The following is a 51,375-nucleotide window of genomic DNA, read 5'->3' on the forward strand; positions in this document are numbered from 1 at the left end:
GCGGCCGATCATCGGTCGTTCTCTTTAACCTTGTCGGTGGCGCAGCAGCCGTCGGCGCACGCGGTCGCGCCGGTCGGCTCGCCCCCGCCGTCGCCAGCTTTGGAACCAGCGCCCGCGCCACTCCCGGCGCCCGCGCGAGCCTCGGTGCCAGCACCCGCGCCGCCGCAGGCGCTGGCGGCGGTGTGGGTGCCGGTGTCGGGGTGGCTGGGGAGGGCGCAGCAGGCGTCGCCGCGCCAAGCCTCGCGGCCTTCCTTTACGGCGACGCCCGCGATGACCAGAGCGGCGATCGGGTCGGCCCAGGACCAGCCGAACAAGCTGTTGAGCGCCAGGCCCACCAGCAGTACCGCGGACAGGTAGGTGCACAGCAACGTCTGCTTGGAGTCGGCCACGGCGGAGGCGGAGCCGAGTTCGCGACCGGTGCGGCGCTGGGCGGCCGACAGGAACGGCATGACGGCCAGCGACAGGGCGGCCAGGATCAGGCCGGGTGTGGAGTGCTCGGCCTCGCCCACGCCGAGCAGGGCGCGTACGGCGTCGAAGGTGACGTAGGCGGCGAGCGCGAAGAACGAGATCGCGATGACGCGCAGCGCTGTCTTCTCCCGCTTCTCGTGGTCGGTGGCCGAGAACTGCCAGGCGACCGCGGCAGCCGAGGCGACCTCGACCACGGAGTCGAGACCGAAGCCGATCAGCGCCGCTGAGGAGGCGATGGTGCCGGCGGTGATGGCCACGACGGCTTCGATCACGTTGTAGGTGATGGTCGCGGCGACCAGCAGGCGGATACGGCGGCGCAGTACGGCCCGCCGCGCCGGCGCCGGCCCGAGGCTGGGCAGGTTCAGCGCGGTCACGCGCCCACCCCTTCTCTGGCGGTCTCGGCGGCCTCGGCGCTGCCGGGGGAGGAGGCGGAGGCGAAGGCGGGGGCGCTGCCGGAGGTGGAGATGGGGGCGCTGCCGGGGGAGGAGGCGGGGGCGCTGCCGGGGGTAGAGGTGTGGGTGCCGGGGGTGGAGGTGGGGGTGCCGGGGGTGGAGGTGGGGCAGAGGGTGACGGCGTGGCCGGTGGCGGCCAGGAGTTGTTCGGCGGCGCCGAGCAGGTCCATCAGCTCGGGCCGGGTCAAGGCGTAGAAGGACTGGCGGCCTTCGGCGCGGTAGTCGACCAGGCCGCAGTCGCGCAGGCACGCCAGGTGCTTGGAGACCGTCGACTGCGCCAGCCCGAGCTGGCCGGTCAGGTCCACGACGCGGGCCTCGCCCTGGGCCAGGCGCTGCACGATCTTCAGCCGGGTCTCATCGGCCAGCGAGTGGAACAGCGCCGCCGCCGGGGGGATGCCGGCGGCGATATCGGCGTTCACGCATCGACCGGCATCGCCATTAATCGTCATATGGCGATGATAGCCTGGCTTCGCGATATATTGGCAAGGGAAAGGGGACGGGGGCTTGCATCTGATGCCCAGGTACAGGCTTACCGTCGGGATATGGCACAGGACATCGCCCTTGACCAGGGATGGGCTCCTTCGACGTGCACGCTGCCCACGACCGAGCAGCCGTTGCGGGCGGCCGAGTTCGACGCTTTGTTCGCCGAGGCGGTCCAGACGGTACTGCGGCCGGGGCGTGAGCTGCTCCGGCTGGAGCTCGTCTTCAGCCCGGAGCACGCCGCCCGGGCCGCCGAGCTGACCGCTCGGGAGAACGGCTGCTGCTCCTTCTTCACCTTCACCCTGACCATCGCCGACGGCCGCCTGACGCTGGAGGTGGCGGTGCCGGCCGTACACGCCGAGGTGCTGGACGCGCTCCAGGCCCGCGCGACGGCGGCCACCACGGCGTGAACGAGCCGCAAGAAGGGAACGGGAAGGCGCTCGCTCCGCCAAGGGTGATCAAGGCCGCACACCAGCCGACACCACGCGAACAGGACCCACGCCCGCGATGAGCCTGACCACCCGCATGGAAGATCACCAGATCGCCGTCTACCTGGCCGCGATCGCCGCCGGGGCGCTGCTTGGATGGGCGCTGCCCGGCCAGGGGGCGGGCCTGGCCGGGGCGATCAACCCGGTGCTGGGCGCGCTGCTGTATGTGACCTTTCTGCAGGTCCCGGCCGCCAGCCTGGTACGGGCGCTGCGTCAGGGCCGGTTCCTGGCCGCCGTACTGGTGATCAACTTCGCCGTGGTGCCGCTGGTGGTCGCGGTGATGCTGGCGTTGCTGCCCGCCGACCAGGCCATCCGCATCGGCGTGCTGCTGGTGCTGCTCACCCCGTGCGTGGACTACGTGATCGTCTTCAGCGGCCTGGCCGGCGCCGCCAGTGACCGGCTGCTGGCCACCACCCCGATCCTGCTGCTGGCCCAGATGTTCGCCCTGCCGGCACTGCTGTGGCTCTTCCTCGGCGCCGGTCTGGCCGCGACGGTGCGGCCCGGCCCGTTCGTCGAGGCGTTCGTCGTGCTCATCGTCATCCCGCTCGCGCTGGCCTGGGCCACCCAGGCCTGGGCCGCGCGCGCCCGGCCCGGCCGCGTGCTCGCCGCGGCGGCGGGTACCACGATGGTGCTGTTGATGGCCGCCACCCTGCTGGTCGTGGTCGCCTCCCAGGTGCCCGCCCTCACCGCCGACCCGGCCGCGCTGGCCGACCTGGCCGGCGTGGTGCCCTTCTACGTCGCCTTCCTGGTCGTCATGGCCTTCGCCGGGCTCGGCGTCGCCCGCCTGTTCCGGCTCGGCACGCGCGACGGGCGCGCGGTCGTCTTCACCGGCGCCACCCGCAACTCCCTGGTCGTGCTCCCACTGGCCTTGGCCCTGCCCGCCCACCTCGCCCTGGCCGCCGCCGTCGTGGTCACCCAGACCCTCGTCGAAGTCATCGGCATGCTCGTCTACATGCGGGCCGTACCACGCCTCCTGCCCGCCACACCGGAGACCGCGAACCGCCCAGAAACGAGCACATGAGCAGATGCCCCTCCCCGGAATGGGAGGGGCATCTGGGCCCGGTGGCCGCCCCCGTCAGGCCGCCGGCCGGGTCAGGCGGCGGGGCAGGTGGCGTCCTTCTGGGGAAGGGTGCCGTTGAGGAGGTAGGTGTCGATGGTGCGGGTCACGCAGCTGCTGCCGCTCAGGTACGCGCCGTGCCCCTCACCCTCGTACGTGAGCATGACGCCGGTCTTGAGGCTGGCGGCCAGGCGGGGCGCCCACTCGTACGGCGTGGCCGGGTCGCCCTTGCCGCCCACCACGACGATCGGGGCCGAACCGGTGGCGTCGACGCGCTTGGCGTCGTCGTTGGTGCCGCGCACCGGCCAGTAGCGGCAGATGGAGGCGAGCCCGCCGTTCTCCATCATCGGGTTCACCGCGAGCGTCGCCTTCTTCACGTCCTCGATGTCGGCGTCGGTGGCGCGTTCGGGGCTGTCGACGCAGTTGATGGCCTGGAGGCTGGTCATCATGGTGTTGTACGTGCCGTCGGGCCTGCGGCCGGTGTAGAGGTCGGCCATGCTCAGGAGCGCCTGGCCGTTGCCCTTCTTGGCCGCCGCGACGGCCTGCTCAAGCACGGGCCAGCTCATCTTGGAGTAGAGGGCGGCGATGACGCCGGTCTGGGCCAGGCCGCCGGTCAGCTCGCGGTCGCCCACCTTGACGGGCTTGTCGTCCAGGGACTTCAGGAAGGTCTGGAGGTCCTTCTGGACGGCGGCGGGTGTGGCGCCGAGGTCGCAGGTCTGGGCGACGCAGTCCTTGGCGAAGGCCTCGAAGGCCTGCTTGAAGCCCTTGGCCTGGGTGACGGCCCGCTCCTTGAAGCTGACGGAGGGGTCGAGGGCGGCGTCGAGCACGAAGCGGCCGACGTTCTTGGGGTGCTTGGTGGCGTAGACGGCGCCGAGCTGCGTGCCGTACGAGAGGCCGAAGTAGTTGAGCTTGTCGTCGCCCACGGCGAGGCGGATGCGGTCGAGGTCTTCGGCGGCGTTGGCGGTGCCCACGTGGGGGAGGATCTTGCCGGACTGCTCGGCGCAGGTGGCGGCGAACTCCTTCATCATGCGGTCGAAGTCGGCGGACTGCGGGGAGACGGCGGCGAACTTGTCGATGTCGCCGCACTTGACGCCGGAGCTGCGGTCGACGCCGCGCGGGTCGAAGCTGACCAGGTCGTAGCGGGTGCCGAGGCTGGCGAACGCCTTCGCGGCCAGGGCGAGGGTGTCGACGCCGGAGCCGCCCGGTCCGCCGAAGTTGAAGACCAGGGAGCCGAGCCGGTCACCGGTGGCCTTGATGCGGATGAGCGCCAGGTCGAGCTTTTCGCCGTCCGGTTTCGCGTAGTCGAGGGGAACGGGGAGCTTGCCGCACTCCAGGGAGGCGTCCTTCAGGGGCTTGCCGTCGGGCCCGGTCAGGTCGGTGCAGGGGGCCCAGACGACGGCCCCGGTCTCCTTCTTCTTCGCGACGGGGGTCGGGTCCGGCTTGGCCGCGGTGCTGCATGCGGTGAGCGCCGTCGCGAGCAGAAGGGTCGTCGTCAAGGTCTTCTTCATGCCTTCAAGCATGGTCAGACCGGGTTTGCCCAGGTAGTGGGAGAAGACAGCAGTTGCGGGTGACTTATGTCAACGCCTGCGCCTGACAAACCAGATTCCGAACAGGCCGAAGCCGGCGCCGGTCAGGCAGGTCCAGATCCACCAGGTGTTCTCGGGCGCGGGCCGGAAGATCAGCAGAACGACGAGCGCGACCGCCCAGAGCGCGGTGCCCACGGCGATGGCGGCCGGATCATTGGTCTTGATCGGTTCCGGTTCTGGTCGCCATTCGCGTTTCACATTGTCCAGGGTAGCTTCCAATACCATCTCGATACGATCACCTACGCTTTTCATGCGATGCGACGCCTGTCACTGTTCGCGCGTGAACAGCACTCTTGACCGGTTCTTCAGCATCACCGCACGAGGTTCGACGCTCTCCCGTGAGGTTCGCGGCGGCCTCGCCACGTTCTTCACGATGGCCTACATCGTGGTACTCAATCCCTTCATCATCGCCACCAAACCGGACGCCGACGGACAGTTCATCGGTGACGGAAGCAGCCCCAACATCGCACTGGTCGCGGCCGGAACCGCGTTCGTGGCCGGTGTCCTGACCATCCTCATGGGCGTCGTCGGCAGGGTGCCGTTCGCCATGGCCGCCGGGCTCGGCCTCAACGCCTTCGTCACCTTCGGCATCGCCACCCAGATGAGCTGGGAGGAGGCGATGGGCCTGGTCTTCGTCGAAGGCGTGATCATCGGCATCCTGGTGCTGACCGGGTTCCGCGTGGCGGTGTTCAACGCGATCCCCACGCAGTTGAAGACGGCGATCAGCGTGGGCATCGGCTTGTTCATCGCGCTCATCGGCTTCGTGGACTCCGGCTTCGTCCGCGGCAACGCGGTGCCGCCGCTGACCCTGGGCATCGCCGGGGAGCTGACCTCCTGGCCGGTCCTGGTCTTCATCGTCGGCCTGCTGGCCACCGCGGCGCTCGTGGCGCGCAAGGTCAAGGGCGCGATCCTGATCGGGATCGTCGGCACGACCGTGCTGGCCGCCGTCGTCGAGCTGCTCTTCCGTCCGGGGGCGTTCTCCAAGGACAACCCCGGCGGGTGGATGCTGAACGTCCCGCACATCACCTCCGACATGTTCGGGATCACGAATCCGCTGGTGTTGTTCACGGAGTTCGACCCCATCGGGGGGTTCACCCGGGTGTCGGTACTGCTGGCCGTCCTGCTGGTGTTCACGCTGCTCGTGACGGACTTCTTCGACACGATGGGGACTATCGTCGGCGTCGGCCGGCAGGCCGATCTCATCGGGCCGGACGGGCAACTGCCCAGGACCAAGGAGATCCTGCTGGTCGACTCGATCGGCGCGGCGGCGGGCGGCGCGGGCTCGGTGTCCTCCAACACCACCTATGTCGAGTCGGCCTCCGGTGTGGCGGAAGGCGCCCGTACGGGTCTGGCCAGCGTCGTGACCGGCGTGCTCTTTCTGGTCGCGATCTTCCTGGCGCCGCTGGTGAAGGTGGTGCCGTACGAGGCGGCCGCGCCCGCGCTGGTCATCGTGGGCTTCCTGATGATGAGCGCGATCAAGGAGATCGACTTCAGCGACTACGAGGTCTCGATCCCGGCGTTCCTCACGATCGTGCTCATGCCGTTCACCTACTCGGTCTCCAACGGCATCGGCGCCGGGTTCGTCAGCTACGTGCTGATCAAGGTGCTGAAGGGCAAGGGCCGCGAGGTGCACCCGCTGATGTGGGGCGTCTCCCTCCTGTTCGTCGTGTACTTCGCGCTCGGGCCTATCAGGGACCTCATCGGTTTGTAGCGCCCGCGACCAGCTCGGCCACCTTCGCCCGGGAGGTCAGGCCGAGCTTGGCCAGGATGTGCTCGACGTGGGTGTCGGCGGTCCGCTTGGAGATGTGCAGCCGCTCGGCGATCTCCCGGTTGGACAGGCCCTCATGCAGCAGCACGGCCACCTCCCGCTCCCTGCGGGTCAGCAGCTCCATCGCCGGCCCGCCGGCCGCCGGGGCGCAGCCGGGCAGCCGGTCGGCGTCGGCGAGCGCGGCGCCGACCACCTTCTCCAGCGGCGTGTGGGCGCCGTGCTCGCGTTGCTCGGCGAAGCGCTTCTCGCCGAGCGCGGCCAGCGCGGCGCTCGTGGCGCTCTGGTGGAACTCCTCCATCACGACCGTGCCGCTCAGCCGCAGCCCGGTCATCCGCCAGAGCCGGTCGGCCGCGCCCAGCAGCCAGGCCGCCCGCTGCGCGCGACCGCGTACGGCGGCCAGCCAGGCGTGCGTCTCCAGGCAGTAGGCCGTGCCGATCATGTCGCCCAGTTCCGTCTTGATCCCGATCGCGGTACGGCCCGCCGTTTCACACCCCACGTAGTCGCCCTTGCCGAACAGGGCGGCACTGGTGATGTAGTACAGGTATCCGCGCAGCCACTGCTCGCCGGTGCCGTGCCCCAGCCGCAGCAGTCCGTGCTCGCACAGCCGCCGCGCCTCCTCCGGCTCGCCGGCCAGGTGGTGGCGGTAGCCGTCCTGGGCGTCGAGGGCGACCAGCCCGATCCGGTCGTCGACCTCCTCCATGATCTTCAGCGCCGTCTCGGCGGCCTCGGCCGCCTCCGCGAGCCGTCCGGCGAAGCAGAGCGCCAGGTGCCGGTAGAGCAGGATGCGCCCGGCCAGCAGTCGCTCGCCGAGCTCCTCGGCCATGGGCAGGGCCTCGTCGCAGTCGGACAGGGCGGTGTCGAGGTCGCCCTGGAAGGCGATCAGGTACGCGCGCACGCCGAGCGCCCTGGCCCGCTGCCGGGAGGGCGCGGTGCACCGGTGCAGCACCTGGCCCAGCCAGTAGCGGCTCTCGGTGTACAGGCACGAGATCTGCCAGTAGCCCCAGAGCGCGTTGATCAGGTCGGCGGCCACGTTCGGGTCGGGCAGGAGCATGGCGTGCTCCATGGCCGCGCGCAGGTTGGCGTGGTCGCGCCGCAGCGCCCGGTAGCGCTCCACCTGGTCGTCGTCGATGAAGTGCTCGTCGAAGTAGGCGGCCAGGCGGTGGAAGCGGGCGATCTGCCGGCCGCGCACGGCGGCCTGCTCGCCGCTGCGGGCGAGCTGGTCGGCGCCGTACTCGCGGATGGTGTCGAGCTGGCGGTAGCGGGCGCCCGGTTCGTCGGCGAGCAGGACGAGCGACTTGTCGACCAGGCCGATCAGCGTCTCCATGACGGTCTCGACGGGCAGCCGGTCGTCGGCGCAGACCTCCTCGACGGCCTCCATGTCGAAGGATCCGGCGAACACCGACAGCCTGGCCCAGAGCACCCGCTCCGCCGGGGTGCACAGGTCGTGGCTCCAGTCGATGGTGGTGCGCAGCGTCTGGTGCCGTGGCAGCGCCGTACGCCGGCCGCCCGTCAGTAACCGGAAGCGGTCCTCAAGACGCTCGATGAGCTGCTCCAGCGGTACGGCCCGCAGCCGCACGGTGGCCAGCTCGATCGCCAGCGGCATCCCGTCGAGGCGGCGGCACAGCGCGACCACCTGGTCGCCGTTGGCCTCGGTGAGCTGGAAGCCGGGCACGACGGTGGCGGCGCGCAGGGCGAACAGCTCGATGGCGTTCCCGCTCCCGGCGGCGAGGGCGACGGAGTCGGGCACGGGAAGCGGCGCGATCATATACGTATGCTCGCCGGGAACGTCGAGCGGCTGGCGGCTCGTGGCCAGTACGCATACCCGGGGCGTCTCGCGCATGAGGATGTCGGCCAGGCCCGCGCAGGCGTCGATGAGGTGCTCGCAGGTGTCCAGGATGAGCAGAATGTCGCGCTCCTGGAGGTGGTCCAGGAGCGTGTCGAGCTGGGTTTGCCCGGCTTTCTCCGGAAGCCCGAGCGCCGTGCACGCGGTGTGGGGGAGGAGTTCGGGATCGCGCAATGCGGACAGCTCGATGAGGCAGATTCCGTCGGCGAAGCGCTCCTTGACGGCGTCGGCGACCCGCAGGGACAGGCGGGTCTTGCCGACGCCGCCCGGCCCGGTAACCGTCACCAGGCGCTCGCCGATGAGGAGGGCGGCGAGCTCGGACTGCTCGGTCCGGCGCCCGATGAACGCGGTGACGTCGCGGGGGAGCTCTCCTGGCCGTCTGCGGAACGTGCCTAGTGTCATGTTCGGATCGTATTCATCGGGTAACGATCGGTTATGGGATTCCGCGCAATCCGTGGAGTACGTATGCCGAGAGAGCAGGCCGCCGGGAAATCGGTAGGGGGTACCGATAGCCGGGACGCGGGCCGTACCGGCACCCTGTGGGAGTGTGACCTCCGCTCCGCGCAGGAGCATGGATGTCTCAGCGGGCGGTGATCCGGAGTGGCCTCTGGAGGGGTGAGCCACCCCGGGTCACCGCCCCTTTTTCATGCTCGGCCAGGTCTGCTGTATCAATGGGTGAGATCTTCGGCCTGGAGGGAATGTGTTGGGTACCCATATAGTTAGCAAAGGTAATGACTCATGCTAACGAACACCCAAAAGATGGACCTGCGGAGCGACGCAGGCCTGGCTTCAGCTCTGCGCGTGTCACTGGCGCGGCTGACCAGGCGGCTACGACGACAGGCGACGGCGTCCTCGCTGACACCCACTCAGGTCGCGACGCTCGCCGCCGTGGAACGGCATTCCGCGATAACCCCCGGCGAATTGGCCGAGCTCGAGAAGGTGCAGCCGCCCTCGATGACCCGCGTGATCGCCGGGCTCGTGGAGCGAGGATTGCTCGCGCGTACGCCGCACCCGACCGACCGGCGGCAAGTGACCGTGAGCGTGACCGAAGCCGCGTTGAAACTCCTGAAGGAGGAGCGCAGGCAGAAAGAGGCCTGGCTGACGCAACGGTTGAAGGAACTGACGCCGGAGGAACGGGCGGTGCTCAGGCAGGCGGCCCCGATTCTGGAGAAGCTCAGCAAGATCTAGAACCTGAGGAACCCAGGACCGGGATGTTCCGGTCGCTCAGGAATCACAACTACCGGCTGTTCGCCTCCGGCAGCGCCGTCTCCAACCTCGGCGGTTGGATGCAGCGCACCGCCCAGGACTGGCTGGTGCTCGACCTCACGCACGGCAGCGCGGCGGCCCTCGGTACGGCGACCGCGCTCCAGTTCCTCCCGATGTTGCTGTTCGGCCTCTTCGGCGGCGTGCTCGCCGACCGCTACCCGAAGCGGCCCATCCTGATCGTCGCGCAGTCGATCATGGCGCTGCTCGCGCTCGCCATCGGCATCCTGACCGTCACCGGCACCGCGCAGGTCTGGCACGTCTACGTGATGGCCTTCGCGCTCGGCCTGGTCTCCTGCGTCGAGGTGCCGACCCGGCAGACGTTCGTGGTCGAGATGGTCGGCCGCAAGGACCTGTCCAATGCCATCGCGCTCAACGCCTCGATCTTCAACCTGGCCCGCGTGGTCGGCCCGGCCGTCGCCGGTGTGCTGATCTTCATGCTGGGCGGGACCGGACCGATCTTCCTGCTCAACGCGCTGACGTTCGCCGGGGTGATCTCCAGCCTGATCTTCATGCGGAAGGCGGAGCTGAACCTCGCCGAGCCCGTCCCCAGGGCCAAGGGCCAGCTGCGCGAGGGGCTGCGCTACGTGCTGGGCAAGCAGGAACTGCTGATGCCGATCCTGCTGATCGGGTTCGTGTCGATGTTCTCGCAGTCGTTCTCGATGTCGATCGCGCTGATGGCCCGCGAGGTGTTCAGCGCGGGCGCCTCGTCGTTCGGGCTGGCCTCCAGCATGTTCGCGGTCGGCGCGCTCGGCGGCGGACTGCTGGCCGCGCGCCGTGCCAAGCCCAGCAGGAAGGTGCTGCTCACCGGCGCGATCAGTTTCGGGTTGTTCCTGGTCGCGGTCGGCGTGGCGCCTGTCTACCCGGTCTACCTGGCGCTGCTGGTCCCGGCCGGCATCGCGCTGATCACCGTCAACACCGCCGCCAACGCCAGCGTCCAGCTCGCCACCTCGCCGGAGATGCGCGGCCGGGTCATGGGCATCTACCTGCTCGTGTTCACCGGTGGCGCGCCGCTGGGGGCGCCGCTGGTCGGCCTGCTGTCGGAGTTCGGCGGCCCGAGAGCCGGAGTCATGCTCTCGGGCGCGCTGGTGCTGGCCGGCACCGGCATGGCGCTGCTCATGACACGCATGATCGGCGCCCGCCGCAGGGTGGCGCTCGCCACGGCATGATGCCCGCATGAGGTTGTTCGCGGCTCTGGTACCGCCCGACGAGGTTCTCGACGAGATCGAGACGGCGATCGCTCCGCACGCCGGGCGGGTACCGGGCCTGCGCTGGCCGGACCGCGCCACCTGGCACATCACCCTCGCGTTCTTCGGCGAGGTGCCCGAGCGCGTCCTACCCGACCTCCAGGTACGGCTGGCCCGCGCCGTAGCCCGCCACTCCGCCATCGACCTGGCCTTCGACGGCTTCGGAGCCTTCTCGTCGGTACGCCGGGCCAGGGTCTTCTGGGCAGGGGTGACCGGCGGCTCGATGGTCCGCCTGGCCGACTCGGTCAAGGCCGGAGCCCGCCGGGCGGGCGCGGTGGAGACCGACGAGAAGCGTTTCCACCCGCACCTCACGCTCGCCCGCGCCAAGCACGAGCAGGACCTGAGCGCGCTGGTCGAGTCGCTGGCCGGATTCACCGGCTCGCCGTGGCGGGCCGAGTCGGTCCGGCTGGTCAGCTCGACGCTGGGCGCCCAGGTGAGGTACGAGTCACTGGCCGAGTGGGCGCTCGCACCTCCGGAGCCCGACTAGGCTCCTCAAACGTGGACCGTCCCCGTTTCTGGCTCCTGCCCATCGTGCTCGGCCTTCTGCTGCTGATCGTCGTCGTCGGCGCGCTGGTCACCTGACCTACCAGGCGTAGTCCTCCGGCGCCGTCCTGTGCCCGGGGAAGATCTCGTCCAGCCTGGCCAGCGCCGCCTCGTCGAGCGTGACCTCCAGGGCGGGCAGGCTGCTCTCGAACTGCTCCATCGTGCGCGGGCCGATGATCGGCGCGGCCACCGCGCGCTGCTTGAGCAGCCATGCCAGCGCCACGTGCGCGGGGTCGGCACCCAGGTCGTCGCAGAGCTTCTCGTAGGCCTCGATCTTGTCGCGGTGCTTGTCGAGCTCGACGAGCATCCGCTCGGAGGACGAGCGGCCCTTGTCCATCTTGCGCAGGATGCCGCCGAGCAGGCCGCCGCCCAGCGGGCTCCACGGGATCACGCCGATGCCGTAGTCCTCGGCCGCGGGCAGCACCTCCAGCTCGACCGCCCGGTTCAGCAGGTTGTAGTGGCTCTGCTCGCTGACCAGGCCCACGGAGTTTCTGCGCCGGGCGGCTTCCTGGGCCTTGGCCAGGTGCCAGCCGGCGAAGTTCGACGAGCCGACGTAGACGATCTTGCCCTGCTGTCGCAGGACGTCCATCGCCTCCCAGAACTCCTCCCACGGAGTCCCGCGGTCGACGTGATGGGCCTGGTAGATGTCGATGTAGTCCGTCCGCAGGCGCTTCAGCGAGGCGTCGCAGGCCTTCCTGATGTTCAGGGCCGACAGCAGGCCGTCGTTGGGCCAGTCGGTCATGCCGCCGTAGAGCTTGGTCGCGATGACGGTCTTCTCCCGGCGGCCGCCGCCCTGGGCGAACCAGTTGCCGACGATGGTCTCGGTCGCGCCCCGGCCGGCCGACTGGCCGTACACGTTGGCGGAGTCGAAGAAGTTGACGCCCGCCTCAAGGGCGCGGTCCATGATCGCGAAGGAGTCTTCCTCGGAGGTGAACGGGCCGAAGTTCATGGTGCCGAGGCACAGCGGGCTGACCTTGAGGCCGGAGCGTCCCAGGTTCACGTATTCCATGGACATCACCCTAGGTAGCTGGAGTGCACTCCAGGCTAGGATGACTTTCCGTCGTGATGGTGCTGCTTCGGTCCGCTGTTCCCCTGTTTCTGTCCATGGTGACCGGGATGGTGGGTTCCCTCGTCGTCGCCGGCGCGCTCGGGCGGCACGCGCCCGTCACGCTGGCCGCCTTCGCCGTCATGACCGCCGTGCTCAACCCCGCCGCCACCGCCGTGGCCGGGGCGCTGCGCGGGCTGATGCCGTTCGTCGCGCCGCACAAGGACGATCCGGTACGGGCGGTGCCGATCCTGCGCGACGCGCGCTGGCTGACGCTGGCCGTGGGCCTCGCCGGGGCGCTGGCGGTGCTCGGGGTGCCGCTGCTGGCCGGGGTCGCCGGGGTGCCGCGGGAGATCGTGGCCGAGCTGGGGGCGCTGCCGTACCTGCTGGCGCTCGATCTGCTTGTGCTGGCGTCGAACGGCGGCGCCGGCACGGTGCTCATCGCGCTCGGACGTGCGCGGCAGGTGCTCTGGTCCGGCCTGGCCAACACCGCGACGGTGATCGTGCTGACGCTGGTCCTGGTGCCGCGCTGGGGGCTCGACGGGATGGGCGTGGCGTGGCTGGCGGCCGGGCTGGCCGGCGTGCTCGTCTCGAACGTCTGCCTGCGCCGCGCGCTCGGCCGCCCCGTCGGGCAGGCGCGTCCCCGGGTGGCGGAGATCCTCGCGCTGGCGCGGGTCAGCCTGCCGCTGGCGGGGACGGTGCTGGTCAAGTTCGGGGCGCTCGGGGTGGTGACGTTCGCCGCGACGCTGACGACCGTGCGCGGGGCCGCCGCGCACGCGGTGCTCGGGACGCTCACCGGCTTCACGTTCCTGGCGTCGCTGGCGGTGGCGCAGGCGGCGGTGCCGGAGATGGCGCGGGCCACCACTTCCGCCGAGGTGCGGCGGGTCAACCGGCGCGCGGCGGTGCTGGCCGTGGGCGCCTCGGCCGTGGGCGGGCTGGCGCTGCTGGTCTCCGGGCCGGTGCTGGCCGGCCTGTTCAGCGACGACCCCGGCGTGCGGGCGGCGGTGCTCGCGCTGGTGCCGTTGATGCTGCTGTCGTCGATGGCGGACGCGGCCCAGGCCGTGCGGGGTTTCGGGCTGTCGGCGCTCAAGCGGGCCGGCGCCTCGCTGGTCTACTTCGCGATCGGGTACGGCCTGCTCGTCGCCGCGGCGATACCGGTGGCGCGGGTGTGGGGGATCACCGGGTTGTGGGTGGCCATGTTGGCGGTGAACGTCCTGCTATATGCGTTGCAGAGCTGGGGGTTCCGCAAGCACAGTGCCCAGGTGGGGATGGTCGAGGCCGCGGAGCGGGCATGATGTTAGGGTGGGGGATGTCTGGATTAAGGTGATTGCCGGGACCGTGCTGGCCTGTGCGCTGCCTGCGGCGCCGGCGATGGCGCTGGCCGATGAGGCGGAAGAGAAGTTGTTCAGCTTCCGCGACGCGCGGATCACGGAGTCGAGCGGGCTGGCCCTCTCGCCGACGCACACCGGGATCTACTACACGCACAACGACAGTTCGGCAGCGGCGGAGTTCTTCGCGGTCGACGGGGCGGGCCGTACCAAGGCGGCCTTCAGGGTGTCGGGGGCGCAGGCACGCGACTGGGAGGCGATGGCGGCCTCCAAGGACCCCGCGACCGGGCGGGGCGTGTTGTGGTTCGCCGACATCGGGGACAACCTGGACGGCGCCTGGCCGGACATCTCCATCTACAAGGTGATGGAACCCGCCTCGATGAGGGACGCCACGGTGCCCGCCGTGCGCTACCGGTTCCGGTACGCCGACGGGGCCCGCAACGCCGAGGGGATCATGGTGAACCCCAGGACCGGGCGGTTGTCGGTGGTGTCCAAGGAGTTCTCGGGGGCGGTGTACGAGGCGCCGCTGAAACTGCGGACCGGGCGCGTGAACATCCTGCGCAAGGCCGCCGCCGCGCCCATGATGGCCACCGACGCGGCCTACGCGCCAGACGGGTCCTCCTATGTCGTGCGGACATACTTCTCCGCCACCCTCTTCCGGCCTTCCGGCGACATCATCACCAAGATCTCGATGCCGCCGCTGGATCAGGCCGAGTCGATCGCGTACACGGCGGACGGCAAGGCGCTGCTGACCGGGTCCGAGGGGGTGCGCAGCCCGCTCTACCGGGTGCCGCTGCCGCAGCGGGCGCTGGCCTCCTCCGGCTCCACGCCGACGCCGTCGAAGAAGGCGTCGGTGGCGGCGGCCGAGACCGCCCAGGACGAACGCGGGCTGAGCGGCCAGGACATCCTGATCTGGCTGGCCGCCGCGGTCGGGGCCACGGCGGTCATCGCGGTGATCGCGCGCCGTAGCCGGTGATCTGAGCAGGACCACCCAGGTACGTCTGAGTACGTTCACCCAGGTGCGGGGTTGCCCTGCAGCGGCATCATTCTCACTATGCATCCTGATAGTGGGAAATTTCGGGTGATGGCGTGCCCTGACTGCGGGGCTCCGCTGCCCGGCACCCCGAGCGCCTGCCCGCGCTGCGCCCTGCCCCTGGCCGGGCCGACCGCGGCCGAGCTGTGGCGGGTCGACTCCGCCCTCGCCGACCTCAGGATGCGCGAGGCCGAACTCCACCGCCGCCGCGGCCACCTCCTCGGCCTGCTCCGCGAAGAGCGGGCTCGGGCCCGGCGAGCATCCACGGCCGTTCCGGGGATGCCGGGTACCCCGGGAATGCCGGGCACCCCCAGGGTGCCGGGCGTTCCGGGTGCGGCGGGCGTTCCGGGTATGCCGGGCGGGGTGACCGTTCCGGGCACGCCGGGTGTGCCGGTGGGTGCGCCGGGTTCGGCGGGTCGGCCGCCCATGCCGCCGGGGTCGCCTGTGCCGCCCATGCCGCCCATGCCGTCTGGGGTGCCGGGTGGGGCTGGGGGGCGGGCGGGGTCGGCGGAGGTTTCGCGGCGGACTGCGCAGAATCTGCTGCTGATCCTCGGCGGGCTCCTGCTGACCGTCGCGGCCGTGGTGTTCACGGTGGTCAGCTGGGGTTACCTGGGCATCGCCGGGCGGGGCGCGATCCTGGTCGTGGTGACCGGGGTGGCGCTGGCCGTACCGGCGCTGCTGCTCAAGCGGGGGCTGACGGCCACGGCCGAGACCGTCGGGGTGCTGGCGCTGGCGCTGATGGCGCTGGACGGGTACGCGGCGCACCGGGTCGGGCTGCTCGGCGGGCTGTCCTGGGTCGACTACGGCGCGGGCGTGATCGCGGTGGTCGCGGCGGGGGCGGCCGTCTACGGCAGGGTGCTGCCGCTCCGGGTGGCGCCGATCATCGCGATCCTGCTCGCCCAGGTGCCCATGATCATGTGGTTCGGTTCGACCGCGACCGGGACGGCCGCCGCGTTCACCGCCGCGACCCTGCTCGACGCCGCCGTCTGGAGCCGCGCCAAGCGCGTCGAGATCCGGGTGACGGCCGCGATCTGCCTGGGGATCAGCGCGTTCGCGGCGGTGTTCGTGGCCGCTGTGGAGTCGGTGGTGGGCGACCTGGTGTGGGCTCCGGCCGGGCTGCTGGTGGTGCTGGCGGCGGCGGGGGTATATGTCGGGATGCGGGTGGTTCCGCTGATGCGCTGGCTGCCGCTGGGGCTGGCGGGGCTGGCCCTGATGTTCGCGCTGGGCTCGCCGGTGCGGCCGTTGCTGAACTCCTCGTGGCAACTGCTGCCGTACCCGCTGGCGGCGATGGTCGTCATGGTCGCGGCGCTGTGGCTGCCGGTCGTGATCCGGCGGGCCGGGGTGGTGTCCGGCGCGGTCATGGTCGTGCTGGGTGGACTGCCGCTGGTGATGATCGTGCTGAACGCGCTGCTCATGCCGTTCCGCAACGTGTCGGCGGTGTGGGCGGGTACACGGTGGGAGGTCGCCCAGCTCGCCCTCGCGCGGCCGGGTGTCGTGTTCCTGGCGGTGGCGGCCGTCGTGTGTGTGGTGGCCGCTCGCCGGTGGAGTGTGCTGACGTCGCGGGTCTCGGCCTCTGACCTCTCGGGGCTGGTGTCCGGGGGCGGGCTCGTTCTCGCGCTGTCGGCGTTGCTGGTGGTGCCGGCGGCCTTCGGGCTCGGGTACGCGGCGTCGGCCGGGGTGCCGTTGCTGGTCGCGGTGGCGCTCAGCGTGGCCGCGACCAGGTATCCGGCCGCTGTCTGGGGTGCCGGGACGGCGGCGGTGCTCGCGTTGACCGAGGGGCTGGCGGCGGAGGCGGCGACGTACACGGTGCTCGGCGTGCTGCTGGTGACCTGGGCGGTGCTGTACCGGCGTCCGGCCGCGCTGGCCGGCGCCGCGCTGAGCGGTTCGGGGCTGGTGTGGGCGGTCCTCTACGGGCTGGAGGTGGCGGTGCGCGACGCGGCCGCGCTCGGGTTCGCCTCCGGTGCGGTGCTCGCTCTCATCGGCTGGTACGGCACGCCCCAGCCGGCCACGAACACACAGCAGGCCGGTGACACACCGAAGCCGGCCACGGACACGCCGCAGACCGACGGCCCAAGGGAGGCCGCAGGCCCGAAGGCGGCGACGGAAGCACAGCCGGTTGTGGACGCGGAGCCGGGTGGGGGAGTGCGGCAGGCCGGGGGTGCGCAGCCGGTTGCGGGCGCGTGGCAAAGCGCGGGTGCGACGCCGGGTGGGGGTGTGCGGCCGGGTGGGGGTGCGACGGCGGGTGTTGGTGCTCGGGGGGCCGGGGGGTTGAGGTTGGCCTGGGCGTTCGGGCGCGTCTTGGCCGTGGTGCTGGCCGCAGTGGCGGTGCTGCCGGTGGTGGACGTGGTGGTGCGGGGGGTGGCGAACTTCTCCGGGCTGCTCGATCCCTGGGGCGGGGTGCCTTCGCTGCCGGATGGCCGGTTGGGGGCGCTGCTCGCGGTTGTGATGGCCGGGGCTGTGCTGGTCGTGGCGACTCGGCCGGCGGTCGCGGTGGTCGTGGCCGGGGTGGTGGTGGCGGTGGTGCCGGTGACGGTTCGCCTGCCGTACCAGGTGAGCTTGGGGTTGCTCTTGCTGGCCACGGTGGTGGCGGCGGTGCTTGCCGCGCGGCGCGTTACGGCAGGCGGGGAGTGGGCGCTTGCGGGTGACCTCGCGATCGGTGTGGCGGTTTGGCTGGGCGTGCTGTCTGTTGCGGGGGCGGCGGCCACGCAGACCGGGACGATTACGACGCTGGCGATCCTGGCCGGGGTGGCGGCGGGCACGAGCGCTTGGGGGCGTGGCGGGGGTGCCGGGGTGGCGCTGGCGAGTGTGCTGGCCGTCGGCGAGGTGGGCGTGTTCGCCGCCGCCCACGGCCTGCGTACGGCCAGCCTCGTCTGCGCCGGAGCGGGAGTCGTCGCGGTGGCGGCGGCGGCGTGGAAGCGCGTGCCGGCCATCGGGTATCTGGGGACCGGGTTCCTGCTGGTGTCCTCCTGGATGCGGTTGTGGGCGGAGGAGGTGACGGTCGTCGAGGCCTACACGCTGCCGTTCTCGCTGGTGCTGCTCGGGATCGGCTGGTTGCGGGGGCGGCGGGGGTCGTCGTGGAAGGCTTATGGGGCGGGGCTGGTGTTCACGTTCGGGCCGAGCCTGCTCGCCGAGCCGACGGCCCTGCGGTCGCTGCTGCTGGGTGCGGCGGCGCTCGCGGTCACCGTGGCCGGAGCCCGCCACCGGCTGCAGGCCCCGGCCGTGCTCGGCGCGCTGACGCTGGTCGCGGTGGCCGTCCGGGAGCTGGCGCCGTGGGTCGCCGGGCTGGTCACGGCGCTGCCCCGGTGGGTGCCCATCGCGGTGGGCGGCATGCTGTTGCTGGTGGTCGGCGCCACGTACGAGGCGCGCAAACGCGACCTCGTCCGGCTGAAGGACGCCGTCGTCAAGCTCAAGTAGACGGTTCAGGCACGGGTGGCCTCCCGGACGGCGGGGACGATTTCGGTGGCCCAGCGGCTCAGGGCCGTGGTCGCCGGGGTTCCGTCGGCGATGGGGAAGTAGGTGAAGCCCGCCGCGCCGTACTCCAGGATCGCGCTCGTGAGCTCCTCCACCCACTGCGCGACCGAGCCGCCGCGCCACCGGCCGCTCGCGTCGCGGGTGGCGGGCAGGGGCGTCGTGGTGATGCGGCCGGGCAGGTTGTAGATGGTGGCGACGTCGCGGGGGTCGCGTCCGGCCTTCTCGGCGGCCTCGTCGATCAGCGGGCGGGAGGTGGCCACACGGTCGCTGCGCCAGTCGGCGGCGTGGCCGGGGATCCAGCCGTCGGCCACCCGGCCGGTGACGGCCAGCGACTTGGGCCCCACCGAGCCCGTCCAGATGGGCGGGGTCGGGACGGCCGCCGGGATCAGGTCCTTCACCTGGTAGAACTCGCCGTCGAAGGTGACCGGCCCGCCGCCGCCGGACAGCGCGCGTACCACCGTGATGGCTTCTTCGAGCGCCCGTACGGCCTGCGCCGGAGACAGCGGCTCGACCCCCAGCTTCTCGATCTCCCGCCACAGTCCACCGGCGCCCACTCCCAGGGCGACCCGCCCGCCGGACAGCGCGGACAGGCCGGTGACGGTCCTGGCCAGCATGGGGGCGGGTCGGGCCGGGACGTTGGTGACGTTGACGGCGGCGGTGATCGTGTTCGTGCGGCCGAGGACCATGCCTATGGCGGCGTAGGCGTCCAGGCGGTCGTGGAGGTACGGGTGGTCGGAGACGGTGACCAGGTCGAGGCCCTCCCGATCGGCCTGTACGGCCTGGCTGAGCAGTTGGCCGTCGTCCAGGCCGAAACCGAACAAGGTCTTCATCGTGCCGCCTCCGCTCCGAGCAGGTCGAGGTAGGTGTCGAGGAACATTTCGCCCTTGATGCCCACGGTGGCCTCGGCGCCGAGCACGCCCGCCTCCGGCGCGTAGGAGACGCCGCCGCGCGGGCCGAGGGGCAGCACGATGGCGTCATGGGCGGGCTCGTAGGCGGTGAGGTTGGTCTGTCCGTCGATCAGGGCGCGGATGTTGGCGGCGGCCACCTCGGCGTGCCGCTGGGCGAGGCGGGCCATCTTCATCTCGGGCACGCTGGTGATGTCGCCGAGCGCGAAGATCGTGTCGCTGCCGGGCAGGCGCAGCTCGGGGGTGACGTCGAGCCGGCGGCCGGGGACGAGGTAGCCGGTGTTGGGCGTGGCGCCGTAGCAGGCGAACCAGATGTCGGCGCTCAGTTCGGCGCCCGCCCGCGTGGTCGCGGTGAACGGGGCGGCCTGGCCGGGCGCGGTCGGCGGCGGCTCGGTCAGTGCGGTGCCGAGCAGCAGTTCGACGCCGAGTGCGGCGAGCTGGCGGTGCAGTTCCGCGCGGAACTCGGCGGGGAACCCGCCGGGCATCAGTTCCGTGGCCGGATCCACGACGGTGACGTGCTTGTCCGGCCAGGCGGCCTTGATCTCCCCGGCGAACTCCAGCCCCACGGGCCCGGCGCCCAGCAGCAGCACGCGCGGGGCCCGCGAGAGCGCCTCGTGCGTGGCCCAGAGCTTGGCGCGGGCGTCCACGCTGTCGTCCACGTCGAGCTTGGCCGGGTAGGTGTGGCGCGAGCCGGTCGCCAGCACCACGAAGTCGGATGTGACCCGGTCGCCCGAGCCGAGCTCCACGGCCGAGCCGAACATCCTGACCGCCCGGTCGTGCCGGATCCGGCCCCGGGTCAGCAGGCCGTCGTACGGGATGAAAAGCCGCTCGGTCCACACCGGGTCGGTCACCGCTCGCAGTGCCGCGACGTTGTGGACGAAGGTGTCGCGGGGTTCGACGAGGGTGACGTCGGCCACGTCGTCCAGGGCCTTCGCGACGGTGATGCCCGCGTATCCGCCGCCGATCACGGTAACGGTCGCTGTCATGGTGTCCTCCAGAATGGTTCAGATTATGAACAGTTCCTATCATGAACCATAGGGGTGTTGGCAAGTGGGCTAGCCTGAGGCCTGGAGGCGAGATGACCGAGATCGACGTGACCGAGACCAGGGAGCTGGCCACGGCCCTGGTGGGTCTGTCGCACCATGTGCTGCACATGTTCAACGACATCGGCCGGGGTCATGACCTCACCGCGCAGCAGACCGAGCTGGTGTGCGCCGTGATCGTCCGGGATCGGGTGCGGATGAGCGACCTGGGCAAGATCATGCACTTGGAGAAGTCCAACCTGAGCGGGCTGGTCGACCGTACGGAGAAGCGGGGCCTGATCGTGCGCAGGCGCGATCCCGAGGACCGGCGCGTGACCTATGTCGAGCTCACCGAAGAGGGGCGCCGGGTGGCGGTGAGCACCCACTGCGAGGTCACCAGGCGGCTCAACGAGCTCGTCGCCCAGATCCCCGCCGAGGACCAGCGCAGCCTCACCGCGGTGGTCGAGAAGATCACCGAGTCCTGATATATAACAGTGCTGTTGTATCTTGGGGTGATGTTCCCTGAGATCGAGCCCTATGACCATGGCCACCTCGACACCGGTGACGGCAACCTCGTGTACTGGGAGGCCTGCGGGAACCCCGGCGGCAAGCCCGCGCTCGTCGTCCACGGCGGCCCCGGCTCCGGATGCTCACCGAACATGCGCCGCGGGTTCGACCCGGAACGGTACAACATCATCCTGTTCGACCAGCGCAACTGCGGGCGCAGCCGTCCTCTCGCCGCCGACCCCGCGACGGACCTGACCGCCAACACCACCCAGAACCTCATCGCGGACATGGAACGGCTGCGCGAGCACCTCGGCGTGGACCAGTGGCTGCTGTACGGCGGTTCGTGGGGATCCACGCTGATCCTCGCCTACGCGCAGGCGCACCCCGAGCGGGTGTCGGCGATCGTCATCGTGAGCGTCACCATGACCCGCCGCTACGAGATCGACTGGCTGTACGACGGCGTCGGCCGCTTCTTCCCCGCCCAGCGCGCCCTCTTCCGCGCGGGCGCGCCGGAAGGCGCCTCCGGCACCGTGCCCGAACTGCTGGCCGCCTACGGACGGCTCATGGCCGACCCCGATCCCGGTGTGCGGGACAAGGCCGCGATCGACTGGACGACATGGGAGGACTCGGTCATCTCCCTGGAGCCGAACGGCAAGCCGAACGCCTACTCCAACCGCCCGTCCGAGGCGCTGCTGACCTTCGCCCGGATCTGCGCCCATTACTTCTCCAACGGCGCCTGGCTGGAGGAGGGCGCCCTGCTCCGGGACGCGCCCAAGCTGGCCGGAATCCCGGGCGTGCTGATCCACGGGCGCTTCGACCTGGGGTCGCCGCTGGAGAACGCCTGGCAACTGGCCCAGGTGTGGACGGATGCCCGGGTGGTCGTGGTGGAGGACTCCGGTCACACCGGCAGCCCGACCATGCAGACGGAGGTCGTGTCCGCCCTGAACTCGTTCGCCTCCTGACCCGCGCTCAGCGGGACCGGCGGAGGGTGGCGGTGAAGGTTTCGCCGCGCAGCGCCCGTTCCACCGCGTCGATCGCGCGCGACAGGCGGACCAGGCGGGGGCCCTCCTCGCGGTACACGTCCAGGACGGCCTCCACCGCGTGCGGCGGCAGGTGCCCCTTCAGATCGACGGCGGCGCCGCGATAACCGGTGCGGGCCGCTTCGATGGCCGAGTTGACGTGGTAGGTCGCCATCCTGGCCAGCGCGATCGGGTGGCGGCGCAGCACCTCGTGCGCCCGGTAGTCGGGCGGGACGGCGTCGAGCAACCAGGCCACGGCCGAGGTCTCCCAGTCGGGCACGCTGGGTGGTCGGACCTCGGCCGGCCACTCGGGCGGGACATACATACCGCCATCGTACTCATGTTCGAGTGATCGTTCGTGGAAGCGGGTCTATACGAATAACCAAGTAAGCGCTAGCTTGCGAAGCATGCGTGTCTTGGTGACCGGCGCCTCGGGATTCGTCGGCTCGTACGCGGTCGCCGCGCTCCTCGGCGAAGGCCACGAACCCCACATTTTCGTGAGAAATCCGGAAAAGGCGGCTCGGGTCCTCCGCCGCCTCCACGTCGCCCCCGACCTCCCCGTCCACGTCGGCGACATCCGTGACGCCGGAGCCGTCCGCGCCGCCCTGTCCACCTGCGAGGCCGTCCTCCACGCCGCCGCCGACATAGGCGTCACCGGCCACGCCGCCGACCTCGACGGCGCCAACGTCGTCGGCCTGAAGAACGTCCTGGGCCAGGCCGTGGAGCTGGGCCTGGACCCGGTCGTCCACGTCTCCACGATCGCCGTCTTCGTCCCGCCCGCCGAGCCCGTCATCACCGCGCACACCCCGCTGGCCGGCCCGCGCAACGGCTACGGCCGTTCCAAGGTGAGCGGCGAGCTCCACGCCCGCGGCCTCGACGGCGTCACGATCGTCTACCCGGGCGGCGTCGCCGGCCCGCACCAGCCGACGGTCGACGCGCTCAACGAGGGGTTCCGCGCCGGTGTGGCGTTGGGCTGGCCGATGATTCCCGGCGGGGTCACCGTCCTGGACGTACGCGATCTGGCGATCTTCCTCGCCCGCTGCATGACGCCGGGAAAGGGCGCACGGCGCTACGTGATCGGCGGAAACTTCCGGACCTGGCGCCAGCTGGCCGACCTCTGCGATCGGCTCACCGGCCGCAGGGCGCGCAGGTTCCCGATCCCCGCCGCCCTCCTGCGTACCGCCGGCTCCGCCCTCGACGTCGTCAAACGCGTCAGGCACGTGCCCTACCCGCTCACCCGCGACGCCGCCGACTTCATGCTCACGCTGGTCCCGACCGACGACCGCCCCGCGCTGAACGAACTCGGCGTCACCCTCCGCCCGGTGGAAGACACCGTTTCGGATACATTGCGCTGGCTGTCGGCCGAAGGCCACCTGAACGTCCGAAGAATCGGCAGACTAGCCCCGTGACGGAGAAGATTGGGGTCGTCGGCGCCGGCATCCTGGGCCTGGCGGTGGCCAGAGAGCTCGCCCTGGTCAGGGGCGCCGAGGTCACCGTGCTCGACAAGGAGCACCAGGTGGGCGTCCACCAGACCGGCCACAACAGCGGCGTCGTGCACGCGGGCATCTACTACCCGCCGGGTTCGCTCAAGGCCCGGCTCTGCCGCGAGGGCGTGGCCATGCTCCGGGCCTACTGCGTCGAGCACGGCCTGCCGTACGAGGAGGTCGGGAAGCTTGTCGTGGCGGCGGGCCGGCACGAGCGGCCGGGACTGGCCGCGCTGGCGGCCCGCGCCAGGGAGAACGGCGTGCCCGGCATCACCGAGCTCGACGCGCTCGCGCTGCGCGAGATCGAGCCGCACGCGGTCGGGGTGGCCGCGATCCACTCGCCGCACACCGCGATCGCCGACTTCCCCGCCGTCGCCCGCCGCCTCGCCCAGGACGTGGCCGAACAAGGAGGTTCGGTACGGCTGGCGCACCCCGTCAAAGCCATCAGGGAACGGGCCGGAAAGGTCGAGGTCCTGGCCGCCAAACGCGTCTTCGCCTTCGACCGCCTGGTGGTGTGCGCGGGGCTCGGCACCGACGCGGTGGCCGCCATGGCCGGCCGGCGGGGCGACGTGCGCATCGTCCCCTTCCGCGGCGAGTACTACGCGCTGGCCGGATCGGCCAAGGACCTGGTCAGAGGCCTGATCTACCCGGTTCCCGACCCCAGGTACCCGTTCCTCGGCGTCCACCTGACCCGGCACATCGACGGCGAGGTCCTCGTCGGCCCGAACGCCGTGCTGGCCCTGGCCTACGAGGGCTACACGTGGCGCGAGGTCCGCGACGCCCGGCGCATCCTCACCTGGCCGGGCACCCTGCGCATGGCCAGGAAACACTGGCGCACCGGCGTCAAGGAGGTCTACGGCTCGCTGGTCAAGCAGGCGTTCCTCGACGCCGCCCGCCGGTACGTCCCCGCGCTGACCGCCGCCGACCTGGAGCGTGCGCACGGCGGCGTCCGTGCCCAGGCCGTCGCACGGGACGGCGCGCTGGTCGATGACTTCGTGATCGATGTCCATGGAAGAGTGGTTTTGGTGCGTAATGCACCGTCTCCTGCGGCCACGTCGAGTCTGGCCATTGCGCGGCATATCGCGGGAGTTGTTCCAGCACCCATCAGCTGAGTGCATCCTTAGGGGTGATGGAATCACGCCTGCTGATCGTCGAGGACGACCCCAACATCCTCGACCTCCTCGCCGCCAGCCTGAAGTTCGCGGGCTTCGACGTCATGACCGCCAAGGGCGGCCACGAGGCGGTCGCCGCCGTGCAACGGCACCGCCCCGACCTCATCGTGCTCGACGTCATGCTGCCCGACATGGATGGCTTCGACGTGGTGAAACGGCTGCGGAGCGGCGGTGCGGCCACTCCGGTCGTCTTCCTGACGGCGCGTGACGGCACCGAGGACAAGATCCGCGGGCTGACCCTCGGCGGCGACGACTACGTGACCAAGCCGTTCAGCCTCGAAGAGGTGATCGCGCGCATCCACGCGGTGCTCCGCCGTACCAGCGCGCAGTCGCCGCCGCCGCGGCTCACCTTCGCCGACATCGAACTCGACGAGGAGAGCCACGAGGTGTGGCGCGGCGGGCGGCTGGTGCCGCTGTCGCCGACGGAGTTCAAGCTGCTGCACTACTTCATGACCAACGCCGGACGGGTGCTGTCCAAGCCGCAGATCCTCGACCACGTCTGGGACTACGACTTCAGGGGCGAGGTCGGCATCGTGGAGTCGTACGTGTCGGTGCTCCGGCGCAAGATCGACAAGGGCAACCCGCGGCTCATCCACACCCTGCGCGGGGTCGGCTACGTCCTGCGCCTGCCACCGGGGCCCTGATGCGCGGGCTGCCACTGAGGATAAAGCTGATCGCCGCGATGCTCGCGCTGCTCGGGCTCGGGCTGACGTTCATCGGCGTGATCAGCGTCTCGGTGCTGCACCGCTACCTCATCGACCGGGTCGACGGCCAGATCGTCCTGCTCAGCCAGCGGGTTCAGAACAAGCTCCGGCACGACCAGCTGGACAAGGCGCGCAAGGGCCTGCTCATCGAGTCCGACACGATCGTCATGGTCCGGCGGCCTGATGGGCGGCTGGCGCCGCCGTACACCAATGTCAGGGAAGTCGACCTGAAGTCCAAGCCGGGGCCGACGGCGGTCGTGGGCGCGCCCGTCACCGTGCGGGCGACCAGCGGCGACGGCGAGTGGCGGGTGCTGCGCACCAACAGCCCCTACGGCGAGGCGACCGTCGCCGTCGACCTGTCCGAGGTCCGCGACATCACCCGCCGCCTGGTGCTGATCGAGTCGCTCGGCGGCGGCGGCATCCTGCTGATCCTCGCCGTGGTCGGCGTCGCGCTCGTGCGCCGCAGCCTGCGCCCGCTCAGCGTCATCGAGCGTACGGCCGGCGCCATCGCGGCAGGCGAGCTGAGCCGCCGCGTGCCCGACGGTGACCCGCGTACCGAGGTCGGCAGGCTCGCCACCGCGATCAACGGCATGCTGGCCCAGATCGAGTCCGCCTTCACCGCCCGCTCCGCCTCCGAGGCCGCCGCCCGGAGCTCGGAGGACCGCATGCGGCAGTTCGTCGGCGACGCCTCCCACGAACTGCGCACGCCGCTGACCTCCATCCTCGGCTACGCCGAGTACTCCAGGCAGAACCCCGGCGCCGACCCGGCCGAGATGATGCGGCGCGTGGAGAAGGCGGCCGGCCGCATGAGCCTGCTCGTCGACGACCTGCTGCTGCTGGCCCGCGTCGACCAGCAGCGGCCGCTGCAGATGCGGCCCGTGGACATGCTCGCGCTGGCCGCCGACGCCGTGCACGACGCCCGCATCCTCGCGCCCGGCCGCAACGTCAAGCTCGACGTCGTCGGCGACGCCGCGCTGATCGTCTCCGGCGACGAGGTACGGCTGCGCCAGGTCGTCGCCAACCTCATGTCCAACGCCCTGCACCACACCGAACCCGGCACCCCGGTCGTCGTCAGAGCGGGAGCGGGCCGGAGCACGGCGTTCGTCGAGGTGGCCGACCAGGGCCCCGGGCTCACGCCCGAGCAGGTCGAGCGGGTCTTCGAACGTTTCTACCGAGCCGACTCCGCCCGTTCCCGCCGCTCCGGCGAGGACCGGGGCAGCGGGCTCGGCCTGGCCATCGTCCGCGCGCTCGTGCACGCGCACGGCGGCAACGTGCTGGTCAGCAGCACGCCGGGCGCCGGCTCGGTCTTCAGGGTGGAACTCCCACTCGACTTGGAGTGACCCTTCAGCTTTCCCTAAGGTCGCTCGGGCACCCTGTGGCTTGTGAGTACCCCAGAGGCCCTGATCATGGTGGTGGACGACGAGCCCAGCATCAGGGATCTGCTCTCCGAGAGCCTGCGCTACGCCGGGTTCGAGGTGCTGACCGCCGCCGACGGCAGGGAAGCCGTCGAGATCGCCGAGCGCTCCTCGCCCGACCTCGTCGTGCTGGACGTGATGCTGCCCGACCTCGACGGGTTCGAGGTGGCGCGGCGGATCGAGGCGCCCGTGCTGTTCCTGACCGCCAGGGATGCCACCGACGACAAGATCACCGGGCTGGCCGTGGGCGACGACTACGTGACCAAGCCGTTCTCGCTGGAAGAGGTCCAGGCCAGGATCCGGGCGGTGCTGCGCCGTACCAGGGGAGAGATCACGCCGCCCAAGCGGCTGCAGGTCGGCGACCTCGAACTCGACGAGGAGACCCGCGAGGTGTGGCGGGGCGGGCAGAGCGTGCACCTGTCGCCCACGGAGTTCAAGCTGCTGCACTACTTCATGTCCAACGCCGGGCGGGTCGTGTCCAAGGCACAGATCCTCGACCACGTGTGGAGCTACGACTTCGGCGGCGACACCGGCGTCGTCGAGTCCTACGTGTCCTACCTGCGGCGGAAGATGGATGACACCGAGCCGCGGCTCATCCACACGCTGCGCAGCGTCGGTTACGTGCTGAGGGAGCCGTCGGCCGGTTAGCGTGTCCTCATGGAACTGGTGAGCGCGTTAGAGTCACTGCGCCGCCGGCTCGACCGCGAGCTCTTCCCGCTCGCCATCGGGCAGGCGGCGGCCGACCGGGTCGCGCTCAAGGAGCTGACCGGCCAGCTCGACGACTACCTGCTGCCGCGGCTGCGGTCGATCGACGCGCCGCTGCTGACCGTCGTCGGCGGCTCCACGGGCGCGGGCAAGTCCACGCTGGTCAACTCCCTGGCCGGCGCCGACGTCGCCGAGCCCGGCGTGCTGCGGCCGACCACGCTCGTGCCCACGCTCGCGGTCAGCCCCGCCGACCACGCCTGGTTCATGGGCCAGAACGTGCTGCCCGGACTCTCCCGCGCCACCGGCGACAGCCCCGGCGCGCTGCGCGTGGTGACGGTGGACACGCTGGTCCCCGGCCTCGCGCTGCTCGACGCGCCCGACATCGACTCCGTGGTCACCGCCAACCGGCAGCTCGCCGCCCAGCTTCTCGCCGCCGCCGACCTCTGGCTCTTCGTCACGACCGCCGCCCGCTACGCCGACGAGGTGCCCTGGAGTTTCCTGCGCTCGGCCCGCGACCGGAGTACGGCTCTCGCCGTCGTCCTCGACCGGGTCCCGCCCGAGGCCATGGCCGCGGTCTCCGCCGACCTGACCCGCCTGCTCGACGTCAACGGGCTCGCCGGGGCCAAGCTCTTCACCGTGCCGGAAGCCGTACTGCCCGACGAGAAGGCCCGGCTGCCGCAGGAGTCGGTGCGCCCGATCGTCTTCTGGCTCACCGAACTGGCCGCCGACGCCGCCGAGCGTTCCCGCATCGTGCGCCAGACGCTCTCCGGCGCGCTCGACAGCCTGGCCGCCCGCGTGCCGGCCCTCGCCGACGCCGTCGAACGCCAGCAGGAGGGCTTCACGGCCCTGCGCTCCATCGTCACCGCCGCCTACGCGGGCGGCATGGCCGACTTCGACGCCGGCATGCGGGACGGGTCGCTGCTGCGCGGCGAGGTGATGGCCCGCTGGCAGGACTTCATCGGGACCGGCGACCTGATGCGCTCCCTGGAGAGCCGGGTCGGCCGGCTGCGCGACCGGATCGCCGGCTTCTTCACCGGCAAGGCGCACACGATCCAGCTGCGCGACGCCCTGGAGAGCGGCGTCGAGGCGCTCATCAGGGGCGCCGCAGACGGGTCGGCGGAACGGGCGCTCGAAGGCTGGTCGGCGGCGCCCGGCGGCCCCGGCCTGCTCGACCGGGTCGGGGCGGTCGAGGCCGCCAGGCTGGGACGGGCCTCCTCCGCGCTGGGCGCCGCCGCGGAGAAGGCGGTGCGCGGCTGGCAGGACTACGTCCTCGACCTGGTGCGGCAGGAAGGCGCCGCCAAGCGGACCACCGCGCGGGTCGCCTCCTTCGGCGTCAACGGGGCGGGGGTGCTGCTGATGCTGGCGGTGTTCGCCTCCACCGGAGGGTTGACCGGGATCGAGGTGGGGATCGCGGGAGGGACGAGCGTACTGTCGCAGAAACTGCTGGAGGCCATCTTCGGTGACCAGGCGGTCCGTACCCTGACCACCAAGGCCAGGGAGGACCTCCGCGACCGCGTCCAGGCCCTGCTCGACGCCGAGTCCGCGCGTTTCACCGGCCTCCTGGCCGACGCCGAACCCCCTCCCGACACGGCCGGCGCCCTCAGAACCGCCGCCGCCGACATCACCGCCCACCGCCACGACCTGCCCGCCGCCGGAGGTGAGGAGGGGTGAAACTGCTGCGCCGCGGACCGTCCCTGGACGATCGGCTCAACGCCCTGCTGGAAGCGGCCGACCTGGCCGGGGGACGGCTGCCCGCCGACGTCGTCGCCGCCGCCCGGGAGGTCGCGCATCGGGCCGGCGTACGGCGGAGCCTGTCCGTCGACCACACCGTCGCCGCCCTCGCCGGAGCCACGGGCAGCGGCAAGTCGTCGCTGTTCAACGAGCTGACCGGCGCCGAACTCGCCACCGTCGGCGTCACCCGCCCCACCACCTCCACCGCCCAGGCCGCGTTGTGGGACGGCGACGGGGCCGGGCCGCTGCTCGACTGGCTGGAGATCCCCCGCCGCCACGCCGTCGCCGCCGACACCGGGCTGGCCGGGCTCGTCCTTCTCGATCTGCCCGACCACGACTCCATCGAGCTCGGTCACCGGCTGGAGGTGGACCGGCTGGTCGAGGTGGTCGACCTGCTGGTGTGGGTGCTGGACCCGCAGAAGTACGCGGACGCGGCGGTGCACGAGCGCTACCTCAGGCCGCTGGCCAGGCATCGGGAGGTGATGGTCGTGGTCCTGAACCAGATCGACCGGCTACCGCCCGCGGCCGTCTCGCGCTGCCTCGCCGACCTGCGGCGGCTCCTTGCTGACGACGGTCTGGACGGGGTGCCGGTGCTGGGGGTGTCCGCCCGCACCGGGGCCGGGCTGCCCGAGCTCCGCGGGTTGCTCGGTGAGAAGGTGGCGGCCCGGCTCTCCTGGGCCGGCCGCCTGTCCGCCGACGTCGCCACCGCCGCCGACGCGCTGGCCGTGGCCGGCGGCTCCGGTGTCGTGGAGGTTTCCGGGCGGCTTTCCGGTGGGTTGTCCAAGGCGCTCACCGGCGCGCTGAGTACCGCGGCCGGGGTGCCGCTGGTGGTCGACGCCGTGGGGAAGGCGCATCGGCATCGGGCGGTGGTGGCGACCGGGTGGCCGGTTACCCGGTGGGTCCGGCGGTTCCGGCCGGACCCGTTGCGCCGGTTGCGGATCGGGGGGTCTTCCGCCGCTGCCGAGATCGTGGGGAAGACTTCGCTGCCTGAGGCTTCTGGTGTGCAGAAGGCGCAGATGGAGACGGCGATCAGGGACGTCGGCGAGGCCGCGGCCGAGGGGTTGCCCGGGGTTTGGGCCACCTCGGTGCGGCGGGCGGCGCGGTCACGGGCGGAGGAACTGGCCGACGCTCTGGACAAGGCGGTCTCCACCACATCGCTGAGTGCCGCCCGGCGGCCTCGGTGGTGGCGGGCGGTTGGCCTTGTGCAGTGGGTGGTGTTCGCGGCGATGGTGGCCGGGGCGTTGTGGCTGGGCGTTCTCTTCGGGCTCGGCTACCTGCGGCTGCCCGAGCCGCCGACGCCCACGGCGCTGGAGGTGCCGTGGCCTACGGTGCTCCTGCTGGGGGGCGCGCTGGCCGGGGTGCTGGTGGCGTTGTTGTCCCGGGTGGCGGCGTGGATCGGCGGGCGGCGGCGGGCCCGCAGAACCGCCAAGGCGTTGCGCGCGGCGGTGGGAGAGGTGGCCAGGACCGCCGTCCTCGACCCGGTAATCACCGAACTCGACCGCTACACCGCCTTCACCACCGCCCTGACCCAAGCCCGCCAGTAAGCCACCCACCCGGCACACGACACCCACCCGGACCACGTGACCGGGCCCTACCCGGCTCACGTGACGGGCTGTGGCGCGGCGTGGCCTGAGGCGGGATCGCGGTGCCCCGGCCTGGGCTATGCGGGCGGCTCGCCTCGGCCCCCCGAGACCCGCGTCACGAGTCCGCCCAGGGTCGGTGACAGGGGTCTCGGGGTCTCCGGCTGGTTGTGTGACTGGGCCGGGCATTGTGGCGGGGTGGCTTTCCCCGGGGGTCGAGGTGGTTAGCGGGGGGTGAAGGCGATGGGCATGTGTTTGATGCCGTTGATGAAGTCCGAGCGCATCCGACGCACCGGGCCCGTGTGGGCCGCGGCCGGGAAGCGGCGGACGAGTTCGCGGATCATGCAGGTGATCTGCAGCCTGGCCAGGTTGGCGCCGAGGCAGAAGTGGGGGCCGCCGCCGCCGAACGTCACGTGGTCGTTGGGTGTGCGCCGCAGGTCGAGGAGGTGGGCGTCGGGGAAGACGGCCTCGTCGTGGTTGGCGGAGGCGTAGAAGGTGACGACCTTTTCGCCTTCCCGGATCGGCCGGCCGGAGATCTCGGTGTCGGCGGTGGCGGTGCGGCGGAAGTTGTGGATGGACGAGCCCCAGCGCAGGAACTCCTCGGTCGCGCTGCGCCACAACGCCTCGTCGCCGAGTCCGGCGGAGAGTTCGCGGTAGGCGGCGGGGTGGTCGATGAGGGCCTTCATGGCGTGGGAGATGAGGTTGCGGGTGGTCTCGTTGCCCGCGACACAGAGGATGACGAAGAAGGAGTCGATCTCCTCCCTGGTCAGCCGGTCGCCGTCCACCTCGGCCTGGACCAGCGCGGTCAGGATGTCCTCGCGTGGCCTGGTGCGGCGCTCGTCCACGAGGGCGTCGCAGTAGGCGAAGATCTCGGCCGCGGCGATCTCGCCGTCCTCCGGGCTGGTGCGGAAGTCGGGGTCCTGGAAGCCGACCATGCGGTTCGACCAGTCGAAGATCAGGTGGTGGTCGCTCTCCGGGACGCCGATGAGGTCGCAGATCATCCGCAGCGGCAGATACTCGGCGACGTCGGTGACGAACTCGACCTCGCCGCCGCGTTCCAGCACGTCGTCGGCGATCCGCTCGGCTCTCGCCTGTACGGTCGCGGCCAGCTTGCCGATCATCTTCGGCGTGAACCCGGCGCTGACCAGCCGCCGGTAGCGGGTCTGCTTCGGCGGGTCCATGTTGAGCAGGGTCAGCTTGGCGATCTCGATGAACTCGGGCGTCTGCGTCCTGATGAACGTGGTGCCCAGTTCGGTGGACCACGTCTTGGCGTCGCGGCTGATGGCCTTCACGTCGTGGTAGCGGGTGACCGCCCAGAAGCCGGTGTCGCCGGGGACGTCGTGCCAGTAGACGGGCGCGTTGCGGCGCAGGTAGGCGAACTGGTCGTGGGGGACGTGGCGTTCCCAGGTGTTCTCGAGCAGGTCGATGCGCATCGGGCTCCCTTGTGGCGCGGGTTCGGGGCCTGGTTTCCGGTACGGCGGTGCCGTACCGGATGAGGGGGTCAGAAGCCGAGCAGGTCGCGCAGGGCGAGCACCACGGCCGCCCGCTCCACGGCGGGCGGGTCGAGGCGGTGCTGTACCGCGCAACCGATCAGTAACCCGAGCACGGCCACGGCGGTCTGCTCAGGGGATCGCCTGAGTGGTACGCCCGCGGCCGCCGCCCAGTCGGACAGCCCCTCGGCTAGTCGGGCACGGATGTCGGCGTAGCGCCTGGCCAGCGGTTCGCCGATGTGGGGATCGCGCGCGCCGTGCAGCCACAGCTCCAGTTCGAGAAGGAGCCATGCCGCACCGCGATCCGGTTCGTCACGGGTGAGGACGTCGAAGAGGGCGGCCAGCCGGTCGTCGAGTTCGGTGATCTCCTCGAATCCGGCGAGCAGGTCGGCCGCGGTCTGGTTCTTCCACACCTCCAGCAGGGCGAGCAGGAGGCCTTCCTTGCCGCCGAAGTGGTTGTAGAGGGCGCCGGTGGTCCGGTCGGCGGCTTCGGCCACCGCTTCGGCGGAGACGGCGTGGAACCCCTTTCTGGCGAAGAGGTCGGCGGCGGCGTCGATCAGCCGGGTACGGGTCTCGGCCCGCCGCTGATCCTGGGTCGCCACGCCGACACCTCCAGTATATCGGGGTTCCGATATATATCTCCTTCCCTATATTTCATGACTTGTCGGGCTAGTCAAGCTCTCAGCATTCCTGTCGGACCAGCCTGGCGTCCGCCTCTTCCTGCGGCATCGGCTCGGAGTCCGTGAAAAGGTCCACCCTGCCGCCATGGGTCACGTAACCGCCGGTGACGTACCAGCCGTCGGGCACCGAAGCGCGCTCATCCGGCTCCTCCTCGCCGGTCGGGACCTGGTAGGCGCCGACGCTCCAGCCGCGCTGGGCGAGCAGTTCGCGTACCTCGGCCACGGTCTTGTTCAGGTACGGCACGCAGTTCATCGGCTCGTCGGGTTCGTCGAAGCTGCCGCTGCTCATGACAGGCTCACCGGGACGGGCCTCGCGGCTCAGGGTGACGTCGGCGGCGCCGCGGTAGCTCACCGGGATCTTGATGCCGATCGGGCAGCCGTCGACCTTGCGGCACTCGCCGGTGCCCTGGATCTGCTCGAACTCGGTCAGGTAGCGCGGCTCGGGGCCGTCCTTCGCGGTGGGGAAGATCCGGCCCACGCCTCCCGGGGAGGACGGGATGACCCGGAGCGAGATGTTCAGCCCGGCCGCCCGCAACTGCTCCTCGTACTTGCCCGGATCGGCGTACAGGTCCTTGACCTCGATCACGTAGTGGTCGCCTTCGCGCCGGATGTCGAGGGCGGCGGCGGGCTGGGCCGCCGGGCCCAGGAACCAGGCCGCGGCCAGCGCACCGGCCGCCACCGTGGCGATCCCGGGCAGCACGATCCGCTTCCTGCTCACCCGGGACTTCGCCGGGGCGGCGGACAGGGTCATGATCTCGTTCATCAGGTCGTGCGCGCCCTCGGTCAGGCCCGGTCCTGCCGGTGGGGCGAGCCGGGTGACGATCTGGTCGATGTCGGTGCTCACAGGCTCTCCTTCGCGAGTGCTACGGCGCGCGGGCCGTACCGGGTGAGGTCGAGGTCGGCCTGCGCGAGTGCGGCGGCCAGCCGCTTGCGGGCGCGATGCAGCCGCAGGCGTACGGCTCCGCGCGAGGCGCCGACGACCTTGGCGATCTCGGCGCTGGTCAGGCCCTCCCAGCCGACCAGGGACAGCAGTTCCCTGTCCGGCTCCGACAACTGGGCGAACGCCTCGGCGGCCACGTCGGGCGCCTGGTCGGGGCGGGACTCGGCCCAGACGGCCAGCTCGGCGCGCAGGCGCAGGCCGAGGGCTTCGCGCCGGGACTCGGCGCGGTGGTGGTTGGCGAGGATGCGGCGGGCGGTGCCGTACAGCCACCATCGGGCCTCGTCACCGGAGGGGATGTCGTCGATGCGGCGCCAGGCCGTCGTGAACGTCTCGGAGATCACGTCGGCGGCGTCGTCGGGAGATGCGGTACGCCGGGTCACATAGGCGGCCACGGCGGGGTAATGGGTGAGATAGAGGGCCTCGAAGCGTCGGCGAGGCTCGGGTGGTCCCACAGAGCGGGTCCTTCCGATAGGGGAGCTTACGTATCGGTAGATGTCCGCCTTTGTGGGCTTGTTTCAGGTGTGCGGGAAGAGATCGGTGGCGGTGGCGTCCAGGGTGATCAGCAGGGGACGCAGGAGCGGATGGTGCTCCGCGCCCCTCCTGACCGCGGCGAACACGCGGCGCTCCGGGCCCGGCGCCTCCCGCACCACCACGCCGGTGAGATCCAGGTCCCGCAGCGCCAGCCGGGGCACCAGCGCCACCCCGGAACCCGCCCCCACCAGCGCCACCACCGCGCGGAAGTCGTCGGAGGAGTGGGCGAAGTCCGGGGTGAACCCGGCCTGCTCGCAGGCCACGGCGATGACGTCGTGCACCGGGTTGCCCGGGTAAGGGCCGATCCAGCTCTCGGCCGCCAGCTCGGCCAGCGCGACGCCGCCCGACGTCGCCAGGGGGTGGCTCGTGGGCAGGACCAGGTCGAACGGCTCGGCGTACAGGGGGACGCGGGTCAGGCGCTGGTCGGCCGGTGCGCCCCGGTACTCGACGGCGATGGCCAGGTCCGCTTCGCCGTCCAGGAGCATGGTGAGGCTGTGGTCGCCTTCCGCGTCGCGTACGCGCACGTCCAGGCCGGGTGAGGTCGCGCGCAGCGTGCGTACGGCGGGGGCCAGGAGGGCGGCGATCGCGGTGGCGAACGAGGCCACGGTGACCTCTCCGGCCGCGCCGGTCGTGTAGGCGGCCACCTCGGCTTCCGCGCGTTCGAGCTGGGCCAGGACCTCGTTGGCGTGGGCCAGCATGATGCGGCCGACCGCGGTGAGCCGTACGCCGCGGCCGTCGCGGATGAACAGCCGGTGCCCGACCTCGTGCTCCAGCGCGCCGAGCTGCTGGGACACCGCCGACGGCGTGAGGTGGAGCGCCGCCGCCGCGGCGGTGACCGTACCGTGGTCGGCCACCGCGCGGAGCGTGCGCAGGCGCCGCGTCTCTATCACGCGGCCGAGCATAGGGTCTATCCGTTGCGTGCCGTGATGAACGCGTCGACGGCGCGGTCGACGTCCTCGGTGGAATGGGCCGCCGAGAGCTGGACGCGGATGCGCGCCTGCCCGTGCGGCACCACAGGGTAGGAGAAGCCGATCACGTAGATGCCCAGCTCCAGCAGCCGCTCGGCCATGGCTCCCGCCTCGGCCGCGTCGCCGATCATGACCGGCGCGATGGGGTGGTCGCCGGGCAGGATGTCGAACCCGGCCTCGGTCATCCGCTCACGGAAGCGCGCGGTGTTGGCGCGTAGCTGGTCGCGGGCGTCGTTGGAGGTCTCCAGCAGGTCGAGGATGCGCAGGGACGCGGCGGCGATGACCGGCGCCAGCGAGTTGGAGAACAGGTACGGCCGCGACCGCTGCCGCAGCAGCTCGCAGATCTCCTTGCGGGCCGCGACGTAGCCGCCGCTGGCGCCGCCGAGCGCCTTGCCCAGCGTGCCGGTGATGATGTCGACCCGGTCGGTGACGCCGTGCAGCTCCGGCGTACCGCGGCCGGTGGGGCCGACGAAGCCGACGGCGTGCGAGTCGTCGACCATGACCATCGCGTCATACCGGTCCGCCAGATCACAGATCTCCTGCAACGGCGCGAGATATCCGTCCATGGAGAACACGCCGTCGGTGACGATCAGCCGCCGCCGCGCGTCCGAGGCCTCCTTGAGCCGCGACTCCAGCTCGCCCATGTCCCGGTTGGCGTAGCGCAGGCGCCTGGCCTTCGACAGCCGGATGCCGTCGATGATGCTCGCGTGGTTCAGCGCGTCGGAGATCACCGCGTCCTGCGCGTCGAGCAGCGTCTCGAACACACCGCCGTTGGCGTCGAAACACGAGCTGTAGAGGACCGTGTCCTCCATGCCCAGGAAGTCCGACAGGCGGGATTCCAGCTCCTTGTGCACCTCCTGCGTCCCGCAGATGAACCGCACCGACGCCATCCCGAACCCCCACCGCTCCAGCGCCTCCCGCGCCGCCGCGACGACCTCGGGATTGTCGGCCAGGCCGAGGTAGTTGTTGGCACAGAAGTTCAGGACCTCGGCCTCGCCCACGCGTACGTGGGAGTTCTGCGGGGTGCTGATCACCCGCTCGGGCTTGTGCAGCCCGGTCTCGGTGATCTCGTCGAGCGTCTCACGGAGCTGGTCGCGGACGGTGGAAAACATCAAACCTCCAAGATCTGGTACGGCGGGCGGCGTTCACTCCCAGTCGAGAATGACCTTGCCGGTACGGCCACTGGCGGCGGTGTCGAAGGCGGCGTCGAAGTCGCGGTAGCCGAAGCGGTCGGTGATCACGGGGGAGAGGTCGAGGCCCTTCTCCAGCAGGACCGACATGTTGTACCAGGTCTCGAACATCTCGCGGCCGTAGATGCCCTTGATGGTGAGCATCGACGTCACCACCGTGGACCAGTCGATCGCGAACTCCTCCGCCGGAAGCCCCAGCATCGCGATCTTCCCGCCGTGGGTCATCGTGGCGATCATCTCCCGCATGGCCCGCGGGTTGCCGGACATCTCCAGCCCGACGTCGAACCCTTCCCGCATCCCCAACTGCTTCATCCCGTCGGCGATGGGCGTCCGCGCGACGTCGAGCGCGAGCGTCACCCCGAGCTTCCCCGCCAGATCAAGCCGTTCCGGGCTGACGTCGGTGATCACGACGTTGCGCGCGCCGACGTGCGTGGCGACCGCGGCGGCCATGAGCCCGATGGGCCCGGCGCCGGTGATCAGCACATCCTCGCCGACGAGCGGAAAGGACAGCGCCGTGTGTACGGCGTTGCCGAACGGATCGAAGATGGCCGCGATGTCGGGATCGACCGGCACCCGGTGCACCCAGACGTTGGAGGCCGGGATCGACACGTACTCGGCGAAGGCGCCGTCGCGGTTGACCCCCAGCCCGATCGTGTTGCGGCACAGGTGGCGGCGCCCGGCCATGCAGTTGCGGCACTTCCCGCACACGAGGTGTCCCTCGCCGCTGACCAGATCCCCGACCTTGATGTCCTCGACCCCGGCCGCGACCTCGACCACGGTCCCGCTGAACTCGTGCCCCACGATGAGCGGCAGATCAAGGGTGTGCCTGGCCCAGTCATCATATTTCCGGATATGCAGGTCGGTGCCGCAGATGCCGGTACGCAGCACCTTGATCAGCACCTCACCCGGCCCCACCGTCGGCTCCGGCACGTCCCTAAGCCACAGCCCCTCTTCGGGCCGCTCCTTGACCAGCGCCTTCATGGCAACCAACCCCCTCGTCTGAACCTTACGCACTGTGCCCGGCGGGCTTCGGGCATGTCCATCGAGGTTTCCTTAACTCCCCCAACAGAGAACCTTCACGCCCCTGCCAGACCCCCCATTCCCCCACCCCACCCCCTCAGCGATCCCTGGCGTGTCGCCCCTCACCCACCACCCCAAGGCCCTCAGCGGGGAGCCCCCGGAAGCCGCGGCCCCTGGGCAGACCGCCCCACAGGCTCGCCGCCGGCCCAAGGGGGCTCCGGGGGTGTCGCCACGTGTTCACCCGCCCGGCGACGCCGCTGCCGGGCAAGGCGGTGGCGGGTCTCCGGTGCCGGACGCTCCGCGGTCTTCCCTCACGGGTGGGCCACACCGTGGTCTTCCCGCGCCGGGGCAAGCGGTGCCGGTCGCCCGGTGGTCTTCCGGGTGCTGGCAGTGCCGGAGTCGGTGGGTCGAGGGTGCGGGGTGGCCAGGGGAGCGGAGGTGAGTGGGGTTGACAACAAACGGTTGGGGTGGTGGTGCCGGGTTGTGATTACGTAACAAGGTTGGCTAAGTAGACTGTTCGTTCAACCAGAAGGGTGGAGGTCAGGTGGTACAGCAGAGCGGCGACGCCTCCCTTCTGCGCAGGCTCAACTCGGCGGCGATCCTGCGGATCCTGCGGGCCGGCGACGACGTCACGCTCACCGAGCTGGCCAAGGCGGCGAAGGTGTCCAGGCCGACGGCCGAGGCGATCGTGGAGGAACTCCTGGCCGAAGGCTGGGCGGAGGAGTGCGAGGAAGAGCTGGGCGACCGGCAGCGAGGGCGACCGGCGCGGCGCTATCGGTTCCGGGCGGCGGCCAGGCATGTGGTGGGGATCGGGATCGGCGGCTCCACGATCCGGGCCATGACCGCAGACCTCAAGGGGAACGTGGTCGGTTCGCGCTCGGCCGGGGTGCCGCGCGAGGTGGACGCGGGCGAGCGCATGGCCGCCGTCGTCAAGCTGGTGGAGGAGAGCGCGGCCGATCTCGGGCTGACGGCCGGGGATCTGGCGGCGGTCGGGGTCGGGACCACGGGTGTGGTCGACGGTGAGGGGCGCGTGGTCAAGAGCGTCAGGCTGCGCGACTGGACCGGTCTCGAACTGCAGGCGGAGCTGCGCAAGGCCCTGTCCGCGCCGCTTCTGGTGGAGAACGACATGCGCCTGGCCGTCCTGGCCGAGCACTGGCGGGGTGTGGCGCAGGAGTGCCGGGACGTGGTCTACCTGTTCACCGGCAACAGGCTGGCGCTCGGGCTGCTCATCGACGGCGTGCCGTACCGGGGCGCCCATGCGGCGTCGGGCGAGCTGGGCGAGCAGCCGAACGGCAACTGGTCGGCGTTCGGGAGCGTGATCGCCTACGCGATGGCCGCCGAGCCGGGCGAGCTGAGGGCGCCGAGCGACATGGCGGAGTTCGCGTTCGAGCGCGCCAGGTCGGGGGAGCCCGCGGCGGTGGAGGCGGTGGAGCAGTTCGCGCTGAAGCTGGGCGAGGGGCTGGTCACGATCGTCAACCCGCTCGACCCCGAGATGGTGGTGATCGGCGGCGCGCTCGCGCGGGGCCGTGAGCTGCTGGTCGGCCCGATCCAGGCCTATCTCGACCGGGTCTGCCTCTACCCGCCCAAGGTGGTCGCCTCCGAGCTGGGCCGCGAGTCGATCGTGGTGGGCGCGGTACGGCTGGCGCTCAACCACGCCGACAGAACCCTCTTCTCCGTAGGGCTTTAACGCTGTCGAGTTGCTTATCTCCAGGGTCGTTCACGGCCCTGGTGTCGCTTACGCCGGAATTTCTGCCTGATTTTCTATAGATTCTTTCATAAATCCTCGCTAACCTTCAGGACTGGTCAAGGAGCCTGAAGGGACGGCACGTGGAAGATCTACGCATCGGGGTCATCGGCCTCGGGCTGCGGCTCAGCCTCGCGGTGGCCGCGCACCGGCCGGGCCGTGGTTCGGTGGTCGCCGCCCTCTGTGACTCCGACCCTGCCGCGCTGAAGAAGGCCGAGGAGCGGTTCGGCTCGCCGTACCTCACCGAGGACCACCGCGACCTGCTGGAACGCGACGACATCGACGCCGTCCTCGTCGTGACCCCGGACGACACCCACGAGCGGCTGGCCGTCGACTGCCTGGAGGCGGGCAAGGCCGTCTACCTCGAGAAGCCGATGCACATCACGGTCGAGGGCTGCGACAACATCCTGGAGACCGCGCGCAGGACCGGTACGCGCCTCTACATGGGCCACAACATGCGGCACATGGGCGTCGTGCGGCTGATGCGGGAGATCATCCAGAGGGGTGACATCGGCGCCCCCAAGACCGTCTGGGTGCGGCACTTCGTCTCCTACGGCGGCGACTACTTCTTCAAGGACTGGCACGCCGAGCGGTCCAGGACGACCGGCCTGCTGCTGCAGAAGGCCGCGCACGACCTGGACGTCATCCACTGGCTGGCCGGCGGCTACACGACCAGGGTCAACGCCTTCGGCGACCTCATGGTCTACGGCGACCTGCCCCGCCGCGCCCCGGACACGCCCAGGCCGGAGGGGTGGCTGAAGGAGTTCGACTGGCCGCCGGCCGCGCGCAAGGACCTCAACCCGGTCGTGGACGTCGAGGACCTCTCGGTCATGAACATGCGCCTGGACAACGGCGTCATCGCCGCCTACCAGCAGTGCCACTTCACGCCCGACTACAACCGCAGCTACACGGTCATCGGCACAGAAGGCCGTCTGGAGAACGACGGTGGTCACGTCAAGGTGTGGAACCACGGTCCCACCGGGTATCGCGCTGAAGGTGACATCACGTACAAGGTGCCCGAGACCAAGGGCTCACACGGTGGTTCCGACGAGCGGATCGTTAGCGAGTTCCGCGGGTTCGTGCGTGAGGGCGGGGTGACCGACACCTCGCCGGTGGCCGCGCGGATGAGCGTGGCAGCGGGGTACATGGCCACGATGTCGCTGCGTGACGGCGGCGTGCCGTACGACATCCCGGCCCTGGACCCCGAGCTGGTGGCCTACTTCGACCGCGGCCAGGTGGAGCGGTGAACGTCCGGCGCTGGCTGGCGGGCGAGGGCGTCTGCCGGCCCGCGGAGATCCGCACGGTGCTCGTCCCCGGCCTGAGCGACGACGAGGGCGGCCCGCGCTTCGCCGAGGAGGGTTACCGCCTCACGATCACGCGCGCCGCCGCCGTCGTGGAGGCGCCGTCGAAGACCGGTCTCCTGTACGGCTCCCGCACCGCCGAACAAGCACTGGCCCGGGACGGCGAGCTGCCGGTGGGCGTGGCCGTGGACTGGCCCGACTACGAGGTACGCGGCTTCATGCTCGACGTCGGCCGCCGCTTCTTCACCCCCGGCTACATCCGCGACCTGATCGGGCACATGGGCGAGCTCAGGCTCAACGAGCTGCAGCTCCACCTCAACGACAACGGCTTCAAGAGGGAAGGCGGCGGCTGGGACGGCGTCCAGGCCGCGTTCCGCCTGGCCAGCGCCCGCTTCCCCGGCCTGTCGGCGGCCGACGGCGTGTACACGCGGGCCGACTGGGACTCCTTCGAGGACGTCGCCGCGGCCAACGGCGTCCGGCTGATCCCGGAGATCGACGGCCCCGCGCACTCGCTGGCCTTCACCCGCTTCCGCCCCGGACTGGGCGAAGGCGACCACCTGGACCTGTCCAGGCCGGAGACGACCGCGTTCATGATGGAGCTGTTCGACGAGTTCGTCCCGTGGTTCCGCGGTCCGGCGGTGCACTTCGGCGCCGACGAGTACTTCGCCGACCCCGGGCTGTTCCGCGACTACTTCAACGCCATGGCCGCCCACGTCAGGTCACACGGCAAGCAGGCCCGCGCCTGGGGCAGCTTCACCCGGATGACCGGCGACGCCGAGGGCTACGACCGGGACGTGACGATCAACACCTGGGCCAACTCCTGGTACGACCCGGTCGAGGCGATCAGGGACGGCTACCCGTTCATCAACACCAACGACGAGACGCTCTACGTCGTCCCGAAGGCCGGCTACTACCACCCGGACGGGCTGGACGCGGAGTTCCTGGCCCGCGAGTGGCAGCCGCACGTCTTCCCGGGCGGCAAGTCCGTCGAACCCCGGCATCCGCTGCTGCGCGGCGCCATGTCGGCGGTGTGGAACGACATGACCGAACTCGACTACACCGAGCAGGACGTGGACCGGCTGATCCGGCCCACGTTCGCCATCCTCGCCAGCAAGATGTGGAACGGCTCGCCGTACCCGCGAGAAGGGATCTAAGTGGAAGACCTGCGCATCGGAGCCGTTGGTCTCGGTCTCCGGACGAGTCTGCACCTGGCCGCGCACCGGCCGGGCAAGGGGTCGGTGGTGAGCGCGCTGTGCGACATCGACCCGGCCGTCCTCAAGCGCCAGTCGAAGCGGTTCGAGGCCGACTTCCTCGCCGAGGACTACCGCGACCTGCTGGAACGCGACGACATCGACGCGATCATCCTGGCGACCCCGGACGACACCCACGAGCGGCTGGCCGTCGACTGCCTGGAGGCGGGCAAGGCCGTCTACCTTGAGAAGCCGATGCACATCACGGTCGAGGGCTGCGACAACATCCTGGAGACCGCCCGCAGGACCGGTACGCGGCTGTACGTCGGGCACAACATGCGCCACATGGGCGTGGTCCGGCTGATGCGGGAGATCATCCAGAAGGGCGTGATCGGCGAGCCGAAGGCCGTCTGGGTGCGGCACTTCGTCTCCTACGGCGGCGACTACTACTTCAAGGACTGGCACGCCGACCGCCGTCAGACCACCGGCCTGCTGCTGCAGAAGGCCGCGCACGACCTGGACGTCATCCACTGGCTGGCCGGCGGCTACACCAGCCGCGTCAACGCCTTCGGCGACCTCATGGTCTACGGCGACCTGCCCCGCCGCGCCCCGGACACGCCCAGGCCGGAGGGGTGGCTGAAGGAGTTCGACTGGCCGCCTACAACGCGCCGCGATCTCAACCACGTCGTCGACGTGGAGGATGTGTCCGTGATGAACATGCGCCTGGACAACGGCGTCATCGCCGCCTACCAGCAGTGCCACTTCTCGCCGGACTACTTCCGCAACTACACGGTGATCGGCACCGAGGGCCGCCTGGAGAACTTCGGCGACGGCCCCGGCGACGAGGTCAAGGTGTGGAACACCGGCCCGAGCGAGTACCGGGCCGACGCCGACATCACCTACAAGATCCCCGAGGCCAAGGGCTCGCACGGCGGCGCCGACCCGGGCATCATCGGTGAGTTCTGCAGATTCGTCCGTGAGGGCGGCGTGACCGACACCTCGCCGGTGGCCGCCCGGATGAGCGTCGCCGCGGGGTACATGGCCACGAGGTCGCTGCGCGACGGCGGCATGCCGTACGACATCCCGGCGCTCGACCCCGAGCTGGTGGCCTACTTCGACCGCGGGCAGTCATGACCTACCACCTCCGCTACCAGGTGCTGCCAGGCCGGGATCCGGCCAGGCTGGCGGCGTACTGCGCCGAGCACGGGATCGAGGAGGTCGTGCTCATCTACGGTTCCGAGGAACTGCACGCCGGGCACCCGGTCGGCGTCGGCGAGGACCTGTGGTTCGAGCACGTGGCCGAGGTGAAGGACGTGCTGGACGCGCACGGGATCGGCGCGAGCCTGAACCCGTGGGTCACCGTCGGCCACGCCGACCGCGGCCGCACGCAGGACCTCGGCTTCGCGCCCATGGTCTCCCCGCTGGGCGAGGCGGCGACGGCGACCGCCTCGTTCGCCTGCCCGGTCTGGCGCGACTGGCTGGCCGGGCACTACGGGCGTTTCTCCCGGCTGGGCTTCCGCGTGCTCTGGCTGGAGGACGACTTCCGCTTCCACAACCACGCCCCGCTGACCTGGGGCGGCGGCTTCGAGCCCGAGATGCTGGAGCGGTTCGCGCTGCTCGCGGGCGACAAGCCGGCCCGCGAGGAGCTGGTCGCCGCGATCACCGCCACCGGCCCGCCGCACCCCTGGCGGGCGCTGCTGCAGCGCACCTGGTGCGAGGCGCAGCTCGAAGTCCTCGATCTGGTACGGCAGGCCGTGGCCGGCCGGGCCAAGCTCGGGCTGATGAGCTCCGGGCTGGGCGTGGCCTCGGTCGAGGGCCGGGACTGGGCGGCGTTCTTCGACCGGGTCGAGGTGCACCGGCCGCACTTCGCGCCCTACGGGGACGCGCCGGGGCGGCGGCTGTCGTACTCGATCGCGATGCTGGAGCTGCAGCGGGGGCTGCGCCCGGCCGGGGTGGAGGTGGCTCCGGAGATCGAGAACTGGCCGCACACCGAGTGGACCAAGTCCGACACCCAGACGTGGTCGGAGATGGTGACGGCCCGGCTGTCCGGTGCGGGCGGGTTGCTGCTGGACGTGCATCCGTTCGTGACCGGTGACCCGCAGCGTTATCCGCGGGTGGGCCGGATGTTGTCGCGGTCGCGCCCGGCCGTGGACCGGGCGTTCAGTCCGGATATTTCGGTGCATGGGGTGGGGGTGCCGTGGTGGCCCGACACCGCCGCCCACGTGTGGGGCGACGGCGGGCTCGACGGCCTGCGGGCCGACCCGCTGCGGGCGGCCGAGTACCTGCTGCCCTACGGGGTGCCCGTCCAGGCCGGGGTGGGCGCGGTCAACGCCGTGTTCGGCAAGGTCGCCTGGGGTGTGCCCGACGGCGAGGTGGAGAGGTTGCTGTCCGGCGGGCTGCTGCTCGACGGGCACGCGGCGCTCGTGCTGGCCGAGCGCGGGTTCGGGGAACTGCTCGGGGCGCGCGTGGAGGAGGTGGCCGAGCGGGACGCGCCGGCGCGGCAGCCGTTCAGCATGGAGCGGGTTCTGGACAGTGGGCAGTTGCTCAGCGTGAACGTACAGCCGGCCGTCGCGCGGCTCGCGGCCCTGCCCGGAGCCGAGACCTGGACCGAGATCCTCACCCCGCGCGGCGAACACTGGGGTGACGGCCGCGTCGCCTTCACCAACCGCCTGGGCGGCCGCGTCGTCACCCTGGCCGCCTGTACCCCCGAGTCGCTCGGCCGCTGCGACGACGGCCGGTCACTCGCCCACCGCGCCCTCCACTACCTGGACGCGAAGCTTCCCCTGGTCACCGGCGGCCCGCACCTGCTGCCACACCTGGCCAGAACCGGCACGGGCTGGCGCCTGGCGATCGCCAACGGCTCGGCCGACCCCGCCCGCCCCGTCGCCGACCTCGACCGGGATGTCACCGCGACGCTCCTGGCCCCGCTCGCCGAACCCGCGCCCGTCCCCGTGCGTCGCGCCGAGGGCCGCGTCCACGTCGAGGCCGACGTCCCGCACCGGGGATATGTGCTGCTGGAGTGGCGTTGAGGGTCCTGTCGTGGAACATCTGGGACGGCGGCCGCGCCGACCTGCCCCTCATCGTGGAGCAGGTCGCCGCCGTCGCCCCTGACGTCTTCTGCTCCATCGAGACGTACGGCGCCGCCGAGACGATCCTCCACGGTCTGCCCGGCTACACCGGAACCCGGATCACCGCCAGGGACCGCGACAACCTCTGGATCTTCAGCCGGTTGCCGGTGACGCACGTGTTCCCGCCATCGTTCGACGACTTCCGCTTCGGCGGCATCCGCGTTGCCCTGCCTGGTTTGTCCGGCGGGGTTGAGGTCAATGTCTTCATCACGTGGCTCAACTTCTCCGAGCCCTGGCTGGGTGACGTGATCGCCTCCGGCGCTTCTCCCGAGGCGATCCGGCAGGCGGAGCAGGTGCAGTTGTCCGAGCTCAGCCGGATCGCCGGCGAGGAACTGCCCCGCCTGCTGGACGGCGACCCGTCCCCGGTGGTGCTGGCCGGTGACCTCAACGTCCTGCCCGCCGCCGACTGGCCCCACCTGCGCACCACCCAGATCCTGGTCGACGCCGGATACACCGACACCTTCCGCGCCGTCTCCCAGGACCCCGGCCACACCTGGAGCACCCAGCCCGACCGCGCCCACGTGCGCATCCCCGAGCGCATCGACTACATCTTCGCCAAGGGCCTCAAGGTCGCCGACTCCAGGATCATCACCGAACGCCTGCCCCACCACCCACCGGGCCCGTTCTACTCCGACCATGCCGCCCTGGTCACCGACTTCCATCCCTGAACCCTGGAACCCCCGGGCACCCGCGGACAGTACAGGGTGTGGATGTGACGACGCGTGCCCGGATCCGGGACGGAGACCAGCAGGCCTTCGGCGACCTGTTCGACGAGTTCGCCAAGGCCGTCTACAACCACGCCTACCGGCTGACCGGTGACTGGTCGGCCGCCGAGGACGTGGTGTCGCTGACGTTCCTGGAAGCCTGGCGGCTGCGGGGCCGGATCGAACCGGAAGGCGGTTCTCTGCGTCCCTGGCTCCTGGGCGTGGCCACCAACGTGGCCCGCAACCTGCGGCGTTCCGCTCGAAGACACCGGGACGCGCTGGCCAGAATGCCCAGGCCCGAGGCCGTCCCCGACTTCGCCGACGAGCTGATCGACCGGGTTGCCGACGCCCAGCACCTGGTCGACGTGCGCGAAGCCTTCGTACGGCTGCGCGAACACGAGCAGGACGTCCTCGCCCTGTGTGTGGGCGCGGACCTCGACTACGCGGAGGCGGCCGAGGCGCTCGGCGTCCCCGTGGGCACGGTCCGCTCCCGCCTGTCCCGGGCCCGCAAGAAATTGGAACTCGCCGCCACCCGCCGACAGGTAAGAGGTGACCGCGGCACCGCGGTCCGGTCCGTCAAGGAGAGCACCCCATGAACGTCTTCCCGGAGGAGCGCGACCTTCCCGGCGGCCGTCACCGTGACCTGAAGGAGTTCGTGATGGCAGAGATCCAGACCCGGCCGCGCCGCAACCTGTTGCGCCCGATGATCCTGGCCCCGGTGCTGGGCGTGGCCGCCGCGGCCGCCGTGGCCCTCCCGCTGGTCCTGGGCGGCGGCGCCCCCGCCCACGCCGTGGAGAAGAACCCCGACGGCACCCTCACCGTCACCATCAACGAGGCCAAGGACCCCAAGGGCCTGGAGGCCAACCTCCAGGGCATGGGCTACGACGTGGTGGTCGACTTCGTGCCGCAGGGCAAGCAGTGCAGCCCGAAGAAGCGCAGCGACAGCTGGGTGCCGCGGGAGCAGTCCAAGCTCACCGTCTTCCCGCCCACCGTGGACATGAGCGACGACCCCGGCTACCAGCTCGACCTCGCCAAGATCGGTCCCGGCCAGACCGGCGTGCTGATGTTCGCGGTGGGCAAGGAGGACCGCTACGTGGTGGCCGGCATCTGGGCGGGCATCTCCAACGGCCCCGTGGCCCCCTGCGAACTGGTCGACAGCGACGGCGCCCCCCTCGAAGTCGACTGATCTCGGCCACTCCCCAGGCCCGCCGGCCCAGCACCCTCACCCGCTTCCGAGACCTCACGCGGCCCTCGGAGCATTGGGGAGCCCGTCACCCGGTCAGCGTGATCCTGCTCACTTGAACGGCGTTCAGGATTGAACGGTGTTCAGGTTCCGTGCCACACTCCCCGCATGCAACTGAAGCGTGCGGACGTCGTGACCGGGGCGCTGGCCCTGCTCGACACCGACGGCCTGGACGGCCTGACCATGCGCAAACTGGGCGCGCGGCTGGGAGTCCAGGCCGGCGGCATCTACTGGCACTTCAAGAACAAAGAGGCCCTGCTCGGCGCCATGGCCGACCGGATCATCGGCACCGTGACCGAGACCCCGCTCGCCCCCGGCCCCTGGGACGCCCAGCTCGCGGAGATCGCCCACCGCCTGCGCCGCGCCATGCTCGCCCACCGCGACGGCGCCCGCGTGGTCGCGGGTACGTACGTGACCGAGCCGAACACCGTGCGCGGCGGCAACCAGGCCATGCGCATCCTCACCGACGCCGGCTTCCCGCTCGACCGGGCCGGGTGGGTGATCTTCACCGCCATGTACTACGTGCTCGGCCACACCATCGAGGAGCAGGCCCAGCGCGAGGCCGGCGACTGGGAGCGACGCGGAAGCGAACTGGCCGACACCGAACTGCGCCGCGCCGTCGAAGGCATGATCACCGCCGACCCCGAGGAACGTTTCGCGTACGGCCTGGAGCTCTTCCTCGACGGTGTACGCCTCCGCCTGGCCGAGGCCCGGAGATGATCCCCAAGCTCAAGCGAGCCCGAGGACGGCGCACCATGCCCCTCGAAGTCCGTGCCAACGTCCGGCTGAGCCCGTCATTCAACCGCCTGACCTTCGCCGGCCCGGCCCTCGCCGGCTTCACCAGCCCCGGCCGCGACCACGGCGTACGCCTCTTCTTCCCGCGCGAAGGCCAGGACGACCTGTGGCTGCCCACCTTCCGCAACGACGCCTGGATGCCGGAAACACTGCTGCAGCCCACCTCCCGCCGCCCGTGGGTACGCACCTACACCGTCCGCGACCACCGCCCGGACCACCAGGAACTGGACATAGAGTTCGCCCTCCACGGCGACGACGGCCCCGCCTCCGCCTGGGCCGCCCGCGCCCGCCCCGGCGACCCGGCCGGCATCCTCGACGAGGGCTACACCTATCTCCCACCCGACGGCGCCGACCGCCAACTGCTGGTGGGCGACGAGAGCGCCCTGCCCGCGATCCTCTCCATCCTGAGTACGGCTCCCGCCGACCTCACCGGTCACGTGTTCCTGGAGGTCCCGCAGTCCGCCGACATCCGCGGCACGATCGTGTGCCCGGCGGGCGTACACGTGACCTGGCTGTCCCGCGACGGCGCCCCCACAGTCCCCGGCACCCTGGTTCTGGAGGCCATCAAGGATTCCCCCGACCTGGGCAAGCCTTGTTACTCCTGGATAGCCGGCGAGTCGAAACTGGCCACCGGCGTACGCCGCCACCTGGTCAACGATCGCCACGTCGAGAAAAGGGACATCGCCTTCATCGGCTACTGGCGCCACGGCCGCCCAAGCCCCGGCTGACCCACCCTCCGCCCCTGGACGAACCCGAAGCTTCGATGAGCTCGATCTCGATGGCGAGGACACCGAGGGCTTCCTTCTCGGGGCCGTAGATGCGGCGGATGTCGGCCAGCTGCTGCTCGCGAGGGCTGGTCGGGTTCACCTGCTCAGGCCCCTCGGCGTCAAGCATCTCCTCGAAGCTGGTGTAGCGGGCGACGCGTATGACGCGGGTGAGGGCGTCGTCGCGGCCGCACACGAACCGGATATGGTCGCCGGCCTTGAGGGTGCGCAGGTTGGGGTACTGCACCCGCACTTCGACGGTCTTGGAGCCGTCGGCGACCAGGTCGAAGTAACGGCGGTAGAGGTTCATCTCGCGGGCGCGCACGCCCGTCTTCGCCGCAGGGCGTGCGGTCATGATCCTGTCCAGTTCGGCGGTGGTGTAGGAGCGATAGAAGTGCTTGGGCGGAGCAGCAGCTCCATCCTCACATGACCGCACGGCATAGGTGAAGCTGACCGTGCGGAGGGGTTGACGCGTTGGTCCGCCGCGTTCAGGCTCACATGTGCGCAAGTTCGTACACACTCCGAACGCGGGGAGTCTCCCATGGCGCTTAGGTTCTACGGCAAAGCAGGCAGCGACAACAGCAGTTGTCCGTCGGTGCACGTGGACGACGAGGACGGAAGCCTCGTTATCGTGGGGCGGCCGGAGGACGGTCCAGAGGTACTCGCGAAGATCCGTGAAGTGAGTCATATCGAGGACTTCGAACGGGCATTTCGCGTACCGGCCGAGCTGAAGAAGGCGCTTTGGGAGGCATGTGGTGGCCATGATCCACACTTTGGCTGAGCTCTTCGCGAAGACGACGCATTCGGTCACTCACCTGGAACTGCGCGACACCTACGGCACCGGAAGCCTCGGATACCAGGCCTGGTTGGAGGGCGCCTCGGTGGAGGAGATCTCCAAGCTGGACTCCTACTTCCGCCCATGGACGCGCCTGATCCAGGAGCACGTCGAGCGGGGGTTGACCTTCCGCCGCGCCCGGGTGATCTCCGAACCGGTGAGTGATTACATCCGGTACGAGCACGCGGTCACCCCCTTCTCCAACCTGGACGGAGGCGAGCGGGTTCGCTGGCTGCCACGCCCCAAGGCGCGAGACATCGCCGTACCGGCCTGCGACTTCTGGCAGTTCGACGACAACTTGGTCTGCTGGGTCTACCAGAGCGGCGACGGCGATCCCACCGGCCACGAGCTGGACACCGATCCGTCAGCGGTGAAGCTGTGCGCTGCCGCGTTTGAGGCGGTCTGGAAACGGTCAACGGACCACGCGGAGTACAAGCCCGCCTAGCCGCTCGTGGGAACTTCGCCCTCTTCCAGCGCCCAGCAGGCACGCCAGGCTATGGCCGACCGTCTTAGGGAGATCCTGCGCGACTCCGGCCTGACAGCTCGGGCACTGGCCCGGCAAGCCGGCTGGGACGAGACCAAATGCTCACGCATCGTCCACGCCCGTACCCCGCCATCTGACGAGGACATACGCACCTGGTGCACGATCTGCGGGGTGCCGGAGGAGATTCCCAACCTCATCGCGGCCAGCCGTAACGCCGAATCCGCCTACATGGAATGGCGTCGAGTCCAGCGCAGCCAGACTCGGATGCAGAAGCTGCGGCTTGACGTCTATGAAGGTACGAACCTGTACCGCATCTACTCCAACCACGTCCTGCCGTGGCCGGTCCAGACGGCGGCGTACATGCGGGCCCTCATGGAGGGCTTCAACTCCTTTCACGAGGGCGCCGCCACCGACATCGACGAGGCGGTCAAGGCCCGCCTGGCCAGGCAGAAGTTGTTGAAGGGCAGCTCCAGGCGTTGCGCGATGGTGATCGAGGAGACGGTCCTTCGCGACCGCTTCGCCGACAACGATGTGATCAGGCAGCAGCTTCAACATCTTCTGGCATGCACGCGGCGCGCACCCTTGTCGCTCGGGATCGTCCCGTTGGGAGCCGTCCGCAGCGCTTACCGGCCGACTGAGACCTTCTCCATCTACGGCGACCAAATGGTCGTGGTCGAGCTCGTCGGCGCCGCCGTCAACATCACACAGCCACGCGAGATCCACCTCTACGAGAAGGCCTTCAACGAGTTGGCCGGCGCTGCTGTCCATGGAGCGGCCGCGCGGGTCTTGATCGCCAACGCCTTGGAGGTTCTGCGCTGAAACACGTGCAAGTTCGTACAGGTTCGTTGAGCCTGGATCGTGGCCACTCCTAGCGTCGAGACATGGCCCACACGCAGGCACCGGCGACGAGCGCGGAGGTTGTCCCGGATCATGTCGTCGAGCGCTACGAGATCGCCTTGGCCAAGGTTCAGGGACTTCTTGCTGCTCTTGGTCTGAGTACGCGGTGGGTTTCCCGGATCAGCCTCAGTCTTGCCTGGAAGGACGGGCGGGCCGGGGACGGCGTGCCTCGGCGGATGGCGCCGGAGTTGATGGTGTACGTCGAGGACGGCCGCAAGGTCGCCGAAGTGACAGTGGAGACGCGGTCGGGGGCGTTCCTGGTGTCATTCCCGGGTGATGCCATCCCTCATCGGCTGATCCTTCCGGACCAGGACGGCTAGCCAACCCCCGGAACGGGTTGTTCGACGTGCCACCGGCCGCTGATGGAGCCCACCTGGGCCAACGGGGTTGAGGGTGGGCTCCAACTGCCCCAGCACCTACATGGGTAACGGGTGGGCTCCAACTGCCCAACCACCCGCATGGGCAACGGATGGGAGCCCACCTGTTCAAGCACCCAACTGGGCAACTGCGGGGTGGGCTCCGCCTGGCCAACCACCTAACCGGGCAACGGGCGGGCCCAGGAAGGACGGCCCGAGCGTGTCGGGTGGGCTCCAACTGGCTGACCATCCAGCTGGGCAAGGGGTGGGATCTCAAGTAAGACAGCCCGAGCGGAGCGAGGCCCGACAGGGGTCGGGCCCCGGCCCGACTGGAAGCACGCGCGGAGCGTAGCGGAGCTCCTTGCTTTCAGGGGTTGCGCGGCTGGGGGTCTTTTTCGAGGTTGGGGAAGGGGGATGGTTCCGGTACGGCCGCGCCCAACTGCCGGGGCAGCCCAGGCTTCTCCGCCTCCTGTGCCGAGGCGACGGCTTCGGCTGCCGCCTCTGATGCCTTGGCCACCTCCTCATCAGCCGCCGACGCGTCCGTGATCTCGTCTCGGGTGGCGGCCGAGCGGGGCAGGGCTTCGGTGAACGCCTTGGACACGCCCTGCAGCGCGGAGGTCACCTCGCTGGGGATGACCCAGAAGGTGTTGCCCTCGCCCTGGGCGAGCTGCGGCAGCACCTGGAGGTACTGGTAGGCGAGCAGTTTGGGGTCGGGGTCGTTGCGGTGGACGGCCTGGAAGACCTGGTCGATGGCGCGGGACTGGCCTTCGGCTTCGAGGATGGCGGCGGTGCGCTGGCC

General features: G+C 70.7%; 48 protein-coding genes and 2 pseudogenes. 32 read left to right on the forward strand and 18 right to left on the reverse strand.

Going from position 1 to position 51,375, the window contains the following annotated elements; all coding sequences use genetic code 11:
* Nucleotides 1–8: 8 nt before the first annotated feature.
* Together ACFWY5_RS52250 and ACFWY5_RS52255 are read right to left on the reverse strand one after the other, a co-directional pair.
* The gene (locus ACFWY5_RS52250) at nt 9–842 is read right to left on the reverse strand and encodes a cation diffusion facilitator family transporter (RefSeq protein ID WP_379639518.1); all 834 of its coding nucleotides are present in this window, start codon (nt 840–842) and stop codon (nt 9–11) included.
* Between the two features lie 182 nt (nt 843–1,024).
* A pseudogene (locus tag ACFWY5_RS52255) lies at nt 1,025–1,369 on the reverse strand (ArsR/SmtB family transcription factor); the annotation flags it as partial.
* Nucleotides 1,370–1,462: 93 nt separating this feature from the next.
* On the opposite strand from ACFWY5_RS52255, the gene ACFWY5_RS52260 reads away from it, so the two are divergent.
* Together ACFWY5_RS52260 and ACFWY5_RS52265 are read left to right on the forward strand one after the other, a co-directional pair.
* Nucleotides 1,463–1,810: a hypothetical protein gene (locus ACFWY5_RS52260; RefSeq protein ID WP_379639519.1), complete on the forward strand. Its 348-nt coding sequence runs from the start codon at nt 1,463–1,465 to the stop codon at nt 1,808–1,810.
* Between the two features lie 97 nt (nt 1,811–1,907).
* Complete coding sequence (locus ACFWY5_RS52265) at nt 1,908–2,909, forward strand: arsenic resistance protein (RefSeq protein ID WP_379639520.1); 1,002 nt, start codon at nt 1,908–1,910, stop codon at nt 2,907–2,909.
* A gap of 71 nt (nt 2,910–2,980) precedes the next feature.
* Here the strand turns inward: ACFWY5_RS52265 and ACFWY5_RS52270 are convergent, their stop codons facing one another.
* Both ACFWY5_RS52270 and ACFWY5_RS52275 read right to left on the reverse strand, forming a co-directional pair.
* On the reverse strand, nt 2,981–4,453 hold the full coding sequence (locus tag ACFWY5_RS52270) for an alpha/beta hydrolase (protein ID WP_379618272.1): 1,473 nt from the start codon (nt 4,451–4,453) through the stop codon (nt 2,981–2,983).
* A gap of 69 nt (nt 4,454–4,522) precedes the next feature.
* Complete coding sequence (locus tag ACFWY5_RS52275; RefSeq protein ID WP_379618274.1) at nt 4,523–4,729, reverse strand: DUF2530 domain-containing protein; 207 nt, start codon at nt 4,727–4,729, stop codon at nt 4,523–4,525.
* 52 nt (nt 4,730–4,781) lie between these two features.
* Between ACFWY5_RS52275 and ACFWY5_RS52280 the strand changes: the two genes are divergently transcribed.
* Nucleotides 4,782–6,242, forward strand: a complete 1,461-nt coding sequence (locus ACFWY5_RS52280) for an NCS2 family permease (protein ID WP_379618276.1) — start codon at nt 4,782–4,784, stop codon at nt 6,240–6,242.
* Here ACFWY5_RS52280 and ACFWY5_RS52285 read toward each other — a convergent pair.
* On the reverse strand, nt 6,229–8,544 hold the full coding sequence (locus ACFWY5_RS52285) for an ATP-binding protein (protein WP_379639521.1): 2,316 nt from the start codon (nt 8,542–8,544) through the stop codon (nt 6,229–6,231). The genes ACFWY5_RS52280 and ACFWY5_RS52285 overlap by 14 nt on opposite strands.
* 336 nt (nt 8,545–8,880) lie before the next feature.
* Here ACFWY5_RS52285 and ACFWY5_RS52290 point away from each other — a divergent pair, with 336 nt between their 5' ends.
* Genes ACFWY5_RS52290 through thpR form a run of 3 tightly spaced genes read left to right on the forward strand, consistent with a single transcriptional unit; the run spans nt 8,881 to nt 11,139 of the window.
* Nucleotides 8,881–9,330 (forward strand): MarR family winged helix-turn-helix transcriptional regulator, encoded by a 450-nt coding sequence (locus tag ACFWY5_RS52290; protein ID WP_379618280.1) that lies wholly within the window; start codon nt 8,881–8,883, stop codon nt 9,328–9,330.
* Between the two features lie 23 nt (nt 9,331–9,353).
* Nucleotides 9,354–10,574, forward strand: coding sequence for an MFS transporter (locus ACFWY5_RS52295; protein ID WP_379618282.1), 1,221 nt, complete (start codon nt 9,354–9,356; stop codon nt 10,572–10,574).
* Nucleotides 10,575–10,581: 7 nt separating this feature from the next.
* On the forward strand, nt 10,582–11,139 hold the full coding sequence (gene thpR, locus ACFWY5_RS52300; RefSeq protein WP_379639522.1) for an RNA 2',3'-cyclic phosphodiesterase: 558 nt from the start codon (nt 10,582–10,584) through the stop codon (nt 11,137–11,139).
* 96 nt (nt 11,140–11,235) lie between these two features.
* Here thpR and ACFWY5_RS52305 read toward each other — a convergent pair whose 3' ends face one another.
* Nucleotides 11,236–12,204: an aldo/keto reductase gene (locus ACFWY5_RS52305; protein ID WP_379618286.1), complete on the reverse strand. Its 969-nt coding sequence runs from the start codon at nt 12,202–12,204 to the stop codon at nt 11,236–11,238.
* A gap of 107 nt (nt 12,205–12,311) precedes the next feature.
* Here ACFWY5_RS52305 and ACFWY5_RS52310 point away from each other — a divergent pair, with 107 nt between their 5' ends.
* From ACFWY5_RS52310 to ACFWY5_RS52320, 3 genes are all read left to right on the forward strand, one after another.
* Entirely contained in the window at nt 12,312–13,535 is a 1,224-nt protein-coding gene (locus tag ACFWY5_RS52310) for a polysaccharide biosynthesis C-terminal domain-containing protein (RefSeq protein ID WP_379639523.1), read from the forward strand.
* A 28-nt stretch (nt 13,536–13,563) separates the two neighbouring features.
* Nucleotides 13,564–14,544 (forward strand): hypothetical protein, encoded by a 981-nt coding sequence (locus ACFWY5_RS52315; protein WP_379618290.1) that lies wholly within the window; start codon nt 13,564–13,566, stop codon nt 14,542–14,544.
* A gap of 78 nt (nt 14,545–14,622) precedes the next feature.
* On the forward strand, nt 14,623–18,015 hold the full coding sequence (locus ACFWY5_RS52320; RefSeq protein WP_379639524.1) for a collagen-like protein: 3,393 nt from the start codon (nt 14,623–14,625) through the stop codon (nt 18,013–18,015).
* Nucleotides 18,016–18,020: 5 nt separating this feature from the next.
* Here the strand turns inward: ACFWY5_RS52320 and ACFWY5_RS52325 are convergent, their stop codons facing one another.
* Nucleotides 18,021–18,902, reverse strand: coding sequence for an LLM class flavin-dependent oxidoreductase (locus tag ACFWY5_RS52325; protein WP_379618294.1), 882 nt, complete (start codon nt 18,900–18,902; stop codon nt 18,021–18,023).
* Complete coding sequence (locus ACFWY5_RS52330) at nt 18,899–19,963, reverse strand: NAD(P)/FAD-dependent oxidoreductase (protein ID WP_379639525.1); 1,065 nt, start codon at nt 19,961–19,963, stop codon at nt 18,899–18,901. Before ACFWY5_RS52330 ends, ACFWY5_RS52325 begins: the two co-directional genes overlap by 4 nt.
* A 92-nt stretch (nt 19,964–20,055) precedes the next feature.
* Between ACFWY5_RS52330 and ACFWY5_RS52335 the strand changes: the two genes are divergently transcribed.
* Both ACFWY5_RS52335 and pip read left to right on the forward strand, forming a co-directional pair.
* A complete protein-coding gene (locus tag ACFWY5_RS52335; protein WP_379618298.1) occupies nt 20,056–20,484 on the forward strand; it encodes a MarR family winged helix-turn-helix transcriptional regulator in 429 nt (142 codons plus the stop codon).
* Between the two features lie 30 nt (nt 20,485–20,514).
* Entirely contained in the window at nt 20,515–21,468 is a 954-nt protein-coding gene (gene pip / locus ACFWY5_RS52340) for a prolyl aminopeptidase (RefSeq protein ID WP_379639526.1), read from the forward strand.
* A gap of 7 nt (nt 21,469–21,475) precedes the next feature.
* On the opposite strand, the gene ACFWY5_RS52345 is transcribed toward pip, so the two are convergent.
* Nucleotides 21,476–21,850, reverse strand: a complete 375-nt coding sequence (locus ACFWY5_RS52345; protein ID WP_379618302.1) for a hypothetical protein — start codon at nt 21,848–21,850, stop codon at nt 21,476–21,478.
* 82 nt (nt 21,851–21,932) lie between these two features.
* Here ACFWY5_RS52345 and ACFWY5_RS52350 point away from each other — a divergent pair, with 82 nt between their 5' ends.
* The 7 genes from ACFWY5_RS52350 to ACFWY5_RS52380 all read left to right on the forward strand — a co-directional run bounded on the left by ACFWY5_RS52350 (nt 21,933) and on the right by ACFWY5_RS52380 (nt 30,280).
* The gene (locus ACFWY5_RS52350) at nt 21,933–22,934 is read left to right on the forward strand and encodes an NAD-dependent epimerase/dehydratase family protein (RefSeq protein WP_379639527.1); all 1,002 of its coding nucleotides are present in this window, start codon (nt 21,933–21,935) and stop codon (nt 22,932–22,934) included.
* Nucleotides 22,931–24,121, forward strand: a complete 1,191-nt coding sequence (gene lhgO, locus ACFWY5_RS52355) for an L-2-hydroxyglutarate oxidase (protein ID WP_379639528.1) — start codon at nt 22,931–22,933, stop codon at nt 24,119–24,121. The genes ACFWY5_RS52350 and lhgO overlap by 4 nt, the downstream gene beginning before the upstream one ends.
* Before the next feature lie 17 nt (nt 24,122–24,138).
* Nucleotides 24,139–24,825 (forward strand): response regulator transcription factor, encoded by a 687-nt coding sequence (locus tag ACFWY5_RS52360; protein WP_379618308.1) that lies wholly within the window; start codon nt 24,139–24,141, stop codon nt 24,823–24,825.
* Nucleotides 24,825–26,225 (forward strand): sensor histidine kinase, encoded by a 1,401-nt coding sequence (locus ACFWY5_RS52365; protein ID WP_379618310.1) that lies wholly within the window; start codon nt 24,825–24,827, stop codon nt 26,223–26,225. The genes ACFWY5_RS52360 and ACFWY5_RS52365 overlap by 1 nt, the downstream gene beginning before the upstream one ends.
* Nucleotides 26,226–26,291: 66 nt before the next feature.
* Nucleotides 26,292–26,948, forward strand: a complete 657-nt coding sequence (locus tag ACFWY5_RS52370) for a response regulator transcription factor (RefSeq protein ID WP_184972393.1) — start codon at nt 26,292–26,294, stop codon at nt 26,946–26,948.
* A gap of 9 nt (nt 26,949–26,957) precedes the next feature.
* A complete protein-coding gene (locus ACFWY5_RS52375) occupies nt 26,958–28,676 on the forward strand; it encodes an ABC transporter (RefSeq protein WP_379639529.1) in 1,719 nt (572 codons plus the stop codon).
* On the forward strand, nt 28,673–30,280 hold the full coding sequence (locus ACFWY5_RS52380) for a GTPase (RefSeq protein ID WP_379618314.1): 1,608 nt from the start codon (nt 28,673–28,675) through the stop codon (nt 30,278–30,280). The genes ACFWY5_RS52375 and ACFWY5_RS52380 overlap by 4 nt, the downstream gene beginning before the upstream one ends.
* 260 nt (nt 30,281–30,540) lie before the next feature.
* On the opposite strand, the gene ACFWY5_RS52385 is transcribed toward ACFWY5_RS52380, so the two are convergent.
* The 7 genes from ACFWY5_RS52385 to tdh all read right to left on the reverse strand — a co-directional run bounded on the left by ACFWY5_RS52385 (nt 30,541) and on the right by tdh (nt 37,096).
* On the reverse strand, nt 30,541–31,749 hold the full coding sequence (locus ACFWY5_RS52385) for a cytochrome P450 (protein ID WP_379618316.1): 1,209 nt from the start codon (nt 31,747–31,749) through the stop codon (nt 30,541–30,543).
* 68 nt (nt 31,750–31,817) lie between these two features.
* Entirely contained in the window at nt 31,818–32,408 is a 591-nt protein-coding gene (locus ACFWY5_RS52390) for a TetR/AcrR family transcriptional regulator (protein WP_379618318.1), read from the reverse strand.
* Nucleotides 32,409–32,487: 79 nt separating this feature from the next.
* Complete coding sequence (locus tag ACFWY5_RS52395; RefSeq protein ID WP_379639530.1) at nt 32,488–33,330, reverse strand: hypothetical protein; 843 nt, start codon at nt 33,328–33,330, stop codon at nt 32,488–32,490.
* Nucleotides 33,327–33,878: an RNA polymerase sigma factor gene (locus tag ACFWY5_RS52400; protein WP_379618322.1), complete on the reverse strand. Its 552-nt coding sequence runs from the start codon at nt 33,876–33,878 to the stop codon at nt 33,327–33,329. Before ACFWY5_RS52400 ends, ACFWY5_RS52395 begins: the two co-directional genes overlap by 4 nt.
* 63 nt (nt 33,879–33,941) lie before the next feature.
* Nucleotides 33,942–34,847 carry a LysR family transcriptional regulator gene (locus ACFWY5_RS52405; RefSeq protein ID WP_379639531.1) on the reverse strand — a complete coding sequence of 302 codons (906 nt, stop codon included), beginning with the start codon at nt 34,845–34,847 and terminating at the stop codon, nt 33,942–33,944.
* 17 nt (nt 34,848–34,864) lie between these two features.
* Nucleotides 34,865–36,037 carry a glycine C-acetyltransferase gene (locus tag ACFWY5_RS52410; protein WP_379639532.1) on the reverse strand — a complete coding sequence of 391 codons (1,173 nt, stop codon included), beginning with the start codon at nt 36,035–36,037 and terminating at the stop codon, nt 34,865–34,867.
* 33 nt (nt 36,038–36,070) lie between these two features.
* Nucleotides 36,071–37,096 (reverse strand): L-threonine 3-dehydrogenase, encoded by a 1,026-nt coding sequence (tdh, locus tag ACFWY5_RS52415; protein WP_379639533.1) that lies wholly within the window; start codon nt 37,094–37,096, stop codon nt 36,071–36,073.
* 583 nt (nt 37,097–37,679) lie between these two features.
* On the opposite strand from tdh, the gene ACFWY5_RS52420 reads away from it, so the two are divergent.
* The 10 genes from ACFWY5_RS52420 to ACFWY5_RS52465 all read left to right on the forward strand — a co-directional run bounded on the left by ACFWY5_RS52420 (nt 37,680) and on the right by ACFWY5_RS52465 (nt 47,968).
* Nucleotides 37,680–38,822: an ROK family transcriptional regulator gene (locus ACFWY5_RS52420; protein ID WP_379618330.1), complete on the forward strand. Its 1,143-nt coding sequence runs from the start codon at nt 37,680–37,682 to the stop codon at nt 38,820–38,822.
* Between the two features lie 140 nt (nt 38,823–38,962).
* A complete protein-coding gene (locus ACFWY5_RS52425; protein WP_379639534.1) occupies nt 38,963–40,126 on the forward strand; it encodes a Gfo/Idh/MocA family protein in 1,164 nt (387 codons plus the stop codon).
* Nucleotides 40,123–41,334 carry a glycoside hydrolase family 20 protein gene (locus ACFWY5_RS52430; protein WP_379639535.1) on the forward strand — a complete coding sequence of 404 codons (1,212 nt, stop codon included), beginning with the start codon at nt 40,123–40,125 and terminating at the stop codon, nt 41,332–41,334. The genes ACFWY5_RS52425 and ACFWY5_RS52430 overlap by 4 nt, the downstream gene beginning before the upstream one ends.
* Nucleotides 41,335–42,504, forward strand: coding sequence for a Gfo/Idh/MocA family protein (locus ACFWY5_RS52435; protein ID WP_379639536.1), 1,170 nt, complete (start codon nt 41,335–41,337; stop codon nt 42,502–42,504).
* Nucleotides 42,501–44,399 (forward strand): hypothetical protein, encoded by a 1,899-nt coding sequence (locus tag ACFWY5_RS52440; protein ID WP_379639537.1) that lies wholly within the window; start codon nt 42,501–42,503, stop codon nt 44,397–44,399. Before ACFWY5_RS52435 ends, ACFWY5_RS52440 begins: the two co-directional genes overlap by 4 nt.
* Nucleotides 44,390–45,166 (forward strand): endonuclease/exonuclease/phosphatase family protein, encoded by a 777-nt coding sequence (locus ACFWY5_RS52445; RefSeq protein ID WP_379639538.1) that lies wholly within the window; start codon nt 44,390–44,392, stop codon nt 45,164–45,166. Before ACFWY5_RS52440 ends, ACFWY5_RS52445 begins: the two co-directional genes overlap by 10 nt.
* 44 nt (nt 45,167–45,210) lie before the next feature.
* A complete protein-coding gene (locus ACFWY5_RS52450) occupies nt 45,211–45,798 on the forward strand; it encodes an RNA polymerase sigma factor (protein ID WP_379639539.1) in 588 nt (195 codons plus the stop codon).
* On the forward strand, nt 45,795–46,388 hold the full coding sequence (locus tag ACFWY5_RS52455) for a hypothetical protein (RefSeq protein ID WP_379639540.1): 594 nt from the start codon (nt 45,795–45,797) through the stop codon (nt 46,386–46,388). The genes ACFWY5_RS52450 and ACFWY5_RS52455 overlap by 4 nt, the downstream gene beginning before the upstream one ends.
* Nucleotides 46,389–46,553: 165 nt before the next feature.
* The gene (locus ACFWY5_RS52460; RefSeq protein ID WP_379618346.1) at nt 46,554–47,165 is read left to right on the forward strand and encodes a TetR/AcrR family transcriptional regulator C-terminal domain-containing protein; all 612 of its coding nucleotides are present in this window, start codon (nt 46,554–46,556) and stop codon (nt 47,163–47,165) included.
* Between the two features lie 35 nt (nt 47,166–47,200).
* Nucleotides 47,201–47,968, forward strand: coding sequence for a siderophore-interacting protein (locus ACFWY5_RS52465; protein ID WP_379639541.1), 768 nt, complete (start codon nt 47,201–47,203; stop codon nt 47,966–47,968).
* Here ACFWY5_RS52465 and ACFWY5_RS52470 read toward each other — a convergent pair.
* Nucleotides 47,928–48,359: an ASCH domain-containing protein gene (locus ACFWY5_RS52470; protein ID WP_379639542.1), complete on the reverse strand. Its 432-nt coding sequence runs from the start codon at nt 48,357–48,359 to the stop codon at nt 47,928–47,930. The two genes, ACFWY5_RS52465 and ACFWY5_RS52470, sit on opposite strands and share 41 nt — an antisense overlap.
* Before the next feature lie 186 nt (nt 48,360–48,545).
* On the opposite strand from ACFWY5_RS52470, the gene ACFWY5_RS52475 reads away from it, so the two are divergent.
* From ACFWY5_RS52475 to ACFWY5_RS52490, 4 genes are all read left to right on the forward strand, one after another.
* Nucleotides 48,546–48,785, forward strand: a complete 240-nt coding sequence (locus ACFWY5_RS52475) for a hypothetical protein (protein WP_379639543.1) — start codon at nt 48,546–48,548, stop codon at nt 48,783–48,785.
* A complete protein-coding gene (locus ACFWY5_RS52480) occupies nt 48,778–49,284 on the forward strand; it encodes a DUF6879 family protein (RefSeq protein WP_379639544.1) in 507 nt (168 codons plus the stop codon). Before ACFWY5_RS52475 ends, ACFWY5_RS52480 begins: the two co-directional genes overlap by 8 nt.
* Nucleotides 49,285–49,335: 51 nt before the next feature.
* Nucleotides 49,336–50,142: a helix-turn-helix domain-containing protein gene (locus tag ACFWY5_RS52485; RefSeq protein ID WP_379639545.1), complete on the forward strand. Its 807-nt coding sequence runs from the start codon at nt 49,336–49,338 to the stop codon at nt 50,140–50,142.
* A gap of 62 nt (nt 50,143–50,204) precedes the next feature.
* A complete protein-coding gene (locus tag ACFWY5_RS52490; RefSeq protein ID WP_379639546.1) occupies nt 50,205–50,540 on the forward strand; it encodes a hypothetical protein in 336 nt (111 codons plus the stop codon).
* Nucleotides 50,541–50,943: 403 nt separating this feature from the next.
* Here ACFWY5_RS52490 and ACFWY5_RS52495 read toward each other — a convergent pair.
* Nucleotides 50,944–51,375 (reverse strand): annotated as a pseudogene (locus tag ACFWY5_RS52495) (SPFH/Band 7/PHB domain protein); the annotation flags it as partial.

The organism is Nonomuraea sp. NPDC059007, assembly GCF_042740555.1.
Lineage (GTDB): Bacteria > Actinomycetota > Actinomycetes > Streptosporangiales > Streptosporangiaceae > Nonomuraea.

Excerpts from the sequence above, each read along its gene's own strand:
- ACFWY5_RS52260 (WP_379639519.1), top strand. The coding sequence starts at position 1,463 with ATGGCACAGGACATCGCCCTTGACCAGGGATGGGCTCCTTCGACGTGC.
- ACFWY5_RS52265 (WP_379639520.1), top strand. The coding sequence starts at position 1,908 with ATGAGCCTGACCACCCGCATGGAAGATCACCAGATCGCCGTCTACCTG.
- ACFWY5_RS52270 (WP_379618272.1), bottom strand. The coding sequence starts at position 4,453 with ATGAAGAAGACCTTGACGACGACCCTTCTGCTCGCGACGGCGCTCACC.
- ACFWY5_RS52280 (WP_379618276.1), top strand. The coding sequence starts at position 4,782 with ATGCGATGCGACGCCTGTCACTGTTCGCGCGTGAACAGCACTCTTGAC.
- ACFWY5_RS52285 (WP_379639521.1), bottom strand. The coding sequence starts at position 8,544 with ATGACACTAGGCACGTTCCGCAGACGGCCAGGAGAGCTCCCCCGCGAC.
- ACFWY5_RS52290 (WP_379618280.1), top strand. The coding sequence starts at position 8,881 with ATGCTAACGAACACCCAAAAGATGGACCTGCGGAGCGACGCAGGCCTG.
- ACFWY5_RS52295 (WP_379618282.1), top strand. The coding sequence starts at position 9,354 with ATGTTCCGGTCGCTCAGGAATCACAACTACCGGCTGTTCGCCTCCGGC.
- thpR (WP_379639522.1), top strand. The coding sequence starts at position 10,582 with ATGAGGTTGTTCGCGGCTCTGGTACCGCCCGACGAGGTTCTCGACGAG.
- ACFWY5_RS52305 (WP_379618286.1), bottom strand. The coding sequence starts at position 12,204 with ATGGAATACGTGAACCTGGGACGCTCCGGCCTCAAGGTCAGCCCGCTG.
- ACFWY5_RS52310 (WP_379639523.1), top strand. The coding sequence starts at position 12,312 with ATGGTGGGTTCCCTCGTCGTCGCCGGCGCGCTCGGGCGGCACGCGCCC.
- ACFWY5_RS52320 (WP_379639524.1), top strand. The coding sequence starts at position 14,623 with ATGCATCCTGATAGTGGGAAATTTCGGGTGATGGCGTGCCCTGACTGC.
- ACFWY5_RS52325 (WP_379618294.1), bottom strand. The coding sequence starts at position 18,902 with ATGAAGACCTTGTTCGGTTTCGGCCTGGACGACGGCCAACTGCTCAGC.
- ACFWY5_RS52330 (WP_379639525.1), bottom strand. The coding sequence starts at position 19,963 with ATGACAGCGACCGTTACCGTGATCGGCGGCGGATACGCGGGCATCACC.
- ACFWY5_RS52335 (WP_379618298.1), top strand. The coding sequence starts at position 20,056 with ATGACCGAGATCGACGTGACCGAGACCAGGGAGCTGGCCACGGCCCTG.
- pip (WP_379639526.1), top strand. The coding sequence starts at position 20,515 with ATGTTCCCTGAGATCGAGCCCTATGACCATGGCCACCTCGACACCGGT.
- ACFWY5_RS52345 (WP_379618302.1), bottom strand. The coding sequence starts at position 21,850 with ATGTATGTCCCGCCCGAGTGGCCGGCCGAGGTCCGACCACCCAGCGTG.
- ACFWY5_RS52350 (WP_379639527.1), top strand. The coding sequence starts at position 21,933 with ATGCGTGTCTTGGTGACCGGCGCCTCGGGATTCGTCGGCTCGTACGCG.
- ACFWY5_RS52360 (WP_379618308.1), top strand. The coding sequence starts at position 24,139 with ATGGAATCACGCCTGCTGATCGTCGAGGACGACCCCAACATCCTCGAC.
- ACFWY5_RS52365 (WP_379618310.1), top strand. The coding sequence starts at position 24,825 with ATGCGCGGGCTGCCACTGAGGATAAAGCTGATCGCCGCGATGCTCGCG.
- ACFWY5_RS52370 (WP_184972393.1), top strand. The coding sequence starts at position 26,292 with ATGGTGGTGGACGACGAGCCCAGCATCAGGGATCTGCTCTCCGAGAGC.
- ACFWY5_RS52375 (WP_379639529.1), top strand. The coding sequence starts at position 26,958 with ATGGAACTGGTGAGCGCGTTAGAGTCACTGCGCCGCCGGCTCGACCGC.
- ACFWY5_RS52385 (WP_379618316.1), bottom strand. The coding sequence starts at position 31,749 with ATGCGCATCGACCTGCTCGAGAACACCTGGGAACGCCACGTCCCCCAC.
- ACFWY5_RS52410 (WP_379639532.1), bottom strand. The coding sequence starts at position 36,037 with ATGTTTTCCACCGTCCGCGACCAGCTCCGTGAGACGCTCGACGAGATC.
- tdh (WP_379639533.1), bottom strand. The coding sequence starts at position 37,096 with ATGAAGGCGCTGGTCAAGGAGCGGCCCGAAGAGGGGCTGTGGCTTAGG.
- ACFWY5_RS52440 (WP_379639537.1), top strand. The coding sequence starts at position 42,501 with ATGACCTACCACCTCCGCTACCAGGTGCTGCCAGGCCGGGATCCGGCC.
- ACFWY5_RS52455 (WP_379639540.1), top strand. The coding sequence starts at position 45,795 with ATGAACGTCTTCCCGGAGGAGCGCGACCTTCCCGGCGGCCGTCACCGT.
- ACFWY5_RS52460 (WP_379618346.1), top strand. The coding sequence starts at position 46,554 with ATGCAACTGAAGCGTGCGGACGTCGTGACCGGGGCGCTGGCCCTGCTC.
- ACFWY5_RS52465 (WP_379639541.1), top strand. The coding sequence starts at position 47,201 with ATGCCCCTCGAAGTCCGTGCCAACGTCCGGCTGAGCCCGTCATTCAAC.
- ACFWY5_RS52470 (WP_379639542.1), bottom strand. The coding sequence starts at position 48,359 with ATGACCGCACGCCCTGCGGCGAAGACGGGCGTGCGCGCCCGCGAGATG.
- ACFWY5_RS52475 (WP_379639543.1), top strand. The coding sequence starts at position 48,546 with ATGGCGCTTAGGTTCTACGGCAAAGCAGGCAGCGACAACAGCAGTTGT.
- ACFWY5_RS52485 (WP_379639545.1), top strand. The coding sequence starts at position 49,336 with ATGGCCGACCGTCTTAGGGAGATCCTGCGCGACTCCGGCCTGACAGCT.
- ACFWY5_RS52490 (WP_379639546.1), top strand. The coding sequence starts at position 50,205 with ATGGCCCACACGCAGGCACCGGCGACGAGCGCGGAGGTTGTCCCGGAT.